Annotated in this window: 48 protein-coding genes (2 of these 48 running past the window's edge); 25 read left to right on the top strand and 23 right to left on the bottom strand. The window is 60.2% G+C overall.

Features of this window, described 5'->3' with window-relative positions; translation table 11 throughout:
* Positions 1 to 360: the 5' portion of a glycosyl hydrolase family 17 protein gene (locus AABC73_RS21100; protein WP_341524298.1), read on the bottom strand. The gene continues 1,230 nt to the left of window position 1, outside the view; only the first 360 of its 1,590 coding nucleotides appear in the window; its start codon is at positions 358 to 360; its stop codon lies off the left edge, out of view.
* A 389-nt stretch (positions 361 to 749) separates the two neighbouring features.
* Between AABC73_RS21100 and AABC73_RS21095 the strand changes: the two genes are divergently transcribed.
* The 3 genes from AABC73_RS21095 (at position 750) to AABC73_RS21085 (ending at position 3,762) form a co-directional block, all read left to right on the top strand.
* Positions 750 to 1,598, top strand: a complete 849-nt coding sequence (locus AABC73_RS21095; RefSeq protein ID WP_341520806.1) for a glycine betaine ABC transporter substrate-binding protein — start codon at positions 750 to 752, stop codon at positions 1,596 to 1,598.
* Between the two features lie 197 nt (positions 1,599 to 1,795).
* Positions 1,796 to 2,107, top strand: a complete 312-nt coding sequence (locus AABC73_RS21090; RefSeq protein ID WP_003314526.1) for a DUF485 domain-containing protein — start codon at positions 1,796 to 1,798, stop codon at positions 2,105 to 2,107.
* Positions 2,104 to 3,762 (top strand): cation acetate symporter, encoded by a 1,659-nt coding sequence (locus AABC73_RS21085; RefSeq protein ID WP_341520805.1) that lies wholly within the window; start codon positions 2,104 to 2,106, stop codon positions 3,760 to 3,762. Before AABC73_RS21090 ends, AABC73_RS21085 begins: the two co-directional genes overlap by 4 nt.
* 272 nt (positions 3,763 to 4,034) lie before the next feature.
* Here the strand turns inward: AABC73_RS21085 and AABC73_RS21080 are convergent, their stop codons facing one another.
* On the bottom strand, positions 4,035 to 4,193 hold the full coding sequence (locus tag AABC73_RS21080; protein WP_020290439.1) for a DUF3309 family protein: 159 nt from the start codon (positions 4,191 to 4,193) through the stop codon (positions 4,035 to 4,037).
* A gap of 232 nt (positions 4,194 to 4,425) precedes the next feature.
* Here AABC73_RS21080 and AABC73_RS21075 point away from each other — a divergent pair, with 232 nt between their 5' ends.
* The 4 genes from AABC73_RS21075 (at position 4,426) to csrA (ending at position 6,613) form a co-directional block, all read left to right on the top strand.
* Positions 4,426 to 4,803: a DUF2784 domain-containing protein gene (locus tag AABC73_RS21075; protein ID WP_341520804.1), complete on the top strand. Its 378-nt coding sequence runs from the start codon at positions 4,426 to 4,428 to the stop codon at positions 4,801 to 4,803.
* Positions 4,804 to 4,908: 105 nt separating this feature from the next.
* On the top strand, positions 4,909 to 5,736 hold the full coding sequence (locus AABC73_RS21070; protein WP_341520803.1) for an SDR family oxidoreductase: 828 nt from the start codon (positions 4,909 to 4,911) through the stop codon (positions 5,734 to 5,736).
* Positions 5,737 to 5,917: 181 nt separating this feature from the next.
* Positions 5,918 to 6,250, top strand: coding sequence for a YnfA family protein (locus AABC73_RS21065; protein WP_341520802.1), 333 nt, complete (start codon positions 5,918 to 5,920; stop codon positions 6,248 to 6,250).
* Positions 6,251 to 6,406: 156 nt separating this feature from the next.
* Complete coding sequence (gene csrA / locus AABC73_RS21060; RefSeq protein WP_341520801.1) at positions 6,407 to 6,613, top strand: carbon storage regulator CsrA; 207 nt, start codon at positions 6,407 to 6,409, stop codon at positions 6,611 to 6,613.
* 12 nt (positions 6,614 to 6,625) lie between these two features.
* Here the strand turns inward: csrA and AABC73_RS21055 are convergent, their stop codons facing one another.
* From AABC73_RS21055 to mnmC, 8 genes are all read right to left on the bottom strand, one after another.
* A complete protein-coding gene (locus AABC73_RS21055) occupies positions 6,626 to 6,853 on the bottom strand; it encodes a YheU family protein (RefSeq protein ID WP_341520800.1) in 228 nt (75 codons plus the stop codon).
* A gap of 185 nt (positions 6,854 to 7,038) precedes the next feature.
* Positions 7,039 to 8,241, bottom strand: a complete 1,203-nt coding sequence (locus AABC73_RS21050) for an osmoprotectant NAGGN system M42 family peptidase (RefSeq protein ID WP_341520799.1) — start codon at positions 8,239 to 8,241, stop codon at positions 7,039 to 7,041.
* A gap of 124 nt (positions 8,242 to 8,365) precedes the next feature.
* Positions 8,366 to 10,114, bottom strand: coding sequence for an N-acetylglutaminylglutamine synthetase (ngg, locus tag AABC73_RS21045; protein WP_341520798.1), 1,749 nt, complete (start codon positions 10,112 to 10,114; stop codon positions 8,366 to 8,368).
* 4 nt (positions 10,115 to 10,118) lie between these two features.
* The gene (locus AABC73_RS21040) at positions 10,119 to 11,891 is read right to left on the bottom strand and encodes an N-acetylglutaminylglutamine amidotransferase (protein ID WP_341520797.1); all 1,773 of its coding nucleotides are present in this window, start codon (positions 11,889 to 11,891) and stop codon (positions 10,119 to 10,121) included.
* A gap of 235 nt (positions 11,892 to 12,126) precedes the next feature.
* Positions 12,127 to 13,221, bottom strand: coding sequence for a lipocalin-like domain-containing protein (locus AABC73_RS21035; protein WP_341520796.1), 1,095 nt, complete (start codon positions 13,219 to 13,221; stop codon positions 12,127 to 12,129).
* A complete protein-coding gene (locus tag AABC73_RS21030; RefSeq protein WP_341520795.1) occupies positions 13,211 to 15,691 on the bottom strand; it encodes an FtsX-like permease family protein in 2,481 nt (826 codons plus the stop codon). Before AABC73_RS21030 ends, AABC73_RS21035 begins: the two co-directional genes overlap by 11 nt.
* Position 15,692: 1 nt before the next feature.
* Entirely contained in the window at positions 15,693 to 16,361 is a 669-nt protein-coding gene (locus AABC73_RS21025; RefSeq protein ID WP_341520794.1) for an ABC transporter ATP-binding protein, read from the bottom strand.
* Positions 16,362 to 16,541: 180 nt separating this feature from the next.
* Positions 16,542 to 18,518 carry a bifunctional tRNA (5-methylaminomethyl-2-thiouridine)(34)-methyltransferase MnmD/FAD-dependent 5-carboxymethylaminomethyl-2-thiouridine(34) oxidoreductase MnmC gene (gene mnmC / locus AABC73_RS21020; RefSeq protein WP_341520793.1) on the bottom strand — a complete coding sequence of 659 codons (1,977 nt, stop codon included), beginning with the start codon at positions 18,516 to 18,518 and terminating at the stop codon, positions 16,542 to 16,544.
* A gap of 118 nt (positions 18,519 to 18,636) precedes the next feature.
* On the opposite strand from mnmC, the gene AABC73_RS21015 reads away from it, so the two are divergent.
* The 3 genes from AABC73_RS21015 (at position 18,637) to pap (ending at position 24,988) form a co-directional block, all read left to right on the top strand.
* Positions 18,637 to 22,281: a DUF6543 domain-containing protein gene (locus AABC73_RS21015; protein ID WP_341520792.1), complete on the top strand. Its 3,645-nt coding sequence runs from the start codon at positions 18,637 to 18,639 to the stop codon at positions 22,279 to 22,281.
* A gap of 90 nt (positions 22,282 to 22,371) precedes the next feature.
* Complete coding sequence (locus AABC73_RS21010) at positions 22,372 to 23,358, top strand: NEL-type E3 ubiquitin ligase domain-containing protein (protein ID WP_341520791.1); 987 nt, start codon at positions 22,372 to 22,374, stop codon at positions 23,356 to 23,358.
* A 133-nt stretch (positions 23,359 to 23,491) separates the two neighbouring features.
* Complete coding sequence (gene pap, locus AABC73_RS21005; protein WP_341520790.1) at positions 23,492 to 24,988, top strand: polyphosphate:AMP phosphotransferase; 1,497 nt, start codon at positions 23,492 to 23,494, stop codon at positions 24,986 to 24,988.
* Positions 24,989 to 25,852: 864 nt separating this feature from the next.
* On the opposite strand, the gene AABC73_RS21000 is transcribed toward pap, so the two are convergent.
* From AABC73_RS21000 to AABC73_RS20990, 3 genes are read right to left on the bottom strand one after another with little or no spacing between them, the layout of a single operon-like run.
* On the bottom strand, positions 25,853 to 27,202 hold the full coding sequence (locus AABC73_RS21000; RefSeq protein WP_341520789.1) for an HlyD family type I secretion periplasmic adaptor subunit: 1,350 nt from the start codon (positions 27,200 to 27,202) through the stop codon (positions 25,853 to 25,855).
* 12 nt (positions 27,203 to 27,214) lie between these two features.
* Entirely contained in the window at positions 27,215 to 29,371 is a 2,157-nt protein-coding gene (locus tag AABC73_RS20995) for a type I secretion system permease/ATPase (RefSeq protein ID WP_341520788.1), read from the bottom strand.
* A gap of 24 nt (positions 29,372 to 29,395) precedes the next feature.
* Positions 29,396 to 30,751, bottom strand: coding sequence for a TolC family outer membrane protein (locus AABC73_RS20990; protein WP_341520787.1), 1,356 nt, complete (start codon positions 30,749 to 30,751; stop codon positions 29,396 to 29,398).
* A 418-nt stretch (positions 30,752 to 31,169) separates the two neighbouring features.
* Between AABC73_RS20990 and AABC73_RS20985 the strand changes: the two genes are divergently transcribed.
* Positions 31,170 to 34,766: a retention module-containing protein gene (locus AABC73_RS20985; protein WP_341520786.1), complete on the top strand. Its 3,597-nt coding sequence runs from the start codon at positions 31,170 to 31,172 to the stop codon at positions 34,764 to 34,766.
* Between the two features lie 63 nt (positions 34,767 to 34,829).
* On the opposite strand, the gene AABC73_RS20980 is transcribed toward AABC73_RS20985, so the two are convergent.
* Both AABC73_RS20980 and AABC73_RS20975 read right to left on the bottom strand, forming a co-directional pair.
* Entirely contained in the window at positions 34,830 to 35,225 is a 396-nt protein-coding gene (locus tag AABC73_RS20980) for a YbaN family protein (RefSeq protein ID WP_341520785.1), read from the bottom strand.
* A 10-nt stretch (positions 35,226 to 35,235) separates the two neighbouring features.
* Complete coding sequence (locus AABC73_RS20975) at positions 35,236 to 35,823, bottom strand: YecA family protein (RefSeq protein WP_341520784.1); 588 nt, start codon at positions 35,821 to 35,823, stop codon at positions 35,236 to 35,238.
* Between the two features lie 176 nt (positions 35,824 to 35,999).
* On the opposite strand from AABC73_RS20975, the gene recQ reads away from it, so the two are divergent.
* The 5 genes from recQ to AABC73_RS20950 all read left to right on the top strand — a co-directional run bounded on the left by recQ (position 36,000) and on the right by AABC73_RS20950 (position 42,403).
* Positions 36,000 to 38,126 (top strand): DNA helicase RecQ, encoded by a 2,127-nt coding sequence (gene recQ, locus AABC73_RS20970; protein ID WP_341520783.1) that lies wholly within the window; start codon positions 36,000 to 36,002, stop codon positions 38,124 to 38,126.
* Between the two features lie 117 nt (positions 38,127 to 38,243).
* Entirely contained in the window at positions 38,244 to 38,678 is a 435-nt protein-coding gene (locus AABC73_RS20965; RefSeq protein WP_331149481.1) for a MarR family transcriptional regulator, read from the top strand.
* 212 nt (positions 38,679 to 38,890) lie between these two features.
* The gene (locus AABC73_RS20960) at positions 38,891 to 40,942 is read left to right on the top strand and encodes a FimV/HubP family polar landmark protein (protein WP_341524297.1); all 2,052 of its coding nucleotides are present in this window, start codon (positions 38,891 to 38,893) and stop codon (positions 40,940 to 40,942) included.
* Positions 40,943 to 41,013: 71 nt separating this feature from the next.
* Positions 41,014 to 41,316 carry a SelT/SelW/SelH family protein gene (locus AABC73_RS20955; RefSeq protein ID WP_331149479.1) on the top strand — a complete coding sequence of 101 codons (303 nt, stop codon included), beginning with the start codon at positions 41,014 to 41,016 and terminating at the stop codon, positions 41,314 to 41,316.
* 259 nt (positions 41,317 to 41,575) lie between these two features.
* Positions 41,576 to 42,403 carry a UDP-2,3-diacylglucosamine diphosphatase gene (locus tag AABC73_RS20950; protein ID WP_331149478.1) on the top strand — a complete coding sequence of 276 codons (828 nt, stop codon included), beginning with the start codon at positions 41,576 to 41,578 and terminating at the stop codon, positions 42,401 to 42,403.
* Positions 42,404 to 42,412: 9 nt separating this feature from the next.
* On the opposite strand, the gene AABC73_RS20945 is transcribed toward AABC73_RS20950, so the two are convergent.
* Both AABC73_RS20945 and AABC73_RS20940 read right to left on the bottom strand, forming a co-directional pair.
* Positions 42,413 to 42,724 carry a DUF962 domain-containing protein gene (locus AABC73_RS20945; protein WP_341520782.1) on the bottom strand — a complete coding sequence of 104 codons (312 nt, stop codon included), beginning with the start codon at positions 42,722 to 42,724 and terminating at the stop codon, positions 42,413 to 42,415.
* Positions 42,725 to 42,904: 180 nt separating this feature from the next.
* Positions 42,905 to 44,359: a TrkH family potassium uptake protein gene (locus AABC73_RS20940; RefSeq protein ID WP_341520781.1), complete on the bottom strand. Its 1,455-nt coding sequence runs from the start codon at positions 44,357 to 44,359 to the stop codon at positions 42,905 to 42,907.
* Between the two features lie 153 nt (positions 44,360 to 44,512).
* Between AABC73_RS20940 and AABC73_RS20935 the strand changes: the two genes are divergently transcribed.
* A complete protein-coding gene (locus tag AABC73_RS20935; protein ID WP_341520780.1) occupies positions 44,513 to 45,073 on the top strand; it encodes a nitroreductase family protein in 561 nt (186 codons plus the stop codon).
* 127 nt (positions 45,074 to 45,200) lie between these two features.
* Here AABC73_RS20935 and AABC73_RS20930 read toward each other — a convergent pair whose 3' ends face one another.
* From AABC73_RS20930 to AABC73_RS20905, 6 genes are all read right to left on the bottom strand, one after another.
* Positions 45,201 to 46,535 carry a HAMP domain-containing sensor histidine kinase gene (locus AABC73_RS20930; RefSeq protein ID WP_341520779.1) on the bottom strand — a complete coding sequence of 445 codons (1,335 nt, stop codon included), beginning with the start codon at positions 46,533 to 46,535 and terminating at the stop codon, positions 45,201 to 45,203.
* 66 nt (positions 46,536 to 46,601) lie between these two features.
* Positions 46,602 to 47,048, bottom strand: coding sequence for an LTXXQ domain protein (locus AABC73_RS20925; RefSeq protein WP_341520778.1), 447 nt, complete (start codon positions 47,046 to 47,048; stop codon positions 46,602 to 46,604).
* A 219-nt stretch (positions 47,049 to 47,267) separates the two neighbouring features.
* Positions 47,268 to 47,945 (bottom strand): response regulator transcription factor, encoded by a 678-nt coding sequence (locus AABC73_RS20920; protein ID WP_020290408.1) that lies wholly within the window; start codon positions 47,943 to 47,945, stop codon positions 47,268 to 47,270.
* A 7-nt stretch (positions 47,946 to 47,952) separates the two neighbouring features.
* Positions 47,953 to 48,366, bottom strand: coding sequence for a translation initiation factor 2 (locus AABC73_RS20915; RefSeq protein ID WP_341520777.1), 414 nt, complete (start codon positions 48,364 to 48,366; stop codon positions 47,953 to 47,955).
* 139 nt (positions 48,367 to 48,505) lie between these two features.
* Complete coding sequence (locus AABC73_RS20910) at positions 48,506 to 48,805, bottom strand: YciI family protein (RefSeq protein WP_341520776.1); 300 nt, start codon at positions 48,803 to 48,805, stop codon at positions 48,506 to 48,508.
* Between the two features lies 1 nt (position 48,806).
* Entirely contained in the window at positions 48,807 to 49,409 is a 603-nt protein-coding gene (locus AABC73_RS20905; RefSeq protein ID WP_065833368.1) for a septation protein A, read from the bottom strand.
* 66 nt (positions 49,410 to 49,475) lie between these two features.
* Between AABC73_RS20905 and AABC73_RS20900 the strand changes: the two genes are divergently transcribed.
* The 8 genes from AABC73_RS20900 to AABC73_RS20865 form a co-directional block, all read left to right on the top strand.
* On the top strand, positions 49,476 to 50,339 hold the full coding sequence (locus tag AABC73_RS20900; protein ID WP_341520775.1) for a PHP domain-containing protein: 864 nt from the start codon (positions 49,476 to 49,478) through the stop codon (positions 50,337 to 50,339).
* Between the two features lie 13 nt (positions 50,340 to 50,352).
* A complete protein-coding gene (locus AABC73_RS20895; RefSeq protein ID WP_020290403.1) occupies positions 50,353 to 50,982 on the top strand; it encodes an L-threonylcarbamoyladenylate synthase in 630 nt (209 codons plus the stop codon).
* Positions 50,983 to 51,041: 59 nt separating this feature from the next.
* Entirely contained in the window at positions 51,042 to 51,800 is a 759-nt protein-coding gene (locus AABC73_RS20890) for a ScpA family protein (protein WP_170826322.1), read from the top strand.
* 10 nt (positions 51,801 to 51,810) lie between these two features.
* Positions 51,811 to 52,599 (top strand): SMC-Scp complex subunit ScpB, encoded by a 789-nt coding sequence (scpB, locus tag AABC73_RS20885; RefSeq protein WP_065833372.1) that lies wholly within the window; start codon positions 51,811 to 51,813, stop codon positions 52,597 to 52,599.
* Positions 52,600 to 52,660: 61 nt separating this feature from the next.
* Positions 52,661 to 52,849 carry a DUF1289 domain-containing protein gene (locus AABC73_RS20880; RefSeq protein WP_341520774.1) on the top strand — a complete coding sequence of 63 codons (189 nt, stop codon included), beginning with the start codon at positions 52,661 to 52,663 and terminating at the stop codon, positions 52,847 to 52,849.
* A gap of 185 nt (positions 52,850 to 53,034) precedes the next feature.
* Positions 53,035 to 54,315, top strand: coding sequence for a 23S rRNA pseudouridine(2605) synthase RluB (gene rluB, locus AABC73_RS20875; RefSeq protein WP_341520773.1), 1,281 nt, complete (start codon positions 53,035 to 53,037; stop codon positions 54,313 to 54,315).
* Between the two features lie 613 nt (positions 54,316 to 54,928).
* Complete coding sequence (locus AABC73_RS20870) at positions 54,929 to 57,160, top strand: DNA internalization-related competence protein ComEC/Rec2 (protein ID WP_341520772.1); 2,232 nt, start codon at positions 54,929 to 54,931, stop codon at positions 57,158 to 57,160.
* A gap of 67 nt (positions 57,161 to 57,227) precedes the next feature.
* A protein-coding gene (locus tag AABC73_RS20865) for a MotA/TolQ/ExbB proton channel family protein (RefSeq protein ID WP_341524296.1) crosses the window boundary here: on the top strand, positions 57,228 to 57,671 show its 5' portion. It continues 231 nt past the right edge of the window; the window shows 444 of its 675 coding nt (coding positions 1-444); its start codon is at positions 57,228 to 57,230; its stop codon lies off the right edge, out of view.

Below are 57,671 nucleotides of genomic sequence, written 5' to 3'. Positions count from 1 at the left end.
GTCCTGTGGATTGCTGTTGATCCAGGCGCCCAGCATCAGTTTCAGCCCGTGCTTGCGCGCCAGCGCGGGGATCGCTTCCAGGCCGGTCATTGAATAGGTGCGGATGCATTCGAAGCGCGTGGCGAGCAGGGCCAGATCGGCATCCATGCGCTCGGGTCGCAGCTTGAACGGCTGGTCGAACGGCGACTGATCCTTGTCGAACGGCGTGTACGACGCGCATTGCAGCTTATGGGTCGGGGTGGCAGCGTCCGGGAGAATCACCGGCTTGCCCATCGCGTACCAGTAACTGCACATGGCAATCACGCCAAGCAGGCAAGCGAACAGATAGGGCACAAGAAATGAGCGGGAAGTGGCGGGCATGATCGGGCCGAAATGGGGCGAAGGCCGCATCTTAGCATCGCCCCAATCGTCGGCGGCGAGGTCAGTCGATTGCGCATTTTTCAACGGATGTTCGCCGGGATGCTTTTGGCATGCAATTTCCGGACGGAACAAAGCGCGTTTTACGACATGGATGTCGTTGATGGCCGCGTGATGTCGTTTCCCGACGCATTGACGTCGTTGACAGAGCATGTCCCAACATCGGCACGGTTGATTATCAAGGCGTCGACACGGTGCTGGTCATCGTTCGCAACAGTGGTTGAAGCGTGAAAGGCGCGCGGTGCTCCAAAGTTGGGCGCGGCCTGCGACCTTAATAACAACGTCAACGATGCCCGACCGCCGTCGGGCGCAGGACTACCGGGGAAGTAACGATGAAGATGCGAAAAATCCTGGGCGTGAGTGCCGCTCTGGCCCTTGCTGTCAGTTCCACGCTGGCCTCGGCCAAAGAAGTGAGCATTGGCTATGTCGACGGTTGGTCCGATAGCGTTGCCACGACGAACGTTGCAGCGGAAGTGATCAGGCAGAAGCTCGGTTATGACGTAAAACTGCAAGCCGTTGCGGCCGGGATCATGTGGCAAGGCGTGGCTACCGGCAAACTGGACATGATGCTGTCGGCCTGGCTGCCGGTCACTCATGGCGAGTACATGACCAAGAACAAAGACAATGTGGTGAACTACGGTTCCAACTTCAAGGACGCCAAGATCGGCCTGATCGTGCCTGAGTACGTGAAAGCCAAGAGCATCGAAGATCTCAAGACCGATGAGTCCTTCAAGAAAAAGATTGTCGGCATTGATGCCGGTTCGGGCGTCATGATCAAGACCGAACAGGCCATCAAGGACTACGGTCTGGATGGCTACAAACTGCAGGCCAGTTCCGGCGCCGGCATGATCGCCGAGCTCACCCGTGCCGAGAAGAAGAAAGAATCCATCGCGGTGACTGGCTGGGTGCCACACTGGATGTTCGCCAAGTGGAAGTTGAAGTTCCTGGAAGATCCAAAGGGTGTCTACGGTGCAGCAGAAACCGTGGACAGCGTCGGCAGCACAGAGCTCGCCGCCAAGGCTCCGGATGTCGTGGAGTTCCTGAAGAAGTTCCAATGGAATTCCAAGGATGAGATCGGTGAAGTGATGCTCGCTATTCAGGACGGCGCCAAGCCTGAAGCCGCTGCCAAGGACTGGGTCGCCAAGCACCCGGACCGCGTCAAGGAGTGGACCGGCAAATAAGCCCTCACGTCTGACGCAACATCAAAGCCGCCCGGTTCAACGACCGGGCGGTTTTTTTTTGTGGCTGGTCAATTGACTTCCTCCCGGTTAAAACCGGTCCTACAGTGTCGTTCTAATACTAAGGTCGTCTGGAGCGCGCGCCAGACCCGACTAAAGTGAATGTGTGACATCTCATCTGTGCTGCGAGGACAAAAACAATGAACGACAGCATTTACCTCTCGATTCAAAACAGCCCCCGTTTCAAGGAGCTGGTATCAAAAAGAGAGCGCTTCGCCTGGATTCTCTCGGCGATCATGCTTGGCCTGTATGCGGCCTTTATTCTTTTGATTGCTTATGGACCCCACATTCTGGGGGCCAAGTTAAGCCCGACATCAACGATTACCTGGGGAATGCCTATTGGGGTCGGCTTGATCCTGTCTGCTTTCATTCTCACCGCGATCTATGTTCGCCGCGCAAACGGTGAATTCGATGACCTGAACAACGCGATCCTGAAGGAGGCTCAGCAATGATCCGGCGCCTCTTGGCAGTATTCGGCCTGGCCGCCTTCGCGCCGTCCCTCTGGGCGGCAGAAGCGTTGACCGGCGCTGTGCAGAAACAACCGCTGAACGTTTCGGCGATCGTCATGTTCGTCATTTTCGTCGGCTTTACCCTGTACATCACTTATTGGGCATCGAAGAAGAACAAGACAGCAGCAGACTACTATTCGGCGGGTGGCAAGATCACTGGCTTCCAGAATGGTCTGGCGATTGCGGGTGACTATATGTCCGCCGCGTCCTTCCTGGGGATTTCCGCGCTGGTTTATTCCTCCGGCTACGACGGTTTGATCTACTCGATCGGCTTCCTGGTGGGCTGGCCGATCATTCTGTTCCTGATCGCCGAACGCTTGCGTAACCTGGGTAAGTACACTTTCGCTGACGTGGCGTCCTATCGCCTCAAGCAGAAAGAGATCCGTACCCTGTCGGCCTGCGGTTCGCTGGTGGTGGTTGCGTTCTACCTGATCGCGCAGATGGTTGGCGCTGGCAAGCTGATCCAGCTGCTGTTCGGTCTGGACTACGCGGTTGCGGTGGTGCTGGTCGGTATCCTGATGTGCCTGTATGTACTCTTCGGCGGCATGCTCGCCACGACCTGGGTGCAAATCATCAAGGCCGTAATGCTGTTGTCCGGCGCGTCGTTCATGGCCCTGATGGTCATGAAGCACGTCAACTTCGACTTCAACATGCTGTTCTCCGAAGCGGTCAAGGTTCACCCTAAAGGTGAAGCGATCATGAGCCCGGGCGGTCTGGTCAAGGATCCGGTCTCGGCGTTCTCCCTGGGTCTGGCACTGATGTTCGGGACCGCTGGCCTGCCGCACATCCTGATGCGCTTCTTCACCGTAAGCGATGCGAAAGAAGCCCGTAAGTCGGTGCTGTATGCCACCGGTTTCATCGGCTACTTCTACATCCTGACCTTCATCATCGGCTTTGGCGCGATCCTGCTGGTCAGCACCAACCCGGCGTTCAAGGACGCAGCAGGCGCGCTGTTGGGCGGTAACAACATGGCAGCGATTCACCTGGCCAATGCGGTCGGTGGCAGTCTGTTCCTGGGCTTCATCTCGGCAGTTGCCTTCGCCACTATCCTGGCAGTGGTTGCCGGTTTGACCCTGGCGGGCGCCTCGGCAGTTTCCCATGACTTGTATGCCAGCGTGATCAAGGCCGGCAAAGCCAATGAGAAAGACGAGATCCGCGTTTCGAAGATCACCACCATTGCCCTGGCAATCGTGGCAATCTTCCTGGGCATCGCCTTCGAAAGCCAGAACATTGCGTTCATGGTTGGCCTGGCGTTCTCCATCGCGGCAAGCTGCAACTTCCCGGTCCTGCTGCTTTCCATGTACTGGAAAAACCTGACCACCCGTGGCGCCATGATCGGCGGCTGGATGGGCTTGATCAGCGCAGTAGTGCTGATGGTCCTCGGTCCGACCATCTGGGTGTCGATCCTGCACCACGAGAAGGCCATCTTCCCGTACGAATACCCGGCGCTGTTCTCTATCGCCATCGCCTTCGTCGGTATCTGGTTCTTCTCCATCACCGACAAGTCGAAAGCGGCGGAGGGCGAGCGCGCCTTGTTCTACCCGCAGTTCGTACGCTCGCAGACTGGCCTGGGTGCCAGCGGCGCGGTGTCGCACTGATCTGTCTGATGTGAAGTAACCCGCAAGACAAAACGCCCCGAATGATTCGGGGCGTTTTTGTTTGCAGGCATGTTGGCGAGGATCCAGTGGGACCGGATGTATCCGGGAAGAGGCCGGAACATACACGACACTTTTGTCGTCAGGAATATTGCCTTCCCGGATAAATCCGGTCCCACGTTTTTGCCGCGCGAAAGCGCAGCTATCCATACCCTTATTCCATTCAATAAAAAACCCCGCCGGATTGGCGGGGTTTTTTGGCTGAAGCCGGGAAGTTAGATTCTTCCGAGCAATACCAATATCAACAGAATAACCAGGATGGTGCCGATGATGCCCGACGGCCCGTAACCCCAGCTGCGGGAGTGCGGGAATACCGGCAGACCGCCAACCAACAGCAATATCAGAATAATGATAAGAATTGTGCCGATGCCCATGACGAGTTCCTTCTGGTGTTCGTGGAGTGGCTATAACAGTTCAAGCTTTTGCCAAACCGGCGTAAAGTTTGTGCTGCTTAACTACTCCGACTATCGTGTTTCGGAAAAAGTCCATGTCAGGTTCACGAAAGCCTGAAAATAATAATATATTTATATTTATCAGTGGATTATTGAACTTTGACCGGCCTTTAAGGATCGCGCTTTTAGCACCGCGCCACAGCAGGATCACCCCATGTTTTTTCGTCTGGCAGCCGACGCCGTCGTCGTGGTGCATGTGTTGTTCATTTTGTTCGTGTTATTTGGCGGGTTGCTGGTGCTGCGTTGGCGCTGGCTGGTGATCCTGCATGTTCCGGCGTTGGTGTGGGGTGCAGTGGTGGAGTTTTTCCATTTCTACTGCCCGTTGACCCCACTGGAAAACACCTTGCGCAGTCGGGCGGGCACGGAGGGCTACGACGGCGGTTTTATCGAGCATTACCTGATCCCGCTGATCTATCCCGCAGGCCTGACGCCGCAGATCCAACTGTGGTTGGGCGGCATTGTCGTGCTCTGCAACCTGGTGGTGTACAGCTGGCTGGCCAGTCGCCGATGGTCGCGCCGCAAGTCCTTGTAATCCTGGGTTTGCCTCAGTCATTCAGCGCCTTGATGGTGGGTCGGATTGGCGTTTGCAGTGGTTACACTGCGGCTTATCTTCTTCGCAAAGACAAGGCGTTCCCCTATGCAAAATCGCATCATGATCACTGGCGCCGGTTCAGGCCTGGGTCGCGAAATCGCGCTGCGCTGGGCCCGTGACGGCTGGCGTCTGGCACTGTCCGATGTCAACGACGCAGGCCTGCACGAGACGCTCAAACTTGTCCGCGAGGCGGGCGGTAACGCATGTGATGAGAGTTTCGTGCAGCGCTGCGATGTCCGCGACTACAGCCAGCTGACCGCTTTCGCCCAGGCTTGTGAAGAAAAATTCGGCGGCATCGACATCATCGTCAATAACGCGGGAGTTGCTTCCGGTGGCTTCTTCAGCGAGCTGTCCCTGGAAGACTGGGACTGGCAAATCGCGATCAACCTCATGGGTGTGGTCAAGGGCTGCAAGGCGTTCCTGCCGCTGCTCGAAGTCAGCAAGGGGAAAATCATCAACATTGCGTCCATGGCGGCCTTGATGCAGGGCCCGGCGATGAGCAACTACAACGTCGCCAAGGCCGGTGTGGTGGCCTTGTCAGAGAGCCTGTTGATTGAGTTGCGCCAACAGGAAATTGGCGTGCATGTGGTCTGCCCGTCGTTTTTCCAGACCAACCTGCTGGACTCTTTCCGGGGGCCGACGCCAGCCATGAAAGCTCAGGTCGGCAAGTTGCTGGAGAGTTCGCCGATCACGGCCAGTGAAATCGCCGACTACATCTTCGAGCAAGTCGCCCAAGGCGAATTCATGATCCTGCCCCATGAGCAAGGGCGCATGGCCTGGCAGCTCAAGTGCAAGAACCCGCAGTTGCTGTATGACGAGATGGCGGCAATGTCGGAGAAAATGCGTCGCCATCAAACAGGGAAATCATTGTAGGAGGGGACTTGTCCCTGAAGACGACTTTCAGGGCAAACGGATAATTCGGACTTCAATGTCGCCTGACCGAATTTTCGGCGACAAGTCCCCTCCTGGCGGATTGTGCATCCTGATTTCTAGCCCTCGACGCTTTCTGATAGGGTTGCCGCCATTCGCTGGCAACTTTTGAAGAGAACGCTCCTTGCTCAACTACCTGTGGTTTTTCCTTGCTGCCTTGTTCGAAATAGCCGGCTGCTATGCCTTCTGGATGTGGCTGCGTCTGGGTAAAAGTGCGCTCTGGATTATTCCCGGGCTGATCAGCCTGACGCTGTTCGCGCTGTTGCTCACTCGAGTGGAGGCGACTTATGCCGGGCGTGCCTATGCGGCGTATGGCGGGATCTACATCATTGCGTCCATCGCCTGGCTGGGTGTCATCGAGCGGGTCAGACCCTTGAATACCGATTGGCTCGGTGCCGCGCTGTGTGTCATCGGCGCGACGATCATTCTGTTTGGTCCGCGCTGGTCCGCCCCATAATCCTGCGGCCTGTCGGCGTTTTTCTATTGAATGTAGGATGTTTCCTGCAAGCTTTTCCGAAGGACTTGCAGGACATGACTGATTTTCCGTCTGCGCATTGATGGGCAGAAAAGGCCCATGCAATCTGAATCTCTTTAACGATAAGAGAGTAGGAAAATGCTGATATTGACGCGGGAAATTGGCGAAACATTCTCTATTGGCGATGACATCACCGTACAAATCCTGGCCATCCAGGGCAATCAAGTACGGTTTGGAATCACTGCGCCCAGCCACATCAAGGTGCATCGGGCCGAGGTGTACCGACGCATTGCCCAGCGGTTGTCGCAGCCGCGCGGGGAAATAGCAGGAGAACGTCGGCCTTGAGACAGTGACGCTTCAGTCGAAGAATTCCTTGGGCACTTCATGCTTGAGCATCAGCTGGCACTGATGGCTTTCCAGATCAAAGAAAATCACCGCCTGGCCTTTGCTCAGCGCATGCCGCACGCGCAATACGCGGGTTTCCAGAGGCGTGTCATCGCCGTTGTCGGTACCTTCGCGGGTGACGAAATCTTCGATCAGGCGGGTGAGGGTGTCGGCTTCGAGTTGGTCGTAGGGGATCAGCATGAGAGTTCTCGGATCAATTCCCGGCGATGATAGTGCACGGGGCTTGTTGGAGCGAGCGGCGACCGGTGCTGCTGCTGCTGCTGCGCGACGGGGAATCTTCTCCGGATGAGTGTCGCCTTCGCAAGCAAGCTTGCTCCCACAAATCGTGCACCTGTGGGCGAGCTTGCTCGCGAAGAGGCAGTGGACTACTCGACCTCTTCCCGGTTTTGCCCAATCAGACTGTCCACCGCTGGCACGCGGGTGTCGGACTCCATCTGTGCGTCGTGTTCAATCTGATGGCTGAATTTCTCAAGGGAAGCGGTGGCCGGTTTTGCGTCGCTGGCGAAGACTGGCGGGCTGAGCATGTAGGCGCCCAGCAAACGGCTCAGGCCGGCGAGGCTGTCGATGTGCGTGCGCTCGTAGCCGTGGGTTGCGTCGCAACCAAAGGCGAGCAGGGCGGTGCGGATGTCATGCCCGGCGGTAACCGCCGAATGGGCATCGCTGAAGTAATAGCGAAACATGTCGCGGCGCACCGGCAGTTCGTTTTCAGCCCCCAGGCGCAACAAGTGCCGGGACAGATGGTAATCGTAAGGCCCGCCCGAATCCTGCATCGCAACACTGACTGCGTGCTCGCTGGAATGCTGGCCCGGCGCAACCGGCGCGATATCAATGCCGACGAACTCGCTGACATCCCACGGCAATACGCCCGCCGCGCCGGTGCCGGTTTCTTCGGTGATGGTGAACAGCGGGTGGCAATCGATCAGCGGTTCGGCGCCGCTGTCGACGATGGCTTTGAGCGCTGCGAGCAATGCTGCCACGCCTGCCTTGTCGTCCAGATGGCGCGCGCTGATATGCCCGCTCTCGGTGAATTCCGGCAGCGGATCAAAGGCCACGAAGTCGCCAATGCCGATCCCCAGGGATTCGCAATCGGCTTTGGTCGTGGCGTAGGCGTCGAGGCGCAGTTCGACGTGATCCCAGCTGATCGGCATCTCGTCGACCGCAGTGTTAAATGCATGCCCGGACGCCATCAGCGGCAGCACGCTGCCACGGATCACGCCGTTGTCGGTGAACACGCTGACCCGACTGCCTTCGGCAAAGCGGCTCGACCAGCAGCCAATCGGTGCCAGCGACAAGCGTCCGTTGTCTTTCACTTCGCGCACGGCGGCGCCGATGGTGTCCAGATGCGCAGAAACCGCGCGGTCCGGGCTGTTTTGCTTGCCCTTCAAGGTGGCGCGAATAGTCCCGCGCCGGGTCAGTTCGAACGGGATGCCCAGTTCTTCAAGACGCTCGGCGACGTAGCGCACGATGGTGTCGGTAAAGCCGGTGGGGCTTGGAATCGCGAGCATTTCCAACAGGACTTTCTGCAGGTAATTCAGATCCGGTTCGGGAATTTTTCTTGCAGCGGTCATTGGGGTACTCCTGAAATGCGGGGGCCGTATTCGTAGGAGCGGATTTATCCGCGAGGAGGGAGGGTCAGCCAGGCATCATGGATGCGTGACACAACACACTCCCGGATAAATCCGGTCCTACAGGTTACGAATGCACAGGCAAACTGTGCGGGAACAGCAGATCGACGAAGCGTTCTGCCGTCGGTTGCGGTTCATGGTTGGCCAGACCAACACGTTCGTTGGCTTCGATGAATACGTATTCGGGTTGATCGGCAGCCGGGACCATCAGGTCCAGGCCGACCACCGGAATGTCCAGCGCCCGCGCGGCACGAATCGCCGCGTCACTGAGCACTGGATGGAGGATGCCGGTGACATCTTCCAGGCAGCCGCCGGTGTGCAAATTGGCCGTGCGGCGCACGGCCAGGCGCTGGTCCATGGGCAGGATGTTGTCGTAGTCGAAACCTGCGTCGCGCACAGTGCGTTGGGTTTCTTCATCCAGTGGAATCTTGCTTTCGCCGCCAGTAGCCGCTGAGCGACGGCGACTTTGCGCCTCAATCAACTGGCCAATCGTGTGCCGACCATCGCCGACCACTTCTGCCGGACGCCGAATCGCTGCCGCCACCACTTCGAAACCAATCACCACGATGCGCAGATCGAGGCCTTCGTGGAAGCTTTCCAGAATCACCCGCGAGTCGAACTGGCGGGCACGTTCGATGGCATCCTGCATTTCTTCCGGGGTGCGCAAATTGACCGCGACGCCCTGGCCTTGCTCACCGTCCAGCGGCTTGACGACGATCTGCCGGTGTTCTTCGAGAAACGCCAGATTCGCTTCGGTTTCACCCGCGCGTTGCTGGGCGGGCAGGTTGAGCCCGGCAGCTTTCAGCGCCCGATGGGTCATGCTCTTGTCCTGGCAAAGGGTCATGCTCACGGCGCTGGTCAGGTCGCTGAGGGATTCCCGGCAACGAATCCGTCGGCCGCCGTAGGCCAGGGTGAACAGGCCGGCTTCAGCGTCGTCGACCTGAACTTCAATCCCGCGTCGGTGCGCTTCTTCGACGATGATCCGCGCATAGGGATTGAAATCCCCCAGCGGACCGGGGCCGAGGAACAGCGATTCGTTGATGCCATTCTTGCGCTTGATGGCAAAGGTCGGCAGGTTGCGAAAACCCAGCTTGGCGTAAAGCGCCTTGGCCTGTTCGTTGTCATGCAGCACCGACAGGTCGAGATAACTCAGGCCACGACTCATGAAATGCTCGATCAGATGCCGCACCAGCACTTCGCCGACACCGGGCCGCGTGCACTGCGGATCAACGGCCAGGCACCACAAGCTGCTGCCTTTTTCGGGATCATTGAAGGCCTTTTGATGATTCAGGCCCATGACGCTGCCGATCACCGCGTTGCTGCTTTCGTCTTCAGCGATCCAGTACACCGGCCCGCCCTGGTGACGCGGGGTCAGCAATTCAGGGTCAATCGGCAACATGCCGCGCGCCAGATACAGATTATTGATCGCCTGCCAATCGTTGCTGTTCTGTGCCCGACGGATGCGAAACCCGCGATACACCCGCTGCGCCGGCCGATAATCGCTGAACCACAGGCGCAACGTGTCGGACGGGTCGAGGAACAACTGTTGCGGCGACTGCGCCAGCACTTGTTGCGGCGCGGCGACGTACAGCGCGATGTCGCGCTCGCCGGGTTTTTCATTGAGCAGCTCGTTGGCCAGGCTCGCCGGGTCCGGATAGGTGTGCCCAATCAACAGTCGACCCCAGCCGCAATGCAGCGCCAGCGGTTGCGCATCGATTGGGCTGCCATCTTCGGCAAGGCGGGCTTGCAGACGTTCATACGAGGGCGATTGGCCGCGCAACAGGCGTTGGCTGTAAGCCGTCGAATTCTGTTTCATCAGATCAAAGTCCTTGTTCGCTGAGCCACAGGTTCAGCGCCGCCAACTGCCAGAGTTTCGAGCCGCGCAGCGGGGTCAATTGGCCTTGGGGGTCGGTCAGCAATTTATCGATCATGGTCGGGTTGAACAGACCGCGATCCTGGCTTGGATCGAGCAGCAGCTCGCGCACCCAATCCAGGGTGTTGCCTTGCAAATGCTTGAGGCCCGGCACCGGGAAATAACCCTTCTTGCGGTCGATGACCTCGGAAGGGATGACCATGCGTGCGGCTTCTTTCAAGACTTGCTTGCCACCGTCCGGCAGCTTGAACTTGCCGGGAATGCGCGCCGACAGTTCGACCAGGCGGTAATCCAGAAACGGCGTGCGCGCTTCCAGGCCCCAGGCCATAGTCATGTTGTCGACCCGTTTGACCGGGTCGTCGACCAGCATCACCGTACTGTCCAGACGCAAGGCTTTGTCCACCGCTGCATCGGCGCCGGGCTGGGCGAAATGTTCGCGCACGAAATCACCGGCGGCGTCATTGGCAGTCAGCCATTTTGGCTGCACGGTGGCCTTGTACTCGTCATAACTGCGGTCGACGAACGCATCGCGGTAGGCGGCAACCGGGTCGCTGGCGCCGTCCACCTGTGGGTACCAGTGATAACCGGCGAACAACTCATCAGCACCCTGGCCGCTCTGCACCACTTTGCAATGCTTGGCGACTTCCCGCGATAACAGATAAAACGCGATGCAGTCGTGGCTGACCATCGGCTCGCTCATGGCGCGGAACGCCGCAGGCAGTTGCTCGATGATCTCGCTTTCCTGAATCCGCAATTGATGATGGTTGGTGCCGTAATGCTTGGCGATCAGGTCCGAATACTGGAACTCGTCGCCACGTTCGCCGCCTGCATCCTGAAAACCGATGGAGAAAGTCGACAGGTCTTCGACACCCACTTCGCGCAGCAGGCCGACCAGCATGCTCGAATCGACGCCGCCGGAAAGCAGCACGCCGACATCCACCGCCGCCCGTTGACGGATCGCCACGGCTTCGCGAGTGCTGTCCAGAACCCGGTCGCGCCAGTCTTCCAATGTCAGGTTGGTTTCGTCGGCATGGGGGCCGTAAGGCAGGCGCCACCAGACTTTCTGCTCGGTCTTGCCCGTTGCGTCGATGCGCATCCAGCTGGCGGGCGGCAGTTTTTCAACACCGGCCAGCAGCGTACGCGGCGCAGGCACAACGGCATGGAAGTTCAAGTAGTGATTGAGCGCGATTGGGTCGAGCAGACCGCTGATGTCGCCGCCTTTGAGCAGCGCGGGCAGCGTCGAGGCAAAACGCAGGCGTTTGTCGGTGCGCGACAGGTACAGCGGCTTGACGCCCAGTCGGTCGCGAGCGATGAACAGCTCTTGCTTGTCGCGTTCCCAGATGGCGAAGGCGAACATGCCGTTGAGCTTGGGCAGCATGTCCACGCCCCAGGCGTGATAACCCTTGAGCAGCACTTCAGTGTCGCCGCCGGAATGGAACTGATAACCCAGGCCTTCCAGCTCGGTCCGCAATTCCGGGAAGTTGTAGATGGCGCCGTTGAAGGCCAGGGACAAGCCCAGATGGCTGTCGATCATCGGCTGCGCCGAGCCGTCCGACAAATCCATGATTTTCAATCGACGATGACCAAGAGCAACCGGCCCCTGGCTATGAAATCCCCACGCATCCGGGCCGCGAGGCGCCAGCTCATGGGTAATTCGTTCAACTGCGGCTAGATCCGCCGGTTGATGATCAAAACGTAATTCACCTGCTAATCCGCACATAAGTCCTTACCGGTTATCCGTTGGGGAAGGTGGCCGGGAAATGTGGCCACCCAGAAACTGACCTATGTGAAACGGGGTAGTTTTAGATCAATCGGTTATAAGGCAGCGATTGGGGATAAGCCTATTGACCCGTTGGAACGAGGCTTGCCCGCGAAGGCATCGATATAGACGCGGAAATTTCGGAGATGGAGATAAGGACAGGACCATTCGCGGGCAAGCCTCCAACGGGCTGCATTCAATACCCCGTCATCTCCAGATACCCGACACCTTGATGACTGCCGCTGACCGTTACCGGACCTTCCCAATACGGAATGCGCAAATCCATCCACGCCTTGCGATTGAGCGCGGCGGTGGTGATTTCCAGACCCTTGCCGGGGATTTTCACCGACCAGCGGGTCGGCATGCTGTGTCCGGCGACTTGCGTGGTTTGCAGCGGCGTCAGGCTGATGTCCTGCGCATGCAGCAACTGTGTGCTGCCGTCTGCCGCGATCCAGGTTCCGGTCAGGTACGGTTCGCCGTCCTTCTGGCGCATGCGGTAAAGCATCAGCGCGGAGCCGTCGTCCAGATGCACCGAGAACCAGTCCCAACCCGTTTGGTTGGCGGTCAGCGGCTGGCTGCTCCATTCGCGGTCCAGCCAGGCCGGGCCGCTGACGTGCCAGGTCTTGCCGTCGATTTGCAATTCGCCGTCGGTCTGGAAAAACGGCTGGCTGTAGTAATACGACGCCTGGCCTTGCTCGGATTTCTGGCTGAAGCCCTGTTGGCCTTGCAGAACCAGCGGCTGTTGCGCCTTGAGCGTCAATCGATAGGCAAAGCGTGGATCTTTGGCAGTGAGTTGCATGCTCGCCAGCGGGTTCGCGTCTGTTTTTGCATCGGGCCCGGATGAAGTGCTGCGCAGTGCCCAGTCGTCGATCCAGGCCGCAAAGGGTGCAGTGTTCACGCCAGCCTGCTCGACGCCGCCCCGGGCGTAACGTTCGGCGGCGAAATGTTGCGTCGCTGAAGTGACCGCCGCGTGGCCCATCCAGATCGTGCCGTCGTTCCAGCCGCTGCCGGTTTGCCCGGCGCGCAGGGCGTTACGAAACAGCGTCCATTGCACGCCGAAGCTCTGCCCCTGATCGTCCTTGAGGTTGGCGGTGATGTACCACCATTCAATCCGATAGCCGGCGTGCGGGCCGTGATCAGCCGGGAATATGAACGGCCGCCCCGGTGTCACCTGGGCAAACTGCTCAGCCTTGTCCGCCAGCCCGGCGAAACCTTCTTCCGGCGCGGCGGGCTTGTCGCAAGCAGCGAGCAATACGCCGCTGAGGATAATCGCGAGCCAGTTACGTCTCATTGGCGAAGGTCCTCAACAAGTCGGCGGGGCGCGTGCGGTACAGCTTGAACAGCGGCCATGCCGAGGCGAGCAGGGTAGCGAGCAGCGCCAGCGCCGCCAGTTGCGCGAGTTGCGCCGGGAAAATCTGTAACGGCAGCCGCCAGCCGAAGGCCTGCACGTTGATTACCGCATCCAGGCACCAGGCCAGCAGCAGCCCCAGTGGCAGGGCGAACGCAAGAGTCAGCACCGCCAGCAACCAGGTCTGGCCCAGATTGAGCAGCATCAGTTGCCGTCGTGTCACACCCAGCGCCCACAGCGGCGCGAGTTGGCCGAGGCGGCTTTGACTCTGGGTCAGCAGGCTGATGAACAGCGCAATGCCCGCCACCCCCAGCGTCAGGCTGTTCAGCGCTGCGGTCGCGGCGAAGGTGCGTTCGAAGACTTGCGTCGACCAGCCCTTGAGCTGGCTCTGGTCGATGATGTGGTTGTCGTCCAGTTTGAAGCGATCCTGCAGCTCGCGCACCAGCGGCGGGACGGCGGTCGGAGCGATGCGCAGATTGAATCGGGAAGGCGCCAATTGCGGCCAGTGACTGAGAAATCGTTGCGAGTTGACCAGCAAGTGGCCCTTGGGATTGCCGTAGTCGGCGTAGATACCGACGATGCGCGGCGACCACAGGCCATCGGGCGTCGCGATGCTGACGGTATCATTCAGTCCCAGCTTCAGGCGGCGCGCCAGTTGCTCGCTGATCATAACCGTGTCCTGGCGGGCCAGTTGCGCCCACGGATCACCCGCTGCCGCTTCGAGCAGCGGCCAATGTTGCCGGTAGGTCGGATGGTCGATCACGCCAAACAAGTCGGCAGGCCAACCCTGCAACTGAATCGACACCTGCCAGTTGGGCAACACCGCAGTGACGCTGGGTTGCTGATTCAGCCAGGCCTGCAATTGCGGCGCTTGCGCGGGTTCTTGCGGCGTGACGTACAGCTCGGCGGTCAGGCGTTGTTCAAGCCAGTTGCCGAATGTTTCGCGAAAACCGGACGTCATGCTGCCCGCGCCGATGTTCGCCGCCAACGCCAGCAGCAGGGCCATCAACGCCAGGCTCAAGGCGGGTAATTGCTGGCGGCAATCGGCAAGAAACCATTGGCCCAATACGGATCGACTGCGGCCCAGCAGCAGGTTGATCAGGGCGTTGAGCAACACCGGCAAACCTAGCGCAGCGCCCAGCAACAGCGCGGCCATGAGTACAAAACCGCTGGCGAGGCTGTCACCCAATATCAATGCAGCCAAGGCGATGACGGCTGCGCCGCTGGCAACCCAGGCTTGGCGACGTAGCCAGCGGCCGTGGGCCTGATGCCATGCCTGGGGATTTGCCAAGGCCAGCAAAGGCATGCGCGCAGCACGCAGCAAACTGTTCGCGCCGGCCAGCAACGCGCCCAGCACGCTCAGGCCCAGACCGCTCAGCCACCACCACGGGCTCAGCGTCAGTTGGCCCGCCACTTCCGCGCCGTACAACCCGCGCAGACTGGCGGCCACATCCGGCAGCAGCAGGCTCGCCAGCCAATAACCGCTGGCTACGCCCAGCACACCGCCGAGCAGTGCCAAAACGCCCAGTTCGACACCCAGCGCGGTGATCAATAGACGAGCGCTGACGCCACAGGCGCGCAAATTGCGCAGCAGCCCGCGACGCTGCTCAAGGGCCAGGCCGATGGCGGCATGCACGATAAACAGACCGACCACAAACGACAGGAAACCCAGCGCATCGAGGTTCAGGTGGAAGCTTTCGGTCAGGCGCGCCAGATTGTTCTCTTCGCCGCTTTTCTTCAGCAGCAGTTGGCCGTTCAGTTCAGGCGGCAGCACTGGATTGCCAGCGGCGAATTCCTTGTCCAGCAACAGCCGCGAAACCTGCCCAGGCAAACCGAGCAGTGGTTGCGCGAAGCCGATGTCCATCAACAGCACGCCCGGCGCCATGCCGATCTGACTGTGCAGTGGCGGCAAGGCTTGCCCGTCAAGCGTCAGGGGTTGTTGCCCTTCGTGCAGGCCCAGCGCCTCCAGGGTCTGCGGCGCTATCCAGGCACGACCCGGCGGGGTGAAGAAGGCGACGATCTGTGTCATGTCCAGAGTTTGCCCGGCAAGCGCCGAACCCGCGGGCAGGGAAACCGGTTCGATGCCCATCACCCGCACGCGGCGCTCTTCCAGCCCTTGCAGCATGATTCGACCTTGCACCACCGGCGATACCGGCCAGCCTGCACGACGCAGGCTGACGAATAGATCCTGAGTAAACGGCGCGCCGTTCGCGGTGGACAGGCTGGTCTGTGGCTCGCCGCCGATCAACTGGCTGGCCTGGGCGTAGCTTTGGCGCGCCTGACTGTTGAGGGCCTGCACGCCGGTGAGCAGCGCGGTGGCCAGCCACAACCCGGTCAGCACGCTGAAAAACTGCACCGGATGGCGCCGCCAGTGGCTGAGCAGGGCGCGCAATGTCCAGTAGAAAACCCGCATCTCAGCGCTCGCTCTCGGCCGCCAGACGACCCAGATGCAACACCACTTTCTGCGCCAGTCGCTCGGCAACCCGTGGGCTGTGCGTGACCATCAACAGGCTGGTCGGACTGTCCTGTAAAAGATCCAGCAGCAGTTGCAGCACTTCATCGCTGGTGGCTTCGTCGAGGTTGCCAGTGGGTTCGTCAGCCAGCAGCAATCCCGGACGCGACGCCAGCGCCCGGCCGATTGCCACGCGCTGTTGCTGGCCACCGGAAAGTTGCTCGGGATAACGCTTGAGCAAATCGCCAAGGCCCAGGCGTCCCACCAGTTGCGCCTGCCACTGTGGGTCAAAACGGCCGGCCAGCCGCGCCTGGAACGCCAGGTTGTCCTCGACCCTCAGGCTGCCGATGAGGTTGAACTGCTGGAACACCAGACCGATTTCGGTACGCCGCCAGTTCGCCAGCTGTGCTTCGGTCATGCGCTCCAGGCGCTGGCCGCTGACTTCAATCAGCCCGCTGTCGGCCTGATCCAGCCCGGCCACCAGATGCAGCAAGGTGCTTTTGCCACTGCCGGATTCGCCCATCAACGCCAGGCTGCTGCCGTTTTCCAGACGCAGATCAACCCCGCGCAATACCGCCAGCGGGCCTTGAGCGGTGGCATAGCTCTTGAAGACGTTTTTTACCTCAAGCATCGGCAGGCTCGATTCCAGGACGGGAGTGAAGGGGCAGGATAGCGGCTTTGCCGGATCCGTAGGAGGGGACTTGTCCCCGAAGGCGGTTGGTCGGCCAGCGGGAGAATCTGAAATTAACATCGCTTGTGCTGGCGCCTTCGGGGACAAGTCCCCTCCTACCGGTTTCGGTGCCGTGGCACCTCACCTGCCCCGAATCAGCTCGCGCAACATGAAGCGGTTCGGGTGGCAGGCTTCGGCGATGCTGCGGGGCAGCGGCAAGGGTTCGTCGGTCAGCCAGGCGGCGAGCAGTTCGGCGCACAACGGCGCGGTGATCAGGCCTCGCGAGCCATGGCCGCTGTTGATGTACAAACCATCCAGCCACGGGCAGGGCGCGTCCGGCACTTGACGGGCGTCTTTGCCCAGCGCCGCGTATGTCTGGGTAAACGCGTCCTTGTCTGCCAGGGGGCCGACGATGGGCAGATAATCCGGGCTGGTGCAGCGAAAGGCCGCGCGGCCTTGCAAGTCTTCTGGCGCCAGGCGGTGTGCGCCAAGTCGCTCGACCAGATCCTCGGATATCTCCTGCAACAGTTGCAGATTGCCCAGGTGATCGGCGGCGGTGGTGTTCAGGTCCTCATTCTTGAAATCAAAACTGGCGCCCAAGGTATGTTCGCCCAGGCGCGGCGGGGCAACGTAGCCTTCGGCGCAAACCACCGTGCTCAACGCCTGGCTGGCCTCGGTCTGCGGCAAGCGGGTGATTTGCCCGCGAATGCGTTTGAGTGGCAATTCAGCGCTGGCCGGGAAGCGCTTGATATCGGCCGCGCCCGCCAGAATCACCACCGGCGCGCTGTCCAGCAACACCTCGCCATCCCAGGCTTGCCATTGATCGCCAGCACGGCGCAGCTCGACCACCTCGCGATGCGGTTGCAGTTGAATGTTCGGGTGCGTCGCGTGGGCACGGCACAGCGCTGGCGGATGAACCCAGCCGCCTTCCGGAAAAAACAGTCCGCCGCTGTTGAGCGTGATACCGCTGCGGGCTTGCGCGTCGGACTTATCCACAAGCTGCAACAGTTCTGGACTGAACGCCTCGGCCAGTTGCGCCTGGCGCTGCGCTTCCTTGTCGTTGAACGCCAGTTGCAGCACGCCGCAGCCGTCCCAGTCGATGCCGCGTTGCAGACGTTCGAGGGCGCGGCGCGTGTAGCCGAATCCGCTGAGGATCAATTGCGACAACGCGGTGCCGTGCGCCGAGAGTTTCAGATACAGCACGCCCTGAGGATTGCCCGACGCTTCCTGGGCCACCTCGGCATGCCGCTCCAGCAAGCTGACTTGCCAGCCCCGCGCGGCAAGGCTGGCGGCAGTCGTGCAACCGGCCATGCCGGCGCCAATCACCAGCGCCTTGCGTTCACCTGCATATTTCGACGGCCGGGCGAACCAGGGTTTCGCGGCGGGCATGGCCGGAGCATCTTCGGGCAAGCCGACAAACACGCCGCGCAGCACCTCCCATTTATGCCCGATGCCCGGCACGCGTTTCATTTTGAAACCCGCTGCGTTCAGCGCGCGACGAACCCAGCCAGTGCTGGTGAAGGTGCCGATGGTCGAATCCGGCGCCGCCAGCCGGGCCAGCTCCGCGAACAATTCCGGCGTCCACATTTCCGGGTTTTTCGCCGGGGCAAAACCGTCGAGAAACCACGCGTCGATCTGCCCGTCCAGCTGCGGCAGCATGTCCAGCACATCGCCGATCAGCAAGGTCAGCGTCACCCGTCCGCCGTCGAACACAAAGCGTTGAAAGCCTTCATGCACCGCCACGTATTGCCCGAGCAACTGCTCGGCGAATCCCGCCAGTTCCGGCCACAGTGTCAGTGAGCGTTGCAGGTCGGTGAGGCTCAGCGGGAATTTCTCGACGCTGATGAAATGCAGACGGGCGCCGACCGTTGCGCACTCCTCGAACAACTGCCATGCGCAGAGAAAATTCAGCCCCGTGCCGAACCCGGTTTCGCCAATCACCAGCCGGCCATGTTCGGGCAATGCAGTGAAGCGATTGCGCAGATCGTTCTGCACCAGAAACACATGCCGCGTCTCCGCCAGGCCGGATTCGGTGGAGAAATACACGTCGGAAAATTCCCGTGAATGGGGATTGCCTTGTTCATCCCAGTCGATTTGGGCGTGGCGGGTAACGGTCATGTCGGTCGGGCCTGTGCGCGGGGGGCAGCATCTTAACGGCTATTAATTATTTATACCTTGGCGCCGCGCAATAGCTGGTCAGCTCTCGCTTCTTTTCTTCTTGATAAGGACATTGAGCATGACCGCGATATCCGCCCAGCCCCACCAGCAACTGATCAGCGATACGCTGCCTGCATGGTACGTAGGCGCCTCGGCGCAACAACGGCAAACATTGAATAGTGACATGGTCCGTGGCCAGCAACTGCGCCAACAATGGGGCGAAACGCTGGAGCGGATCAACGCGCTGGACGAGTTTGCCCGGCCGCTGCTGATAAAAGCGTTGGACGATGAGTTCGGCCCAGGTCTGGACGTCGACACCACTTACGTCTTCAAGGACATTTACCAGCGCGGTGCGTTTGGTCAGCTGCAGCTCGCGCGCTCTGAGGTTTGCCTGCAAACACTGCTGCACGCTGCGTTGCAGAATTTCCATCAGGAAGAGGTCGATGCACCGCACCAATCGGGACGCATGCGGATCGTCGAAATCAGGCCGGTCACGGACCAGCGTTACGGCAGTTATGACGAGTACCCGCGTCATCCCATGAACATTGATCCGGGCAGGTTCATGCGGGTCTGTCGCGAACTGGATCTGGGTGGCCAATATCAGCGGCATCTGGACGCTGTGGTCGGGTCGCCCAGCGCCGACCTGTGCGGCCGCAAGGAACTCAACGCGTTGAAGGTTCAGGCGCACATTGCCTATATGCGCGAGGACATTTCCGAAACCTTTTATAACCACCTGCTGGCGCTTCCCGAGCGCGGTAGAAGCAGCGCGCTGGATTACGGCTGCCTGACAATCTGCGGTTTCAGCGTGCGTGACATTCTGATTTTCACCCTCAAGGGTGCCAAAGCCTGCGTCATCTACGTCCCCGGCGAACCGGTTCAGGGCATGAAAGAGTTCAGCTCCTTCGAACAGCTCAAGAGGCTGTTGAACCGCAGGTTTACGCCGGGTTATTGCAAGCGCTTCATGAACCGCTTTATCGCGCAACGCAGCAAGGCGGCTTTTTACAGCAAGGTGGCGGATCGTGTCGCCCCGGCCCGACTGCGCTTCGATCCTGATGACAACACCCTTATTCCGCGCTTGATCCATATCCGTGAAATCGACGCTGATTTCGATCTGGATATCGAGCTTGATGAAATGCCGTACGACCTGTTCGGCCATTTCTATTTCCAGAAAATGCTGCGCATCAAGGACGATGCCCGTGTGCTGGCAGTGCCCACCGGCGACGAAGATGAAGCGTCGCGTCGGGCTCGATTGTCCGGATACTTGTCCCTGGGTTTGAACGCGGTGAACCTTGCCGCGCTGTTCGTGCCCTTGCTGGGCGAGGCGATGATGGTGGTGGCCGGTGCGCAATTGCTGACCGAGACGTTTCAGGGGATCGACGCCTGGAGTCACTCGGACATGAATGAGGCGCTGGATCATTTGGGCAGCGTCGCGGAAAACCTCGCGTTCATGGCCGCGTTCGGTGCGCTGATCAAGGCAGGACAAGCGCCAGAGATGCCACCGCTCAAGCGGTCTTCTTTTATCGAAAAAATGGTCCCGACCAGGCTGCCAGGTGGCGAGACGCGTTTGGCATCCCCGGATCTGACACCCTTCGCCCACGATACTTATCTGGCCGACACACCGCTGCCGGGCGCGGCCGATGTTGTGCAACGTTCAGCGCTGGACCAGGAAATCCACAGGTTCCACCGGCAGATCAACGACGTCGCCAGCTTCGCCTCGGCCGACGCGCAGTTGCAAATGGAGCTATTGGTTACATTGCCGGGCTGGCCTGTCGGGCGGCCTATTCATGTGCTTGATGCTCAGGGCCTGAAAATCGCTGAATTTGGCTCGGGAACGTTGCCGTCGGCTCATCCCAACCGTGTGCCGAGCCTTGAACCGTTGCCGGTGCGGCAAACCCGGATCGCCGAAGGCCAGCTTCTGCAAGCGGTAATCGAAGGGTTGGGCGAGGGCGGGCAAAACCGCGTCTTTGGTCGCGCGACGCCCCGCACGCCGGAGAATCTGGCGGCGCACATTGCGCGTTTCGCCGAGGGTCGCTCTGCGTGGCTGTTTGACCGGCTGTACCAGCGCCGGGACGTGAGCAGCGATCCGCTGGTCAACCTGATCAAACGCGACTTTCCTTCACTGCCGGTAACGGACGCCCGGGAATTGCTGTCCCGCGCCTCTGCGGAACAGATCGCTGGCATGACCGCCACACAGCGCGTGCCTTTGGAAATCGCCGGCAAGGCCCATGGTTATGTTCAGCAGATCCGCATTGATCGTGCGCTGGAAGGTTTTTGCCTGGCGTCCAAAGCGGATAACCCCGACACGCTCAAGGTGTCGTTGGCGTTGCTGGGCGATCTGCCGGGCTGGCCCCGCGACCTGCGTCTTGAGGTTCGTGATGGCGCCTGGAACGGTGAAGAGATCGAGAGCCTTGGCAAACCTGACGCGCCGCAGCGCCGGGTGCTGATCAAGCGTGGCCTGGCGTTTCAGGCAGTTGACGCTCTGGGCACTGAACCGGGCCTCGCCAGCGGTGAACAGGACAATTTCTTTTCTGCCGTGTTGCACGCATTGCCCGACGCGTCGCGACAGGCCATCGGTTTGCCGGGCGCCATGACGGATGCCTCTGCATTGCGCAATCGCATTATCGATGCCGCGTTCGGGGATCGCCGTCGCGTTTCGAAAATCCTCCGGCAGTGGGCGCTCAGGCCCCGAGTACGCTGGCCTGAACGACTGGCCGACGGACGAATGGGCTACAAATTGAGTGGCAGGGGGCAGCTGAACCCGGAGGCTCAGCGATTGGATGGATACGCCGTTACCAGGCGCGAGTTAATCGCTACGTTGCGCAGGTTGTACCCGGAAGCACCTGATATTGAGGGATACCTGTTCCGCAGCCTGGTGAGCAACGGCAACGATGTGCAGGCCTTGCTGAACACCACCCTGGAAAATCAGCAGGCATTTAATCTGCTTCGTTCCACGCTGGAAGGCTGGGTCGAGGTCGGTGAGGCAACGCAGACGGCCGCACGACGTTCCGTCGCCGAGGCGATCAGCCATGGCTGGCGCTCCAGTCACCTGAACTCGCCGCTCAGTGATCGTGGGCTGGTGCTGGCAGCGGTTGATTTCTCCCTGCTGGAAGATTTGCCGCAATTGCCCGAGCATTTCAGTGTAATCAGAAGGATCACCCTCGATAACATCGCCGCGACAGGTGATCAGGTGAGCCGGTTCCTGCAGCGGGTTCGACAGGCCACGCGCCTGGAAATCCTCGGTCCCGGACTCAGCCGCGTTCCCGAAGGGCTGGGCGTGTTATCCCGATTGACCGAATTATCCTTCGAGGACGCGGGGCTGATCATCGATCAGGCGGCCATGAACCAGTTCATGGATCTGCCTGAACTAAGCATGCTGGACCTGTCAGGCAATACGCTGGGCGAGCTGACGGACACCAGTCGCCTGCAGATCAGAAGGCTGTACATGTCGAACATGCAATTGACCCAGTGGCCGGAGTGGACCAACGATCTTGCGCTGAATGTGCTGGATGTCAGCGGGAATCAGATCGTGCATTTACCCCAGTTCCTGATCGATAACGAGCAGGGCCCCATGTTTCAGCTGACGGTTTATGGCACTGACAACCCCTTCGATCATGATGAGCTGCTTGCATGCTGGTTGAACCAGCGCAACAGCAATATCTATGAACTGGAATACGATTACCCGGACAGCATTCGTGATCTGGCGCGCACACCAGCGTCCTCGTAAGCGGACACCGATGACTATTCATCGGACGATGACAGCCCCTCGCACAGCCACTCCGTTAGCCATTCGTCTCATTCAGCAGCGACGGCTTCGGTGGACATCTGGATCGTGGAAGGACGCACGGAACTCAACTCCAGAATCTGCGCGGCCTGGAACGTTGTAGAGCAGGCCGGTGACGCACCGAATTTGTTGGTGTTGCTGCAAAGGCTAAGGGAAAGCCGGGATTTCAATCGGGTCCATGAAGAACTGGCCAGTGATGTCATGCGGGTACTTGAGGCCGCAGCGGAGAATGCCGGGCTGCGGGCTGAGCTGGAAATCATGGCCAATGATCGGCTGTTCGGTGCTGATCAGACCTGTCAGGACGGCTCGCGATTGATCTTCAGCGATATTCAGGTTGCGGTGTACGCCGAGGCCGCATTGCAGGACGTACCTGAAGCGCAGCAGACGCAAGTGTTGTTAGGCGTGATTCGCAGCCTGTTTCGCCTGAATGAAGCTCAGGTCATTGCTGATGTCGAGATCGCTGCCCGGGAAGCGCGTAACGTGCGTATCGATCACGCCGAAGTCCGCATGGCTTACCGCATCGGTCTGGCCAATGAACTGAACCTGCCGGGGCAACCTGTCAGCATGGTCTGGGATCGAATCGCTGCCGTGGAACACCGGAGCATTCTCGAGGCCGGGCGTGTCATCAGGCAGCGCGAAGCCGGACCGGCGTTTCTCGAATACGCCGTGGCGGATCGACGCTGGACCGAGCGCCTGCGTAGTGAGTATCAAGCGGATCTGGAGCGCGTTACGGCATCGGTTCGGGCGGAGCAGGACGCACTGCTGGAGCATCCGCCAATCGATATGGCAGAAAACCTTCGTCGTCATGGCGCCATTTACGAGCGTCTGAATGACGCCCATGCGGCGAACGATCCTGCTGCCCTGGCAGCCGCTGACCGGGACCTGGCAGAGCTGAACGCCAACCCGCCTGTGGATAACGATGAATTCGACCGTCAGGGCCGGGAATTGATGGCCCGACTGGCCGCTGCGGAAAAAGCCTTGCTGGAGCAATTGACCGACACTCTGCGTCAAGACTGGTAAACGCTGCGCCGCCCAACTTTTGCTGCATAAAAGGCCCGTCATTGAAACCGGCGGGCCTTTTAATTGATCCACGAGGATCGCCAGGGCATTCAGCTGGTCTACATTAGCTGCAGACATCTGAAGAGAGCCGCTCATGTTCGAATCCGCTGAAATCGGTCACGTCATTGCCAAAGAAACCTACGACGCCGAAGTACCCGCCTTGCGTGAAGCGTTGCTGGACGCTCAGTTTGAACTCCACGAGCAGGCAGGTCGCCAGATTATCGTGCTGATCAATGGCATCGAAGGCGCGGGCAAGGGCGAAACCGTCAAGCTGTTGAGTGAATGGATGGACCCGCGCTTTATCGAAGTGCGTACCTTTGATCAGCAGACCGATGAAGAACTGGCACATCCCACGGCCTGGCGATATTGGCGGCAGCTGCCCGCGAAGGGGCGCATGGGGATTTTCTTCGGCAACTGGTACAGCCAGATGCTCCAGGGCCGGGTGCATGGCCTGTTCAAGGATGCCGTGCTCGATCAGGCAATCAATGGCTCCGAACGTCTGGAAAAAATGCTCTGCGATGAAGGCGCGGTGATTTTCAAGTTCTGGTTTCATCTGTCCAAGAAGCAGATGAAGTCGCGCCTCAAGCAGCTCAAGGACGATCCGCTGCACAGCTGGCGCATCAGCCCGCTGGACTGGCAGCAATCAAAAACCTACGACAAATTCGTGCGCTTCGGTGAGCGGGTGCTGCGCCGTACCAGCCGCGACTATGCGCCGTGGCATGTGATCGAGGGCGTCGATCCTTATTACCGCAGCCTGACGGTCGGCCGCTTGTTGCTTGAAGGCTTGCAGGCGGCGTTGAAAACACCGCAAGCCGAGTCAACTGTGGTGACGGTTCCGCCGCTGCCGCCGGGCCATGGCGATGTCACGTTGTTGAGTAATCTCGACATGACCTTGAACCTGACCAAGGACGACTACGATGAACAGTTGATCACCGAGCAGGCGCGGCTGTCTGGCAACATTCGTGACAAGCGGATGCGCAAGCATGCGCTGGTGGCCGTTTTCGAGGGCAACGACGCAGCGGGCAAAGGCGGCGCGATTCGCCGGGTCGCTGCCGCGCTTGATCCGCGCCAATACAACATCGTGCCCATTGCTGCTCCCACCGAAGACGAGCTGGCGCAGCCGTATCTCTGGCGTTTCTGGCGGCAGATCCCGGCAAAGTCCAAGTTCACCATTTTTGACCGCTCCTGGTATGGCCGAGTGTTGGTCGAGCGGGTCGAAGGATTTTGCAGCGAGGCGGACTGGCTGCGGGCTTACGGGGAAATCAACGACTTCGAAGAGCAGCTCACCGACGCCGGGATTGTCGTGGTCAAATTCTGGCTGGCGATTGACGAGAAAACCCAGCTTGAGCGCTTCCAGGCCAGGGAGAAAATCCCCTTCAAACGCTACAAGATCACCGACGACGACTGGCGCAATCGCAAGAAATGGCCGCAATACCGCGACGCGGTCTGCGACATGGTCGACCGTACCAGCACAGAAATCGCCCCTTGGACCTTGATCGAAGCCAACGACAAGCGCTGGGCGCGGGTCAAGGTATTGCGCACCCTGAACGAAGCGCTGGAAGCGGCGTTTGCGCGGGACAAGAAGAAATAACCGGGAAGGCTGCGATCAAGTGGGACCGGATTCATCCGGGAGGGCGTCGGCTCGGGCGACACATCCGCAGCGCCTGCAAACCCTTCGCGAGCAAGCTCGCTCCCACGGAACGGCTTGATGCCCGTAGGACCGGATTCATCCGGGAGGGCGTCGGCTCGGGCAACATATCAGCGGCGCCTGCAAACCCTTCGCGAGCAAGCTCGCTCCCACGGAACGCCTTGATGCCCGTAGGACCGGATTTATCAGGGAGGCGTTGGCTCGGGCAACATATCAGCGGCGCCTGCAAACCCTTCGCGAGCAAGCTCGCTCCCACGGAACGCCTTGATGCCCGTAGGACCGGATTCATCCGGGAGGCGTTGGCTCGGGCAACATATCAGCGGCGTCTGCAAACCCTTCGCGAGCACGCTCGTTCCCACGGAACGCCTTGATGCCCGTAGGACCGGATTTATCCGGGAGGGCGTCGGCTCGGGCGACACATCCGCAGCGCCTGCAAACCCTTCGCGGGCAAGCTTCGCTCCAACGGAACGCCTTGATGCCCGTAGGACCGGATTCATCCGGGAGGGCGTTGGCACGGGCAACACATCTGTGGCGTCTGAAAACCCTTCGCGGGCAAGCCTCGCTCCAACGGAACGCCTTGATGCCCGTAGGACCGGGTTCATCCGGGAGGGCGTTGGCTCGGGCAACACATCAGCGGTGCCTGCAAACCCTTCGCGAGCAAGCTCCCACGGAACGCCTTGATGCCCGTAGGACCGGATTTATCCGGGAGGGCGTTTGCTCGGGCAACATATCAGCGGCGTCTGCAAACCCTTCGCGAGCAAGCTCCCACAAATTCGCTCCCACGATTTCGTCGTGGAAATCGAGCCATCACCGCTCCCGCAGCGCCTCAGTCCGGGCTTTCAGGACCGGTTTTAGCAGGTAATCCATCACGCTCTTCTCGCCGGTGATGATGTCCACGGTGGCGATCATGCCGGGGATGATCAGCAGGGGTTTGGCGTCGTTGCCCAGGTGATTGCGATCAGTACGCACCTGGATCAGGTAGAAGCTGTTGCCCTTGTCGTCAGTGATGGTGTCGGCGCCGATCAGCTCCAGTTTGGCCGGCAGGCCGCCATAGATGGTGTAGTCATAGGCGCTGAACTTGACCATGGCTTTCTGGCCGGGGTGCAAGAACGCCACGTCTTGCGGGCGGACTTTGGCCTCGATCAGCAGGTTGTCCTCCAGCGGCACGATTTCCACCAGATCGCTGCCTGGCTGAACAACGCCGCCAATGGTGTTGACCTTGAGCATCTTGACGATGCCGCGCACCGGTGAAACCACCGTGGTGCGGGTCACGCGGTCGTCGATGGCGATGCTGTTGGCGCTGATCTTGGACAAGTCCGAGCGCTTTTCATTGAGCTCCTTCGACGCGTCGGAACGGAAGGCGAATTCCGACTCCTGCACCTTGCTCTTGATCTCGTTGATCGCCGATTCCGCGCGTGGAATCGCCAGGGTCGTGGCGTTCATGGAGCCGCGAATTTCCACGGCGCTGCGTTTCAGGCGCAGGATTTCCACAGGCGAAACCGCACCAGACCCCACCAGCGGCGTGGACATGTTCAACTCCTGCTGCACCAGGCCGAGGCTGTTGCGGTACTGATCCTGCTTGGAGCGAAACTCCGCCAGTTCCTGGGTTTTCTGCCGCAGCTGTTCGTTGAGCGTGCGTTGCTCGCTGGCCAGGCGACGTTGCCGGGATTGATACAGCGCCAATTCGTCCGCGGCCACTTGCGGCGCCTTGGCGATGACCTCATCGGAAAGCTTGAAGGGTCGGCCCTCAGCCTCGGCGGACAGGCGTTCAACCTGGGCGGTCAAGGTGTAGCGGTCCACTTCGCTTTCACCCTTGTTCGAGCGAAAGCGCGTGTCGTCCAGGCGCAGCAGGGTTTCGCCCTTGTTGACCATCTGCCCTTCGCGGACAAAAATCTCGGTGACGATGCCGCCTTCCAGGTTCTGGATGACTTGAACCTTGCTCGACGGAATCGCCTTGCCTTCGCCCATGGTCACTTCTTCGAGGACGGCGAATTTTGCCCAGACCAGCGCGGTGACAATCAGTGCGCCAATGACCCAGACGGTCACGCGGGAAGTCCGCGATGCATCCTGGTGCAAGGCGCCGGCCCGATAAGGGATGAATTCAAGGTCGTCGCGCATACGCGGGTTGAAATAACGCGGAGGTTGAGTGGTTGCCATAAATGTTGCTCCTTAAACCGAGGCTGAGCCGATCTGGCCTTTGCGCAATGCTTCGATGACCGCGTCCTTGGGGCCATCGGCGACGATCCTGCCGCTGTCCATGACCACCAGCCGGTCGACCAGGGTCAGCATCGACATGCGGTGAGTGACCAGCAGCAGGGTTTTGCCGGGCATCAGTTCATACAGATGCTGGCGCAGGACGTCTTCGCTGCCGTTGTCCATGTGGCTGGTGGGTTCGTCCAGCAGCATGATCGGCGGGTCCAGCAGCAATGCCCTGGCCAGCAGAACCGCCTGACGCTGACCGCCGGAAAGCAGCTGGCCGCGCTCGCCCACCGGCCGGTCGAAACCTTGTGGGTGACGCAGGGCCAGCTCATCGACGCCGGTGATGCGTGCGACTTCCAGCATTCTTGAATCGCTGATGTAGCGCGCGCCCAGCGTCAGGTTGTCGCGCAGGCTACCGGCCAGCAGCGGCAGATCGTGGGCGACATAGCCGATCTGTTGGCGCAGGTCAGCGATGTCCAGCTGACGCAGGTCCAGATTGTCGAGCAGCAACTGGCCTTCGTCTGGCTCATAGAAGCCCATCATCAGCCGCGCCAGGGTGCTTTTCCCCGAACCGCTGCGGCCAATGATGCCGATACGTTCGCCCGGCCGGACCTTGAAGTTGATGCCCGACAGCGCTTCCGCTCCCTGCTTGCCATAACGGAAACTCACCTGACTGAAACGAATGGCACCCAACAGCGGCGTGCGCTCCAGGGATCGCTGGGCGGCGTCACGTTCCTGAGGCAGGGACATCAACGCGTCGGTGCTTTTCATGGTCAGCTGCGCTTGCTGGTAGCGCGTGATCAACCCGGCGATCTGCCCCAGCGGCGCCAGGACCCGGCTGCCGAGCATATAAGTCGCCACCAGCGCCCCGACGCTGAGATTGCCGGCGACGATGCTGTACACCCCGGCGACGATGGTTGCCATACCGGAAAACTGCTGCACGAACAGCGTGCCATTGCTGGCCAGCGCCGCGAGATTGCGGGCGTGGCTGTCCAGTTGGGTGAGGGCGCCGTGGGTGGTTTCCCACTGATGCTGGCGCTGGCTTTCGGCGCCGCAGGCCTTGAGGGTTTCCAGGCCGCCGAGGGTTTCGATCAGCAAAGCCTGGCGTTCGGCACCCAGACTCAGGCTTTTTTGCACGGTGTCGCGCAGGCGAATCTGGATCAGCCAGGCGAACAGAATCGTCAATGGAAAGGCCAGTAGCGGAATCAGCACCAGCCAGCCGCCGAGCAGGCCGATCACTACCAGCATCAAGGCGGCGAAGGGCAGGTCGATCATGCTGGTCAAGGTGACGGCGGTGAGAAACTCCCGCAGACCTTGAAAGTCGTGAATGCTCTGGGCGAAACCGCCGACCGTGGCGGGGCGCGCCTTCATGGCCATGCCGGTGATGCGTTCGAACAGCGTCGCGGACAGGATCACGTCGGTTTTGCGGCCGGCCTGATCCAGCAAATGCGCGCGAATCAAGCGCAACGCCAGCTCGAACAGCGTGCCGACCAGCAAACCGATGGCCAGCACCCAAAGGGTCGACAAGGCCTGGTTCGGCACCACCCGATCATAGGTTTGCATGACAAACAACGGCACCATCAAGCCCAGCACGTTGATCAACAGGCTGGCGAGAATCGCATCGCTGTACAGCCAGCGCGACAGCTTCAGGGTGTCGCGAAACCAGGCTTTGACCCGTGGCACCAGCGGCGCGCGCAGGTCTTCCAGCTCATGACGCGGGCGGGCAAACAACGCCTGGCCGCTGTAGCGCTGAGCCAGTTCGTCGGCGCTGACCCATTGTTCGCCGCCTGCGCTTTCGCAAGGCAGGATCAGCGCCCGGCCGTCTTCGCCCCAACTGCGCAGCACCGCGCAGCTCTGGTTGTCGAACATCAACAGGACCGGCAAGCTCAAGGGGTCGATGGCGTTCAATTCGCGGCGCAACCAGCGGGCCTGCAAACCGGCGCGGGCAGCGGCGCGGGGGAGTAAATCCGCGCTCAGACGCTGTTGCGCCAGCGGCAGGCCGGCGCTGAGGCTGGAACGGCTTGCCGTGCAGTCGTGCAGCTTGCAAAGGATCAGCAAACCGTCGAGCAACGGGTCGTCAAAGCTTGAACGAGGGTCGAGAGGTAGAGGCAATTCCATGCTTGTCACGGGCGTACTCCCTGGGCGGATGCACTATTTCAGTTCAGGCAAGCGGGCTTCGCTTTTGACTTCCGTCAGCGCCAGCGCTTCGGCGGGCAGCACTACACGCTGCTTGCGCAGTAATTCGCCTTCGGTAGCCAGCACCCGGTACATGGCGAACTCTTCGGTGTAGCGCACTTCGGTGTAACGGCGACTGGCGTTGTACAGCTCGTTCTCACTGTCCAGCAGGTCAAGCAAGGTGCGTTGCCCGAGGCCGAACTGATCCTGATAAGCCGCGCGCACCCGGGTGGTGGTCTCGGCGTATTCACGCGCTACCGGGGTTTGTTGGCGGGCGTTGTTCATGGCGTTCCAGGCCAGGGACATGTTCTCGTTGAGCATGCGCAGCGCGTTATTGCGGATATCCATGGCCTGGCCGGTCTTGTAGGAGTCCGAACGCAGGCGCGCCTTGTCGCGGTTGCCGTTGAACAGGTTGTAATTCATCACCACGGCGGCGCGCCATTCGTTGTCGTGGCCTTCCTCGCCTTGCAGATTGTCGTTGGCGCCGACTGCCAGTTCGGCGTCGAAGCGCGGGTAAAACGGCGACTTGGCGATTTCGTATTGTTTTTCGGCGGCCTGCACATCGGCCTGGGCCGACTTCAGGTACGGGTTGTTGGCCAGCATGCTTTTCTGCGCATCGCTCAGGCTCAGCGCCACTTCACCCTTGATCGACGGTGGGGATTCCAGCTCGTCCGGCATGCGTCCCACGGCACTGAAGAAGTTCGCTTCGGCGTCGGCGAGGTCGACTTGCGCGGTGTAGAAATTGTTTTCGGCCAATGCCCGACGCGCCCGTGACTGGTCGCGGTCGGCGGTGGTGCCGACGCCGCGGTCGCTGCGCAGGCCGATCTGATCGTTGATGCGCAAGTGGGCTTGCAGGTTGTTCTTGGCCAGGGTCAACAGCTCGCGGCGTTTGAGGACTTCCAGGTACACCTCGATAGCGCGCAAGGCGAGGCTTTCCGAAGTGCCTTGCACGTAATAGGCGCGGGAGTTGACCACCGCCTTGGTGCGCCCGACTTCATTAGGGGTGTTGAAGCCATCGAACAACAACTGGCGCAGGCGTAGCTCCGACTGGGTGTAGTTCAGGGACTTGTCGTCGTGGCCGTAGAGCGCGCGAGTCGTCGGGCTGTCAACGCGCTGCCGGCCATAAGCGGCGATCAGATCCACGGTGGGTAAGTACCCGCCCTTGGCGACGTTCACATCCTCGTCGGCGGACAGTCGATTGTTCTTGCTGGCGTGGATTTCCGGGTGATTGTCGATGGTGCTTTGAATCGCATCGGTCAAGGACATGGCTTGCGCTTGGGCACAGGCCACCGCCAACACGACTGCACTGTAGAGCGGGGTCAAATCGCGCATGAGTACTTCTCCCTAAGTAGTAATGTTCAGGTCGCCATTAAAATGGCGTTTTCTGCGATGGAAACCGTATCAGGTTTGTAACATCACAGCTAAGAACAACTTTAGGCGTTGCCAAGACGTTTTTTTCATAAGCCTTATGCCAAAAAAAACTTATGCGTTTTTTTAAAGAGCAGCGATTGTTGATGGGATTGATCGAATAAATACAGGCAGTTAAGAGGTCTGAATTACAGGTATTGGCTTTGTGGCGATATTTTGACTGGTTGGAATTGGCTGATTTTTAAGGCAAATATCTCGATTATCTGAGTGTCATTATTTTGTCGTATTCGAAAATTCAGCTGTGTTGCGTAACGCGGCAGAAGCATTTTCAAGCGAATTTGTAAGGTTTACGGACCTGATTGTTGTGATTAATGGAGGAAATATGGCCAGGCTCATCGGTACGGTGCGACAAGTGGTAGGGGAAGTTTTTGCAGTTGCTGGGGACGGCACGCGCCGCGCCTTGCAGCCAGGCGATCGGCTGTTTGCAGGCGAGCAACTGCAGACCGGCGCCAATGGCGCAGTGGCGGTGCATCTGGCAGCCGGTGGCGAACTGACGCTCGGGCGCGACAGCAAGCTGCCGCTCACAGCGCAAATCCTTGCCAATCACGCCACCCATGTCGACACAGCGGACCCGATAACGCCGACCATCGCCCAGCTCACCGAAGTCCAGCAGTTGCAGCAAGCCATTGCCGCCGGTGCCGATCCGACGCAGGTCAGCGACGCGCCGGCTACCGGTCCCGACAATCCCGGCGGTGCTCCCGGCGCATTGGGCGGCGGCCATTCGATTGTGCTGCTGACGGAAGCCGGTGGCGTGGTGAACCCGGTGATCGGCTTTCCGACGGCCGGATTCACCAACGTGCCGGAGTTTCCCGAAGGGCGGCTCGACGGCTTTCGCAACGCTTCGCCCGATGCGCCGCTGGTTGTCGTGCCGCCGATCATCGAGCCGCCTGCTCAACCTCCTGAGCAACCACCGATAGAACCGCCTATCGAACCGCCCGTGGTGACGCCCCCGACCGAGCCACCGGTTGAACCGCCAACCGAGCCGCCGGTTACCCCGCCCGGTGAACCACCGGTTGAGCCCCCGGTAGAACCGCCAGTCAACCACGGCGTCGAGCTTTCCGGCGGTGCACTGACCCTGAATGAAGCGAACCTGCCGTCGGGTTCGGCCAGTGATGGCGATGCTCTGACGCAGACCGGCAGTTTCAAGGTGACGGCCGTGGATGGGCTGCAGAACCTGACCGTGGGCGGCATTGTCGTGGTCAGCGGCGGTGTGATCGCTGATTTTTCGCAACCCGTCACCACCGCGTTGGGCAATACCTTCAGCGTTACCGGTTTTGACCCGGACACGGGAGAGGTGCGCTACAGCTACACCTTGAACGGCTCGACGCCGCATCCCGACGGTGAGGGCGCCAACACCACCGGTGAGCAGATCACCGTGATTGCCACCGACGTTGATAACGACTCGGCGACCAGCACGCTGGACATCACCATCGTCGATGATTTGCCGCAGGCCGCGAACATTGAAGTTGCCGTCACCACCGAGCCGGTCTGCACCAATCTGCTGCTGATCATCGACAATTCCGAGAGCATGAAAGACCCGTCCGGCGTGAACGGCTTATCCCGCCTGGAGTTGGCCAAGCAGGCCATCAGTGAGTTGCTGGACAACTACGCTGCCATGGGCGACGTGAAAGTGCAGATCGTCTCGTTCAACAGCCAGGCCGGAGTGCTGAGTGATGTCTGGGTTGATGTCGCCACGGCGAAGAGCCTGATCAACGCGTTGGATGCAGGCAATGGCACCAACTACGATGCGGCGCTGGCGGGTGCGCAAGCCGCGTTTGTCACCGAGGGCAGCCTGGCTGGAGCGCAGAACCTTGCCTACTTCTTCTCGGACGGCAATCCAACCTTGTCGCCTACCCATAACCACCCCAACAGTCAGCCCAACCCGCAACAGGGCGACGGTATCGATCCCGGCGAGCATGACGCGTGGGTGAGCTTTCTCGACAGTCATGGCATTGATGCCTACGCCATTGGCCTGGGTACCGATATCAGCGGGACTTATCTTGATCCTATCGCCCATAACAACAATGCCCAGGGCAGCAGCGCGGTCATCGTTACCGATCTTGGCCAGTTGAGCGCGGTGCTCACCGGCACTGTGCAAGGTGGCACCAGCGGCAGCCTGCTGAGCGGTGGCACATTCGGTGCCGACGGTGGCTTTATCCAGTCCATCACTGTCGACCAGACGGTTTATTCCTACGATCCGAAAACCGGCGCCGTCACCGCACAAGGAACGGATCACGGCAGTTTCAACGCCACGACCGGCAACCTCACCGTCGTCAGCGACCACGGCGGGACGCTGGTGGTCAATGTGCTCAGCGGGGCCTTCACTTACACCCCGGCGAGCGAGACGGGCGGTGCGGCGCTGACGGAACAGATCAGCTACGTCATCAGCGATAACGACGGCGACCTGGCGGGCGCCAATCTGCTGATTCATGTTCCCGGCGGCCCCGTCGCGGATGAAGGCCCGACCGCCGTTGCCGACCACATCATCACCAACGTGCTGTCATCGAACATCGAAGTGCCAGCGGCGCTGTTGCTGGTCAATGATGTCTCGGCCAACGGCGATCCGTTGAGCGCCACGCCGACGGTATTCAACACCGGCTGGCAGGCTCCGGGTGAAGACTTCTCCGCCAGTCACCTGAAGACCATCGATTTCGACGGCACCCGCGACAAGGCCAGCAACCAGCTGAAAACGTTGGAGCGCAGCGATTTTTTCAATAACAGCGCAATGACTGCCATGGTCGTCATCACCGGATTTCTGGGCGCTTTTAGCGCTGCTCCCGCCAATGCCCACGATCAATACAGCGTTGAGTTGAAGGCCGGGGAAACCGTATCGGTCGCTGTGCATAACGCCAACGACTCGATTGGCGTGGTCTGGCAGTTGGATCAAGGGGATTTCCACACGCTGGACGGCGACGGCACATTCACCGCCGCCGAAGACGGTGTTTACCGAATCCTGCTGGTCAATCAGCCCGATCCCGGTGTCAGCGATACCGGCGAGCATTACACGCTGAACCTGTCCATCGACTACAGCGCCGTAGATACCACGCCCACTTATGAAAGCCTTTACACCGTCAACGATGCCCACGGCGGCAGCGACTCGGCGGCCGTCAGCATCGATTATCAGGAAGGCTGCACCTTGCAGGGCACCCAGGGCGATGACGTGCTGATCGGCGGCGCGGGGGATGACAGCGTGTCGGGCGGCGATGGTAACGATGTGCTCTACGGCGGCGCCGGTAATAACGACCTGTACGGCGATAACGGTAACGACGTGTTGTTCAGCGGGCCGGGCAACGATGTCATGGATGGCGGCGCGGGCAACAACACGGCCAGCTATACACTGGCGACTTCCGGCGTCACCGTCACCAGCGCCTCGACAGAGCCGCAGGACACCGGCGGCGCGGGCACCGACACGTTGTTCAACATTCAGAACCTCATCGGATCGAACTATGACGATCATTTGACCGGCGACTGGGAAGCCAACGTGATCAACGGCGGGCAGGGTAACGACGTGTTGATCGGCGCTGCCGGTGACGACACGCTGACCGGCGGGCTGGGTGCTGACACCTTTCAGTGGCTGGCGGGCGATAGCGGCCATGATCAGGTCACGGATTTCTCCATCGGCAGCGACACGCTGGACCTGTCGCAATTGCTGCAGGGCATAAACGCTACCGGGGATTCACTGGAGGATTATCTGCATTTCAAGGTGACTGGCAGCGGCGCGGATCTGGTGTCGAGCATCGAAGTTGGCCCAGGAGCAGGCGCGGCGCCGACCCAGACCATTGATCTGGCGGGGGTCGATCTGGCAACCCACTACGGCGTGACGCCCGGCTCCGGCGGCATGGTTGCTGGCGGCGCAGATACCGCATCGATCATTACCGGCATGCTGGGGGATCACTCGATGAAGGCGGATACGGTCTGACGCTCGCGCCAACGGAACGTGGCGAAAATCCGGCCTTGCCGAAACACCGGAAAGATCTGCTTTTTATTCCCGGGTCTTCTGCCGCACGATGTAAATCGTCACCAGCACCGCGCTGGTCAGCATGAAGCCGCGAGCCCAGGGAAGGGCGATCAGGTAACAGGAAAAGCCGATGCTGATCCACATCAGGCCGATGGCGTAGACCTTGCCTCTGAGGGGAATGCCGTTGCCTTCGAGATAATCGCGGATCCACGGGCCGAGTCGATTGTGATTGACCAGCCAGTGATAGAAACGCGGCGAGCTTCGGGCGAAGCAGGCGGCGGCCAGTAGTAGAAATGGCGTGGTAGGCAGGATTGGCAGGAATATGCCGATCACACCCAGTGTCACGCTCACCCAGCCGATGGCTTGCAGGGCATAACGCACGAGCCGGTTGCGACTCGTGCGGGGTGAATCTTGCGCCATAGGCGCTGACTCAGTGGTGGCGAGGCTTGAGGATCGCCGGTTTCTCGTCCGGAGCCTGGCACAGCAGGTAAAGCGCGGTCAGGGCTTCCGGGATCTGCACGATCATGTCGTCCATCAGATTGGCATCCTGGGCGATATCCGCGAACTCAGGCTGCTCGTCGAACAGGCCCGAACCGACCATGATCGGCAGCAGCATTTCGCTGACTTCTTCTTCGGCACTTTCGAACCAGGCGTTCTCACGCAGGAACACGCCTTCCATGAAGCCGATGCACCAGCCGCGCAGATCGGAATCGTCAGGCTCGTCGCCCAGATCGAGATCGCATGGCAGCTCGAATTCCTCGTCGGACGCCAACTGGCGGGCGATGTGCGCCCGCAGCTGGATCAACGTGGCTTCGATTTCTTCGCGCTGGGCATCACTTTCGTAATGCGGGGGCTCGGAGAACAATGCATCGATCCATTCACGGTCAGGAACGGTTTCGGCACAGATGGACAGGGCGGTCATGTAGCCGTGAGCGGCCACGTAGTCCAGCGCCTCGTCATGCAGCTCATCGGCATCGAGGAAGGCTTGCAGGCGGTTTAGTTGCTCAGCGAAGGACATTGAAGGACTACCTTGGAAATAAACGATGCTGAATTCTAGGCTCTGAGAGCCGTGGGCGCCAGCGGCGAGGCGGTTTGAGGTTAATTTCGACCACTCGTGTCGCTGCTGTCCTTTGCCTTTATGCGGTCGGGTATACTGCCGCGCTTTGCAGTGCAGCAGGACAATCTGGGGTTTTTATGCTCGAACAGGCACAACGCGTACTTAAAGACATCTTCGGCTATGACAGCTTTCGTGGTCGCCAGGGTGCCATTATTGAACGCGTGGCCAATGGCGGCGACGCCTTGGTATTGATGCCCACCGGCGGCGGCAAGTCCTTGTGCTTCCAGGTTCCGGGACTGTTGCGCGACGGCTTGACGGTGGTGGTATCACCGTTGATCGCCTTGATGGACGACCAGGTGGCGACGCTTGAGGAATTGGGTGTGTCCGCTGCGGCGTTGAACTCCACCCTTAGCGCCGAACAGCAGCGTGACCTGGCCAACCGGATTCGGCTGGGGGAGGTCAAGATGCTCTATCTGGCCCCGGAACGTCTGGTCCAGCCGCGCATGCTGGCGTTTCTGCAAAACCTGCAGATCGGCCTGTTCGCCATCGATGAAGCCCACTGCGTATCCCAATGGGGTCATGATTTCCGTCCGGAATACCTGAAACTGGGCCAGTTGGCCGAGCTGTTCCCCGACGTACCGCGCATCGCCCTTACCGCCACCGCCGACAAACGGACCCGTGAAGAGATCGTCACGCGCCTGCATTTGCAGAATGCCGAGCGCTTTCTGTCCAGTTTCGACCGGCCGAATATTTTTTATCGCATCGTGCCCAAGGAACAGCAACGCAAGCAGTTGCTGGCGTTCCTCTCCGAGCGGCGCAGCGACGCGGGCATCGTCTATTGCCTGTCGCGCAAGAAAGTCGACGAGGTTGCCGCGTTTCTTTGCGACAACAAGTATCCGGCGCTGCCTTATCACGCCGGTCTGCCCGCTGAAACCCGGTCTGCCAACCAGAAACGCTTCCTCAATGAGGAAGGTTTGATCATGGTTGCGACCATCGCCTTCGGCATGGGCATCGACAAACCCAACGTGCGCTTTGTCGCGCATATGGATTTGCCCAAGTCGCTGGAGGCGTACTACCAGGAAACCGGGCGCGCTGGCCGCGACGGTTTGCCGGCTGATGCCTGGATGACCTACGGCCTGCAAGACGTGGTGATGCTCAAGCAGATGCTGCAAAACTCCGAAGGCGATGAACGGCACAAGCGTCTGGAGCAACACAAGCTCGATGCCATGCTCGCCTTGTGCGAAGAAACCCGCTGCCGACGTCAGACGCTGCTGGCCTATTTCGACGAAGACATGCCCGAACCTTGCGGACATTGCGACAATTGCGTCGATGGCGTGCAAACCTGGGACGCCACCGAGCCCGCACGTCAGGCGCTTTCAGCGATTTATCGCACTGGGCAGCGCTACGGCGTTGGCCATTTGGTCGATGTTTTACTGGGCAAATCCAACGACAAGGTGCAGAGCTTCGGCCATCAGCACCTGGCCGTGTTTGGCGTCGGCAAGGGTCGCTCCGAAGGTGAGTGGCGTTCGCTGTTCCGCCAATTGGTCGCGCGCGGGCTGGCTGATATCGATCTGGAAGGCTATGGCGGCCTGCGCTTGAGTGATACGTGCCGGCCTTTATTGCGCGGCGAAGTCAGCCTTGAATTGCGTCGCGACCTGAAACCGCAAACCACCGCCAAAGGCGGCTCCAGCCCGGCCAGCCAACTGGTGCGTGGCGAAGAGCGCGAACAGTGGGAAGCCTTGCGCGCCTTGCGTCGCAAGCTGGCCGAAGAGCACGGCGTGCCACCTTATGTGATTTTCCCGGATTCCACCTTGCTGGAAATGCTGCGCAGCAAACCCGACACCTTGTCGGACATGGCCCAGGTCAGCGGCGTCGGCGCGCGCAAGCTGGAGCGCTATGGTCAGGCGTTTCTTGAGGTGCTGAGCGGCACCGCCGAGACGCCGAAAGTCGTTGCCGATGTGCGTCATGAGCTGATCAGTCTGGCCCGCGCCGGGATGACCCCGATGCAGATTGCCGGTCAGCTGCAATGCTCGGAGAAAAATGTCTACACCATGCTTGCCGAGGCCATCGGCAAGCAGCAGTTGTCGCTTGAACAGGCCCTTGATCTGCCGGAAGACCTGCTGGGTGAAGTCCAGGATGCTTTCCTTGATGGCGAAGGCGAACTGCCGCCGGTAGCGGCCATTGCCGAGCAGTTCAGCGGGCGCGTTCCGGAAGGTGTGCTGTATTGCGTGCGCGCTGCGTTGCAGTCCGAATTCGAAGTCTGACATTGGCTGCAGCCCAGGCGCTGACAGTGCTGCGACCAAAGGCCACAGCAGGAAACTTGCCACGGTCCGGGGTCCATGGTTAGCTGGCTAATAATTAGTTTCAACCATGAGTTTTCTATGCCAATGACTGATGAACATCGTTTCGGTATGCAACTTGCGCAAATCACCCGCGGGTGGCGAGCCGAGCTTGACCGACGATTGGCTGACATGGGCCTTTCCCAGGCCCGTTGGCTGGTGTTGCTGCATCTGGCCCGCTTCAAGGAACCACCGACCCAGCGCGAGCTGGCGCAAAGCGTTGCTGTTGAAGGTCCGACCCTGGCCCGTTTACTCGACAGCCTGGAAACCCAGGGGCTGGTGCAGCGTCAAGCGGTGCTGGAAGATCGACGCGCGAAGAAAATCGTCCTCTGCGACACCGCCCTGCCTCTGATTGAAAAAATCGAAGCCATCGCCACGGCGCTGCGTATCGAGGTGTTCGAGGGTATCGACGAGGAAGATCTGCGCACTTGCATGCGTGTTCATGCGCAAATTCAGGCTAACCTCGAAAGATCCTGAGGCAGGCGAGCGGCTTCTCGCTCATACTTGAGCTCTCAGGCGATCAAGCCTGCGCTTTAATTGAACATGCCGAGAAGCCTGCTTTGGTTTCCATAAGGGTCTGTATGCTGAAGAGTTTTCAGGCTGCTGCGCTGGGCTATCGTCGCCACTCCGGTCACATGGGCAAAACACTGCGCCGCACAGCCTTGCTGGCGGCCATTTCATCGCTCTCGATGCTGCATGCTTCCATCGCGTCGGCATTGGGAATGGGTGACATCACCCTGCATTCCGCGCTGAATCAGCCGTTGAACGCCGACATTGAGCTGGTCGAAACCGGCGGGCTGAGCGCCGAGGACATCGTTGCGAGGCTGGGCTCGGTGGATGATTTCGCCAAGGCCGGTGTCGAGCGGGTGTTCTTCTATAACGATCTGCGCTTTACCCCGATCATCAAGGGTAATCGCGGCGTGATACGCGTGGTTTCGACCAAGCCAGTCACCGAACCCTATCTGAATTTCCTCGTGCAAGTGATCCGTCCAAACGGCAACTTGCTGCACGAGTACACCGTGCTGCTCGACCCGGCAACCTCGCCGGCGGGCATGGCAGCGACAAGTGGCCGGAACAGGGAGGCGGCGGTCCAGGCAGCGCCTGAATCACGGATGCCCATCGCGCCGCCAGCGACTTCTCAGGACAAGCGTTATTCGGTTGCCAGCGGCGATACGCTGGACTCGATTGCCCGCCGCGTGCAGGGCAATGGTGCCAATGCTTCGGCGGCCCGGATGGCCGATGGCATTCAGGCCTTGAACCCGCAAGCGTTCACCAACGGTAAGGGCAGCGTCCTGAAAGTCGGGCAAAACCTGTTGCTGCCCGACGCCGCCGTTGTGCCCAGCGCTCGCAATGCAGCGCCGACGCCTGTTTCCGCCGCGCCAGCCAAGGCCGCCGCAGTGTCTGCCGAGGTGCAACGCAGCGCTGAACAACTGGCTACCGCTGCCGTTGAAAATCAGCAATTGAACAAAAATCTGGATGAGTTGAAAGGCCAGATCGCGGTGCTGCAAGAGCAAATGGCCGGCAAGGATCGGCAGATCGTCGGTCTGCAGACCCAGCTCTCCGAGAAAACCCCGACGTCCGCGCCAAGCGCCCCGATCATCGCGCCGTTACCCGCAAGCGCTACGCCGCCTGTGGTGGTCGAACCGCGCGAGGATTCATTGCTGTCGTCGTTGTTGCTGCCGGGAGCGATCCTGGTGCTGCTGTTGTTGCTGGCCCTGGCTTATTCGGTACGCCGCAATCGCCGCAAGCAGCAGCATTTAGCCGGCGCGATCCCGGCAGATTCGCCGCTGATCAAACCCGCGCAAGCCGCAGAGGCTTCGGTGTATGAAGCGCCGGTAATGGCCTCGCGAGTTGCCCAGCCGGAAACGTCCATGAACGCCCCTCGACCGATTACCGCTGCGCCTAAGGCCAACGCGGCTCCGGATGCGCTGGATGGTGTGAGCATTTACATTGCTTATGGTCGATTTGCCGAAGCCCTGGGGATTTTGCGCGGCGCTCTGCAGCGTGATCCACAGCGCACCGATATTCGACTGAAGATCCTTGAGCTATTGGCGGAGCAGGGCGATGCGCCAGGTTTTGCCAGTGAAGAGCAAAACGCGCTGGAGCACGGCGTCGATCCGCAAACCCTGGCCGACCTGCGCCAACGTTATCCACAGCTCAAACCCGTGGAAACGTCTGCTGCACCGCTGGTCGTACCGGCAGCTTTGGCGGCTACCCAGCTGGCTGAACCTGAACCCGCGCAACTGGACGAAACCGCCGCTGCGGCGCTAAATCCGGAGTCTGTCGACGAATTCCAGCTGAACCTCGATGACTTGTCCATGGATGCCGAATGGGATCTGGTCGATCCGTTCGACAGCCCGAAACCCTTGCGCGGCAAACCCGAGGTCGAGGAGCCGGCCATTCAGGAAGATCTGTCGTTCTCGTCAAATCTCACCGAATTGCCGGAAGTATTCGAAATACAGGACGATCAGTTCCTCAGTGATTTTTCCGATCCTGAACCTATCGTGCAATCCAACAACGATTCGCTGGACGATGCGTTTCTGGATGGCTTCATGGACGACTCGTCGGAGTTTGATTTGCTCGACATGGACGAAGCCCCGTTGAGCAAGATCAACCAGGCGCAGGTGCTGATCGACGACGGCGACTTCGAATCCGCCAGGGAACTGCTGCTGGAAGTCATGGAAGATGCCGACGAGGAGCATCAACAAATGGCCCGGGAGTTGTTGACCAGCATCAGTTGAAATCAGGGCTGCGGTAACGCCGTGCCTGATTCGGCTTCGCGAAAACCTAACGACGTTCGGGAGTTTGCTTCATGTCAGCCGTCAAACCTGAAGTTGTCATTACCTACTGCACCCAATGCCAATGGCTGCTGCGTGCTGCCTGGCTTGCTCAGGAGTTACTCAGCACGTTCTCCGACGATCTCGGCAAGGTCTCTCTACAGCCGGGTACTGGCGGGGTATTCCGCATTACCTGCGATGAGGTGCAGATCTGGGAACGCAAGGCTGACGGCGGCTTTCCGGAAGCGAAGATTCTCAAGCAGCGGGTCCGCGACCAGATCGACCCGCAACGCGATCTCGGCCACAACGACAAGCCGGGCAGCCCGGTCACTCCATGAGCCGCAAGACCCTCGCAGACTGTGTGAAAACGTCACGAGCGATGACAAGACAAGGCAAAAACCGGCGAAAAAGCGGAGTCTAGGTGTTCTAAATGAGCATTTTTCGACTGTTTTTAACGCAGTATTGTCGAGCGCAGTAGTTTTCACACAGTCTGCTCGGGTAATGAGGGGCTTGCGCTGTCACGACACTGCCACGATGCAGTCACAATCGATTAACCCAACCGGCGCATGATCCTGAAAACCCAGCCGGAGGTTGACCATGAGCAGCGCTCAGCTTGCTAAACCCAGCCGTAAGCAACGCGTCCGTACCTTGTGGATTTCCGACGTGCATCTGGGCACGCGCGATTGCCAGGCTGAACATCTGTCGGCGTTTCTCAAGCGCTATCAGGCCGACAAAGTCTACCTGGTGGGCGACATCATCGATGGCTGGAAGCTGCGCAGCGGCATGTATTGGCCCCAGGCGCACACCAATGTGATCCGCCGCCTGTTGACCATGAGCAAGCGCGGCACCGAAGTCATTTACGTCACCGGCAACCACGACGAATTCCTGCGTCGCTACTCGAAGCTGATCCTGGGCAATATCCAGTTGGTGGATGAAGCGGAGCATGTCACTGCCGATGGTCGCCGGTTGCTGGTGATTCATGGTGATCAGTTCGACGTCATCACCCGCTACCACCGCTGGTTGGCGTTTCTTGGCGATTCCGCCTATGAATTCACCCTGACCCTCAACCGCTGGCTCAATCACTGGCGGGCGAAATACGGTTATGGCTACTGGTCGCTGTCGGCGTACCTCAAGCACAAGGTCAAGACTGCCGTCAGTTTCATCAGCGATTTCGAAGAAGCCATCGCCCATGAGTGTGTCAGGCGCGGGCTGGACGGTGTGGTATGCGGGCATATCCATCACGCGGAAATTCGCCAGGTGGGTGGCGTGGAATACATGAACTGCGGGGATTGGGTTGAATCGTGTTCGGCGTTGATCGAGCATCTGGACGGCTCGATCGAATTGTTCCGCCTGGCCGATGCACATCTGCCGGCAAAGGTGCTGCCGACCGAACAACAGGTTCCGGCCAGCGAACCCGTCGTTTAGGGCTTCTGATTAAAAGGGCACCTTGCCAAGTACCATGTCGCGGTACATGACGAAATCTCCCAGCAGACTGTAGAAGGGATGCTGGAAGGTGGCCGGGCGGTTCTTCTCGAAGAAAAAGTGACCTGCCCAGGCGAATCCGTAACCGGCGACAGGCACCAGCCACAATAAGCCCCAATGACCGCCGCCCACGGCGAACGCCAGCAGGAAAATTACCAGGCTGGTGCCGATGAAGTGCAGGCGACGGCAAGTGCTGTCGCGGTGCTCAAGCAGATAGTACGGATAGAAATCGGCAAAACGGCTGAACTGTTTGGTGTTTTCCATGACTGTCGGTCCTGATTTTTGTTGGGTTCGGGGACAAGTCCCTTCCTGCCTGTTTCGGAACCCGGTAGGACCGGACTTGTCCGGGAAGCCGCCCGTGCAGGTGATGAAGCTTCTTCTGACGGTTAACAGTGACAATAAACGCCTTTTCCCGCGCCACGGCAATAGCCGTCGAACTGGACGTCAGTGGCGCCAGAATGCCGGGATGCACAGCACCAGCACCGTGATGATCTCCAGCCTGCCGAGCAACATGCCCAGGGACAGAATCCATTTTGCGGCATCCGGCAGACTGGCGAAGTTACCCGCCGGGCCAATCGTTTCGCCCAACCCCGGGCCAACTCCTGACACCGTACTCGCGGCGCCGGTCAGGGCTGTCATCCAGTCCAGCCCCAGCAACGAGAGCGCCAGTGCGATCAGGCAGATGGTGATGGTAAAGAAGAACGAGAAGGTCAGGATCGAACGCACGATTTCGTCGTCGAGACGATGGCCGTTGTACTTTTGCTTGATGACCGCCCGTGGATGGATCAACTGATGCAGGTTGGCCTTGAGCAAAATATAGGCGACCTGGAAGCGGAAAATCTTCACGCCGCCCGCCGTCGAGCCTGAACAGCCGCCAATGAAACCCAGGTAGAAGAAGAACATCAGTGCGAAATTGCCCCACAGGCTGTAGTCCCCAAGGGCAAAACCGGTGGTGGTCACCACGGACGTGACGTTCAACGCCACGTGCCGCAGCGCGTCGTACCAAGGCAGGTCGGTGGTCGCCCAGTACCAGGTGCTCATCACCAGCCAGGTGATCAACAGCAGGCCTAACAACCCGCGCACCTGCTCATCCCGCAATAGCGCGCCACGGTTGCCGCGCATTGTTGCGACATACAGGGTGAAGGGCAGGCTGCCAAGGATCATCACGACGATGGCCACCCAATGCACCGCTGGCTGGTGCCATTTGGCCAGGGACAGGTCCGAGGTCGAGAACCCTCCGGTGGAAATCGCCGACATGGCGTGATTGATCGCGTCGAACAGGCTCATGCCCGCCAGCCAGAAGGCGATGCTGCCCAGCGCGGTGAAGCCGACATAGGCCAGCACGATGAACTTGGCAACCATGTGCGAGCGCGGCATGACCTTTTCCGAGCGGTCCGACGATTCGGTCTGGAACAGCCGCATGCCACCGATGCGCAGCAGCGGCAGAATCGCTACCGCCATGCCGATAAAGCCGATCCCGCCCAGCCAGTGCAGCATCGAGCGCCAGATAAGAATCCCCGGCGACATGGTGTCCAGGCCGCTGAGGACCGTCGAACCGGTGGCGGTGATCCCGGACATGCTTTCGAAAAACGAGTCGGTGTAGCTGATATGTTGCGTCAGCAGAAACGGCAGCGCGGCAAAGATACACACCACGATCCAGCTGGAAACCGTGAGCAGGTACATGTCCCTCGGGCGCAGGTGCACATGCTCCGGCCGACCGGGAATTACCAGCGCCAGTCCGGCGATGAACGTCAGGAGGCTGGCCCAGAGAAACGAGCGCAGGTCTTCGATACGGTCGAAAATCACCAGCGTCGTCATGGGCACGATCATGGCGATAGCCAGAGTGATCAGGAAGATGCCGATTATGAAACCGATGATACGAAGGGTCGGCAACGCCATGCAGTCGCTCTGACTAAAGTGGGGAGAGGCGCCATTCTACCTGCGGCCCACGGCAAGTAAACCGGGACGCGTCAGTCAATGGCTGTAAGTATTCGCCGCCAGGGTTCGTTATCTGAGTCTAGAATGCTCATTCATTTTTCAAGGAGGTAGCCCATGGAGGCGCTCGACGTTTTGCTCAACCGTGTTTCCGTCCCGCGGTTGCTCGACCCCGCGCCGGATGCTGCGCAGCGAGAAATCCTCTTCAGCGCGGCGATGCGCGCGCCTGATCATGGTCAGTTGCGGCCGTTTCGTTTTCTGACCGTCGAAGGTCCGGCCCGTGAACGCATGGGCGAGCTGTTGGCTGAAGCACTGCGCAAAAGTGGCGCAGACGCCACGCCCCAGGCGCTGGACAAGGCGCGCCTCGGTCCGTTGCGGGCACCTCTGGTCGTGGTGGTGATCGCGCGCTTGACCGATCACTTCAAAGTGCCGAAGCAGGAACAACTGATCACCGCGGGTTGTGCAGCCCATAGCGTGCTGCTGGCCGCTTATGCATTGGGCGTCGGCGCGGTCTGGCGCACCGGCGAGCTTTCCTATTCGCCGATTGTTGCCAAAGGGCTGGGTCTGGCGGCCGATGAGGAAGTCATTGCGTTCCTCTACCTGGGCACCCCGCAAAACCCGCCGCGCGTTGCGGGCAAAACGGCTCTGGTGGATTTTGTCAGCGAGTGGCAGGGGTGAGGTTTCCTGTCACTCTGAACTGCGCCCCAAATCCGTGGGAGCGAGCTTGCTCGCGAATCGGTTTACCTGGCGACATCTCGATTGACTGACCTGACGCTTTCGCGAGCAAGCTCGCTCCCACAGCTATTCAGGCCGCTACCACCAACTCCACCGGCAGATCCAGCGTGGCAACAAACCCGCCCTGCGGGTGATTGCCCAGCACCAGGTCGCCACCGTGGCGCTGAGCGGCGCGCTTGGCGATGGCCAGGCCCAGGCCGTGCCCCGGTGCGGTCTGGCCGGGCGCCCGATAGAAGGGTTCGCCCAGTTGCGCCAGATGTTCATCGGCCACGCCCGGACCATGATCGCGCACGCTCAGCTGCAATCGATCACCCACGCGCAAGGCCTGCATTTCAATCGTCTCGCCGGTCGGGTTGAAGCGCAGGGCGTTGCGCAGCAGGTTGTCCAGTGCCCGCTCCAGCATGTCCGGCCAGCCTTGCAGTTGCAGATCCTCCTGCACGCTTACCTGAATCCGTTGATCGCCGCCGTCGAGCTGCGCGTCGTTTTTCAGGCGTAACAACAAGTGGTTCAGATCCACCGGTTCGGCACTGCCAAAATCCGCATCCAGGCGCGCGAGGGCAAGAATTTCGCTGATCAACGCTTCCAGGCGATCACATTCGCGGCTCAGACGCGGCCACAGCTTGTCGCGCTCGGCGGGTTCCGCGCGCTCGGCCAAAGCCAGGGCGATGCGCAGTCGCGCCAGTGGCGAGCGCAATTCATGGGACACGTCGCGCAACAGCTGACGCTGACTGCTGATAAGGCTTTGCAGACGCGCACCCATGCGGTTGAAGTCGTTGGCCAGGACGCCGAACTCATCGCGACGATTGGCCAGTTGCGCCAGGCTGTTCTGTTGATACGTGGTCTGCCCTAGATCATGGACCGCACCGCGCAAGCGACTGAGCGGGCGGGTGATCGACAGCGTGACCAGCAAACTGAACAAGGTCAGCACCACCAGCGCGATGCCCAGCGCGCTGAGCGGCCACATCAGGCTGTCGCGATGCCAGGCGTCCAGCTCCGGATGGGGAATACGATAGATCAGCAGGTAGGTTTCGCCGGTTCTCTTACTGGTGTATTCCGACGTCAGCCGACGCCACGGCAATTGTCGCGTACCGTCCTGCTGACGGGCTTCAAAAGCGGCGGCGCGTGCCGGAAACGTACCGCGCACCACCGCTTCGCCGGTTTCATTAAGCACTTGCACATCGATGTGGTATTTGCGCTTGAGGGTTTGCAGGTAGTCCTGCGCGGCGTCTTCGCCCTGATTTTCGTACAGATCGGTCCAGGTCTGCGGCAATTTGTGCAGGCCGGGATGACGGCTGAGGATCCACGCATCCTGATTGAGCATGTGGCCCAGCAGAATCGACAGGCCTGCAACCAGGGCAATGGCCAACCAGAAACTGGCCAGGATTCGCCAGAACAATGAACGCACGTGAAACCCCCAAATAGAGAAAACCCGACACGCTTGGGGAGTGTCGGGTTCAGGTGGATCGATGGATTACTGGGCTTTCTGAGCCTTTTGCGCTTTCCAGGCTTCGAACTCTGCGCGATCAGCCCGGTGTTGCGCACGCTCTTTCTGCATTTCGTCGAATTCCTTCTGCTGATCCGGCTTGAGCAACGCGCGGATATCGGCTTGGGTCTTGGCACGTTTTGCGTCCAGCTCGTCCTTCATGGCTTTCTGGTCAGCAGCTGGCAGTTTGGCCAGGTACTTTTGCGCGACCTCCTTGCGGTCGTGCATCTGTGCGCCCATCAATTTGCCGATCTGCTGACGCTGTTCCTTGCTCAGGTCCAGCTTGTCGAAAGGACCGCGATCATGATGCATCATGCCCATGCGTGGACCTTCGTGGCCAACGCCGTCACGATCCGGGCCATCAGCCGGTGGCATCGCCATGGCGACGCTAGGCAGAGCAGCAGCAAACATCAAAGCGATTAGAGTCTTGCGCATGGTGTATCTCCTTGTCTCGAATCCGGCTCGTTGCCGGTTGAGCCCAGTTTAGGGAGAGCAAGGTCAAGGGCGGTCAGGCTAGCGTAAAGCTTCGGTAAAGAGGTTTTGCGTAGGACCGGCTTTAGCCGGGAGGGCGGCGGTCTTTCTTGCCGTGGTTGCGCGCCTGCCCTGGCGCCTCGCGGATAACTCCGCTCCTACGCAGTCTGTACGACCCCGTCGCTAGACGGCGTAGTAATACCCGCGACTACGCAGCGCCATGATCCGCGGGCGGCCGTCCGGGTGGGGGCCGATTTTCTTGCGCAGGTTGCTGACGTGCATGTCCAGGCTGCGGTCATACAGCGTCAGTTTGCGGCCCAGTGCCAGTTGCGCCAGTTCCTGTTTGTCCAGTGGCTCGCCGGGTTGACGCAGCAGCGCTTCCAGCAAGCGGCTTTCCGAGACGGTGAGCGTCAGCTCCTTCTCGTCGATGATCACCACGCCGCGCATCGGGCTGAAGCACAGGTCGCCCAATTCCAGCTGGGTCGACACCGCAGTCGGATGACTGCGCCGCAGCACCGCGCGCAGACGGGCAGTCAGCTCGCGAGGATCGCAGGGTTTGGCCAGGTAATCGTCGGCACCCAGTTCCAGGCCGAGAATCCGGTCCAGGGGTTCGCCGCGTGCCGAGAGCATCAGCACGGGTAAATCCGGGTGATCGTTGCGCAATTGCTTGAGCAGTTCCAGGCCGCTGCCATCGGGCAGCATCACGTCCAGGACAACCGCTGCCGGCGCCGATTCGGCAAGGGCTCGCCGGGCGCTGTTGCCGTCGTGGCAGGCGCGCACCACAAAGCCTTCCTGGCTTAACCAACTGCTCAGAAGCTCACACAGCTCCTGGTCGTCATCTATAAGTAGCAGCTCGCTCATGTCTCACTCAATTTAGCCACTGTCGACGTTGTCTACGCCAACCGCTGGCAAAAATACCGCACAAAAGGGCGATCATCGCAACGCCGCCCCCTGCGACGAACCATTGTTGTTGCTCCGTCAGAATGCGTTGGGGTTCGACGGATTGTGACTCTTTGAGCTGCAACTTGAGCTTTTGGTTCTCCTGGCGAAGACGACTCAGTTGCGCGCTTTCGCGTTCGGCACTGGTGTTTTGCAGCTGTTTGATCAGCTCTTCGCGCTGCCGCTCGCTGTCGCGCAGGCGCAGTTGCAACTCATTGACCTGGCTCGGCACAACTGGCTCCGACTGAGCGTGCGCGGCCAAACCATTTGTTTCCTCAGCCTGGGCGAGTGTCGCGCCCATGGCTAATACCATCACTGACAGACATCGCGGACCTGAACGCATCTGAACCCCTGTTTTGCAGCAGTGTTTTTATAGAACATTCAGAAGGTTGTCGGCAGGGGGATAAGAATGATTAATGACAAGCGGGGATTGTGCGATTGTTGCTCAGGTCGAGCAACAATCGCGACAGTTGACGGTTATTTTAAGGCAGGACGAGTTTGAATGGCTTGACCACGACATGGTCGTAAACGCCAGCCTGGACGTACGGATCGGCTTCGGCCCAGGTCTTGGCCGCGCTGAGTGAGTCGAACTCGGCAACGATCAGGCTGCCAGTGAAACCGGCCGCGCCTGGATCATTGCTGTCCACCGCCGGATTCGGGCCGGCCAGGATCAGACGGCCTTCATTCTTGAGCGCGTTCAGGCGCTCAAGATGGGCGGGACGAACGCTCAGGCGTTTTTCCAGGGAGTTTTCAACGTCTGTGGCAACGATTGCGTAGAGCATGTCAGTCCTCGGTTTTTGTTGAAGGTGGCGGTGTTTCGGGATCATGCATGTGGCGGGCAAGGAACAGGCCCTGGCCGACCAGGAACAACAGCGTCATGCCCAGGCTGCCGAAGACTTTGAAGTCGACCCAGAATTCCTGATAGGTAAACGCCACGTACAGGTTGGCCGCGCCGCAGAACAGGAAGAAGATGATCCAGGCGATGTTCAGCTTGGTCCAGATCGCCTGCGGCAAGGTCAGGGCATGGCCCATGATGCGCTGGATCAACGGGCGGTCGCCGATGAAGTGGCTGCCGGCAAACGCCAGGGCGAACAACCAGTTCACCACCGGGGCTTTCCATTTGAGGAAGGTCTCGCTGTGAAACGCCAGCGTCAGGCTACCGAACACCAGACAGGCAACCAGCGTCAGCCATTGGCTTTTTTCCAGCTTGCCTTGCTTGACGAACAGAATGCCGTAGACCACCACCGAACTGATGATCAGCATGGCGGTCGCACTGAATATGCCACCCACCATGACGCTGTGACCCAGGATGTCGACGGCGCGAGGCTCGATTTTGTAAACGATGAAAAACAGCAACAGCGGGATGAAGTCGATGAATTGTTTCACAATGGCAGCCAGAAGCAGGATGTGGCGGCATAATAACAAACATCAATGACAGCGAAAGCGCCACCTATGAATGTTGACCTGCACTGCCACAGCACTGCTTCCGATGGCGCCATGGCGCCGGCGGATCTGGTTGCGCGTGCTTATGAAAACGGCGTGCGCGTCTTGTCCCTGACCGATCACGACACCCTCGAAGGCCTCGAAGAAGCCCGGACTGCGGCGCATGCGCTGGGTATGCAGCTGGTCAACGGGGTCGAATTGTCCTGCACCTGGGGCGGTGCGACCATTCACATTCTGGGCTATGGTTTCGACGTCAATGCACCGCTTCTGGTCGAGGCAATTGCCCGTTTGCACACCGGACGCTGGCTGCGTGCTGAAGAAATAAGTCGCAAATTGGCGATCAAAGGTATGCCCGGAGCGCTGGAAGGTGCCCGAGCGATCCAGCAGGAACTGGGTGACAGCGGTAATGCGCCAGCCCGTCCGCACTTCGCCGACTTCATGGTGCGGGAAGGTTTCGTCAAGGATCGCGCCGAAGCGTTTCGCAAATGGCTGGGTGCCGGCAAGCTCGGCGACGTCAAGCTGCATTGGCCTACTCTGGAGGATACCGTCGCGATGTTGCGCGCTTCGGGAGCCTGGGTCAGCCTTGCGCACCCCGCGCACTACGATTTCACCCGCAGCAAACGTCGTAAACTGGTCGCCGAGTTCTTGCAGGCTGGCGGCCATGCCATAGAGGTGGTCAACGGTCTGCAGCCTGCCGAGCAGGTCGGGACATTGGCCATCCTGGCTCGTGAATTCGGTCTGCTGGTGAGTGCCGGCAGTGACTTCCACGCTCCTGGCGCCTGGTCCGAGATCGGTATTTATCGACCGCTGCCCGAAGATCTGCCGCCACTTTGGTGTCGATTCAAACATGACCAGCCTACTGCCGTCGTCTGAACAGGAAGATACCGTGAGTCAATTTTTCCAGGTCCACCCGGAAAACCCGCAGCCGCGCCTGATCAAACAGGCCGCAGAAATCATCAAGGCCGGCGGGCTGGTGGTCTACCCCACTGATTCCTCCTATGCATTGGGTTGCCAGATCGGCGACAAGAGCGCCATCGAGCGAATCCGCCGCCTGCGCCAGCTGGACGACAAGCACAACTTCACCCTGATGTGTTGCGACCTGTCGCAGCTCGGGCTGTTCGCCAAGGTCGATACCGGCGCGTTTCGTGCGCTCAAGGCGCATACGCCGGGGCCGTACACCTTCATTCTCAACGCCACCCGGGAAGTGCCGCGACTGGTGCTGCACCCCAAGCGCCGCACCATCGGTCTACGCGTGCCGGGGCATCCCATTGCTCAGGCGCTGCTTGAGGAACTGGGCGAACCGCTGATGAGCGTCAGCCTGATCATGCCGGGAGACAGCGTGCCTCTGAGCGATCCTTACGAAATGCGTCAACTCCTGGAACGTCAGGTGGACCTGATCATCGATGGCGGCATCGGCGGGATTTCCGCCTCAACAGTCATCAATCTCGCCGACGGCGAGCCCCAGGTGATCCGCGTCGGCTGCGGCGATCCAACCCCGTTCGGTGTGGAAGCGTAATGACCCTGGCGGAAACGGTGGACAGCCAGGCCGGCGCCCAGCAGGAACTGCCATTCGCCATGGTCTATGGCCAGGCGGTCATGCAGATGCCGGTGGACCTGTATATCCCGCCGGATGCCCTTGAAGTCTTTCTCGAAGCCTTCGAAGGCCCGCTGGACCTGCTGCTCTACCTGATCCGGAAGCAGAACATCGATATTCTCGACATCCCGGTAGCCGAAATCACCAAGCAGTACATGGGTTACGTCGAGCTGATGAAAACCGTGCGCCTGGAACTGGCCGCCGAGTATCTGGTGATGGCGGCCATGCTCGCCGAGATCAAGTCGCGCATGCTCCTGCCGCGTTCGGCGGCTATTGAGGAGGAAGAAGACGACCCCCGCGCCGAGCTGATTCGTCGTCTGCAGGAGTACGAGCGCTTCAAGGCTGCCGCCGAAGGCATCGACCGCCTGACCCGAGTCGGCCGCGATGTCAGCGTGCCCCGGCTGGATGCGCCGGAAGCCAGGGCCCGTAAGCTGTTGCCGGATGTCAGTCTCGACGAGCTATTGATGTCCATGGCCGAAGTGCTGCGCCGGGGCGATATGTTTGAAAGCCATCAGGTCAGCCGTGAAGCGTTGTCCACCCGCGAGCGCATGAGCGACGTGCTGGAACGTCTCAAAGGCGGCGGTTTCGTGCCGTTTGCCGAGCTGTTCACGGCCGAAGAAGGGCGGCTTGGTGTTGTCGTGACCTTCATGGCGGTGCTGGAGCTGGTCAAGGAATCCTTGGTGGAATTGGTGCAGAACGAGCCCTTCGCGGCGATCCATGTGCGGGCGCGAGCCGAATAAGAGCAGATCAATGAACCTCAACGAACCCCGCGAGCTGGCACCGCTGCTCGAAGCTTTTCTATTGGCCTCGGGCAAGCCGCAATCGCTGGAACGCCTTTTCGAACTCTTTGAAGAAGGCGAACGCCCCGAACCGCCAGTGTTCAAAAAAGCCCTGGAATTGCTGCGCAAGTCCTGCGATGGCCGGGCTTTCGAACTCAAGGAAGTTGCATCCGGTTATCGCTTGCAGATTCGCGAGAAGTTTTCGCCCTGGGTAGGCCGCCTGTGGGAAGAGCGCCCGCAACGCTATTCCCGGGCCATGCTGGAAACCATGGCGCTGATTGCCTATCGCCAGCCGATTACCCGTGGCGAAATCGAAGACGTGCGGGGTGTGGCGGTCAACAGCCATATCGTCAAGACCTTGCTGGAACGCGAGTGGATCCGGGTCGTGGGTTATCGCGATGTTCCCGGCAAGCCTGCGATGTTTGCCACCACCAAGGGCTTTCTGGATCACTTCAACCTGAAAAACCTCGACGATTTGCCGCCGCTGGCCGACCTGCGCGAGCTGGAGCCCGATCCGATCCTCGACTTCGAAGACGCCCCGGTGCCCGCGCACTTGCAGGCGTTGGCCGACGCCAGCCTCGACCCGGACGCCGAACCCGAGCCGCCACGGGATGAAACCAGCTTCCGCAGCTTGCTGGTGGAACTGGATTCCATGGAGCAGGGCTTGAAAATCGATTTCGACGATTTATTGATCAATGAGCCTGATACAGAGTCTGAATTGGCAGATGACCCTGAAGACGACAAGAATCCGGGTGCCTGACAAATCGCTGGCATCCTACGGAATGCAATCTCGCCATTAACCTTTATTTCGGCGGCACTCCATGAGCAGCAAAAACCCCTGCATCAGCCTCTGCAAATTCGACGACGAGATTTGCCTTGGGTGCGGCCGCAGCAAGAAAGAAATCAAAAGCTGGAAGAAGATGGAGAAAGGCGAACGGCGCGAAGTGCTGGCCGAATCAGCCGTTCGTTTGAGCAAGCTCAAGAGCGCCGGTCGGCGGAAAAAGAAGTGAGCGGCAATATTTCGACTAGCCTGTGATGCGCAACGTGCGCCTTGAGCGTATGATTCGCGACCTTTTGGCGATTCATACTCGCCACAGGCTTTTAGAATTTTCGCTTCGCGGCTATCCACAGCCGCAGGCAGCAGGTCACGCCGGTCCTCGGCGTCACCTGAATCGACACACCGGGAGGTGCCCAGATGAGTATCAAAGACAAGCAGGACAGCCAGGAAATCGGACCCGCAGGTGAAAAACTGCAGAAGGTTCTGGCACGTATTGGTGTAGGTTCGCGACGTGACGTCGAAGCCTGGATCAGCCAGGGCCGGATCAAGGTCAATGGCAAGGACGCGACCCTCGGTCAACGCGTCGACATGCATGACGCCATCACCGTGGATGGTCGCGTGATCAAGCGCGAAGAGGCAGCCGAAACGGTTCGCCGCGTCATCATGTACAACAAGCCGGACGGTGAAATCTGCACCCGCGACGACCCAGAAGGTCGCCCTACGGTGTTCGATCGCCTGCCGCGTCCAAAAGAAGGCCGCTGGGTCAATATCGGCCGCCTGGACATCAACACCACCGGTTTGCTGATGTTCACCACTGACGGTGAGCTGGCTAACCGCCTGATGCACCCGTCCTTCGAAATGGACCGCGAATACGCAGTGCGCGTACGTGGCGAAGTCGATGACGACATGCTGGCGCGTCTGAAAGCCGGTGTCGTCCTTGAAGACGGTCCTGCGCGTTTCACCGACATCAAGCAGGCGCCCGGTGGCGAAGGCTTCAACCATTGGTATCATTGCGTGGTGATGGAAGGTCGCAACCGCGAAGTCCGTCGTCTGTGGGAATCCCAGGGGCTGGTGGTCAGCCGTCTGAAGCGCGTGCGTTACGGACCGGTGTTCCTCAACTCCGACCTGCCGATGGGCCGCTGGCGCGAAATGAGCCAGTACGAAGTCGACGTGCTCAGCCAGGAAGTCGGCCTTGAGCCGGTTGCCCAACCGCAGATGAATGCCAAGACCAAGGACAAGATGGAGCGCTTGCAGCGCCAGTCGTCCCGTCCATTGGGCAAAGGCGAGCGTGTTGTTCGCACCTTGCGTCCAGCTGCGGGCGCACCTGCTCCGACCGCTGATCGTGCGCCGCGTCAGCCACAAGTGACCGGCAGCGAGCGCGACCGTCCGCGTGGCGATTCGACCCAGCGTCCGTCCGGTCCACGTTCCGAATCCGGCCGTGGTCAACGTCCTGCTGGCTCACGTAATGATCCGAGCAAACCGTCGCCGCGTACTCCGCGTCCGGCCAACGGTCGTACCGACAACAGCCGTGGCACGCCAGTGGCCGAGCGTCCGAACGACGTCAACAAGCGTCCAGCCAAGCCTGCGCACAAGCGTCCAGGCATCACGCTGGTCGACGACGCGCCGTCCGGCAAGCGCCGTGGCCCGCCGTCGGGTTCGGGCCAACGTCCGGGCTTTGGTCGTCGCAAGCCGCAGTAATGCAGTGATGTAACAAGAAACGCCAATCGAGAGATTGGCGTTTTTTTGTCTGCTGTGAGGAGCCTGTGGGAAACCTGTGGGACCGGATTTATCCGGGAAGGCGTCTTCGCGGGCAAGTCGGATCGCCGCCCGCTCGCTCCAACAGAACCACGGAGCTCCTGCGAGAGATAGAGCACTCAGAGATCAAGTCGAATTGAGTCCGGAGATCGGGTCAGGCCCCTTTCCCAGCAGGCCGAACGCAGGTATTGCGCAGTGGGGAACTCGGCATGGATGCCGAGTTAGCCGCACTGGGCCAGGGATGGCCCTTTGCGGCGACCCACGGAGTAATGCCGGAGTGAGGGCAGTCTGAGCTCAGCGAAGACCCGTATGGAGGGGCAAGACTTTTTGGTTACTTTTGGGGCGTTTGCCAAAAGTGACCCGCTGTAAGAGCGGAACCGTAATTCCAGCACACGCCCATAACGGATATGTACTCAGTAACAACGCCTTCCCGAATAATCCGTCCCACATGAGTTACCCATCACCGCCCAAGACCTTGTGACAATTGATCCCGACGCTTTGCGACTGCCTGAGCTAAGCCATTAGAAGACTTTTGCCGTAATCGGGATGAACACGTATGCGCACAGGGATGTTCGCGCTGGCGTCAGGGATGCTGCTGTTACGTTTTCTGCCGCAACTGCCGCCGACCTGGCTGTTGCTGTTGATGCCGGTCGTGGCCTTGATGCTGCTGCCGTTTCGCACTTATCCACTGGCGTTTTTTCTGTTCGGCCTGACCTGGGCTTGCGCGTCGGCGCAATCGGCGCTGAATGATCGGCTGCCGTCACGGCTGGATGGCCAGACGCTCTGGCTGCAAGGCAAGGTGGTCGGCTTGCCCAGTCTTGCCGAAGGCGTGGTGCGTTTCGAGCTGGAAGACGCCAAGTCCCGTCGCGCTCGATTGCCTGAACACCTCCGTGTTTCCTGGTATGGCGGCCCGGCCGTGCGCAGTGGCGAGCGCTGGCGTCTGGCGGTCAAGCTCAAGCAGCCCAGCGGGTTGGTCAATCCCCACGCATTTGATTACGAGGCCTGGTTGCTGGCACAGCGGATCGGGGCAACCGGCACCGTCGTCGATGGACAACTGCTGTCCGCCGCCAGGTATGGCTGGCGTGACGCGCTGCGGCAGCGATTGCTGGCGGTTGACGCGCAAGGGCGCGAAGGCGGGCTGGCAGCGCTGGTGCTCGGCGATGGTTCGGGCTTGAGCACGGCGGACTGGCAAACCCTGCAGAACACCGGGACTGTGCATCTATTGGTGATTTCCGGCCAGCACATTGGCTTGTTGGCGGGAGTGATCTACGCGCTGATCGCCGGGCTGGCGCGCTGGGGTTTATGGCCTCGGGCCTTGCCCTGGTTGCCGTGGGCCTGTGGCCTGGCGTTTACCGCTGCACTTGGCTATGGCTTGCTCGCCGGGTTCGAAGTGCCGGTGCGTCGGGCCTGCGTCATGGTCGGCATGGTGCTGCTCTGGCGTCTGCGCTTTCGGCATCTGGGCGTGCTCTGGCCGTTGCTGTTGTCGCTCAATGCGGTCCTGATCTTCGAGCCACTGGCCAGTCTTCAGCCGGGATTCTGGCTGTCGTTCCTTGCAGTGGGAATTCTGCTGTTGATTTTCAGTGGGCGATTGGGCGCCTGGAGCTGGATACGCAGCTGGACACGGGCGCAGTGGCTGATTGCCCTGGGTTTGTTGCCGGTCCTGCTGGCGCTGAATCTGCCCGTCAGTCTCAGCGGACCTTTGGCCAACTTGATCGCCGTGCCCTGGGTCAGCTTCGTTGCGTTGCCGCCCGCGCTGCTGGGCACGTTGTTGCTGCCGGTTCCGGTCATCGGCGAAAGCCTGTTGTGGCTGGCCGGTGGCGCGCTGAATGGGCTGTTCTGGTTTCTCGGTTGGGTGGCGGGCGTGGTGCCAGTCTGGATCCCCGGCGCGATGCCGGTGTGGGTCTGGGCGTTGAGCCTGTTGGGCGCCTTGCTGTTATTGCTGCCCAGCGGCGTGCCGTTACGGCCGCTGGGCTGGCCACTGCTGCTGTTGTGCGTGTTCCCGCCTTTGAAATCCGTGCCTCACGGGCAAGTACAGGTGTTGCAAATGGATGTCGGCCAAGGCCTGGCGATCCTGCTGCGCACGCGGCAACACACCCTGTTGTTCGATGCGGGGCCGCGCTTTGGCGAGTTCGATATCGGCGAGCGGATCGTGCTGCCCGTCATGCGTAAAGTCGGGGTGCGCAAGCTGGACCTGATGCTGCTCAGCCATGCCGACGCCGATCATGCCGGCGGAGCCTTGGCAGTCCAGCAAGGCATGCCGGTTGCCCGGGTTCTGGGTGGCGAGCTGGAACGGCTCGCGCCGCAACTCAACGCGCAACTGTGTCAGATCGACGAATCCTGGGAATGGGACGGCGTAACGTTCTCGACCTGGCGCTGGGAGCAGGCGAAAGAAGGCAACCAGGCGTCTTGCGTGCTGATGGTCGACGCCAATGGCGAGCGGCTGTTGCTGACCGGTGATATCGACGCCGATGCCGAACAAGCAGCGCTGCGCAGCGACTTCGACGTGCGCGCTAATTGGCTGCAAGCGCCGCATCACGGCAGTCGCACCTCATCGTCCAAGCCATTTCTGCGAGGTGTCGACCCGCAGGGCGTCCTGATCTCCCGTGGTCGCAACAATGGCTTCGGTCACCCGCATCCGTTGGTCATGTCGCGCTATCACTGGTTTGGCATTCGCACCTACGACAGCGCCGAGCTGGGTGCGATCAGCCTGCAACTGGGCACCTTCGGTCAACCCCAGGTCGAACGGGGCCTCCAGCGGTTCTGGCGTGACTCATCCGACGGAAATTGATCACAGGCTTCGGCCAGCTGGCGAGCCTATGTTAGAGTGGCGCCACTTTTTTCTGGGGGTCGTCACTGTGTGGGAACTGGTCAAATCAGGTGGCTGGATGATGCTGCCGATCATTCTGAGTTCCATCGCCGCGGTCGGCATCATCATCGAGCGTCTCTGGACCTTGCGTGCCAGCCGCATCACGCCGCCGCATTTGCTGGGGCAGGTCTGGCGCTGGATCCAGGACAAGAAACTCGACAGCGAAAAGCTCAAGGAGCTGCGCGCCGATTCGCCGCTGGGTGAAATCCTCGCCGCAGGCCTGGCCAACTCCAGGCATGGTCGCGAGATCATGAAGGAGTGCATCGAAGAAGCCGCCGCACGGATCATTCATGATCTGGAGCGCTATTTGAGCGCCCTGGGTTCGATTGCTGCCATGGCGCCGTTGCTGGGTTTGCTGGGCACCGTGCTGGGCATGATCGATATCTTTGGCTCGTTCAACGCCACCGGTAACACGGCCAATGCCGCTGTGTTG

Origin of the sequence: Pseudomonas sp. G.S.17 (assembly GCF_038096165.1) — a bacterium.
GTDB lineage: Bacteria > Pseudomonadota > Gammaproteobacteria > Pseudomonadales > Pseudomonadaceae > Aquipseudomonas.
This window is presented reverse-complemented; position numbering and strand designations above follow the sequence as displayed.

What these genes read in the sequence shown, in the direction of transcription:
- AABC73_RS21095 (WP_341520806.1), top strand. Translation starts at nt 750, where the DNA reads ATGAAGATGCGAAAAATCCTGGGCGTGAGTGCCGCTCTGGCCCTTGCT.
- AABC73_RS21090 (WP_003314526.1), top strand. Translation starts at nt 1,796, where the DNA reads ATGAACGACAGCATTTACCTCTCGATTCAAAACAGCCCCCGTTTCAAG.
- AABC73_RS21085 (WP_341520805.1), top strand. Translation starts at nt 2,104, where the DNA reads ATGATCCGGCGCCTCTTGGCAGTATTCGGCCTGGCCGCCTTCGCGCCG.
- AABC73_RS21080 (WP_020290439.1), bottom strand. Translation starts at nt 4,193, where the DNA reads ATGGGCATCGGCACAATTCTTATCATTATTCTGATATTGCTGTTGGTT.
- AABC73_RS21075 (WP_341520804.1), top strand. Translation starts at nt 4,426, where the DNA reads ATGTTTTTTCGTCTGGCAGCCGACGCCGTCGTCGTGGTGCATGTGTTG.
- AABC73_RS21070 (WP_341520803.1), top strand. Translation starts at nt 4,909, where the DNA reads ATGCAAAATCGCATCATGATCACTGGCGCCGGTTCAGGCCTGGGTCGC.
- csrA (WP_341520801.1), top strand. Translation starts at nt 6,407, where the DNA reads ATGCTGATATTGACGCGGGAAATTGGCGAAACATTCTCTATTGGCGAT.
- AABC73_RS21055 (WP_341520800.1), bottom strand. Translation starts at nt 6,853, where the DNA reads ATGCTGATCCCCTACGACCAACTCGAAGCCGACACCCTCACCCGCCTG.
- AABC73_RS21050 (WP_341520799.1), bottom strand. Translation starts at nt 8,241, where the DNA reads ATGACCGCTGCAAGAAAAATTCCCGAACCGGATCTGAATTACCTGCAG.
- ngg (WP_341520798.1), bottom strand. Translation starts at nt 10,114, where the DNA reads ATGAAACAGAATTCGACGGCTTACAGCCAACGCCTGTTGCGCGGCCAA.
- AABC73_RS21040 (WP_341520797.1), bottom strand. Translation starts at nt 11,891, where the DNA reads ATGTGCGGATTAGCAGGTGAATTACGTTTTGATCATCAACCGGCGGAT.
- AABC73_RS21035 (WP_341520796.1), bottom strand. Translation starts at nt 13,221, where the DNA reads ATGAGACGTAACTGGCTCGCGATTATCCTCAGCGGCGTATTGCTCGCT.
- AABC73_RS21030 (WP_341520795.1), bottom strand. Translation starts at nt 15,691, where the DNA reads ATGCGGGTTTTCTACTGGACATTGCGCGCCCTGCTCAGCCACTGGCGG.
- AABC73_RS21025 (WP_341520794.1), bottom strand. Translation starts at nt 16,361, where the DNA reads ATGCTTGAGGTAAAAAACGTCTTCAAGAGCTATGCCACCGCTCAAGGC.
- mnmC (WP_341520793.1), bottom strand. Translation starts at nt 18,518, where the DNA reads ATGACCGTTACCCGCCACGCCCAAATCGACTGGGATGAACAAGGCAAT.
- AABC73_RS21015 (WP_341520792.1), top strand. Translation starts at nt 18,637, where the DNA reads ATGACCGCGATATCCGCCCAGCCCCACCAGCAACTGATCAGCGATACG.
- pap (WP_341520790.1), top strand. Translation starts at nt 23,492, where the DNA reads ATGTTCGAATCCGCTGAAATCGGTCACGTCATTGCCAAAGAAACCTAC.
- AABC73_RS21000 (WP_341520789.1), bottom strand. Translation starts at nt 27,202, where the DNA reads ATGGCAACCACTCAACCTCCGCGTTATTTCAACCCGCGTATGCGCGAC.
- AABC73_RS20990 (WP_341520787.1), bottom strand. Translation starts at nt 30,751, where the DNA reads ATGCGCGATTTGACCCCGCTCTACAGTGCAGTCGTGTTGGCGGTGGCC.
- AABC73_RS20985 (WP_341520786.1), top strand. Translation starts at nt 31,170, where the DNA reads ATGGCCAGGCTCATCGGTACGGTGCGACAAGTGGTAGGGGAAGTTTTT.
- AABC73_RS20980 (WP_341520785.1), bottom strand. Translation starts at nt 35,225, where the DNA reads ATGGCGCAAGATTCACCCCGCACGAGTCGCAACCGGCTCGTGCGTTAT.
- AABC73_RS20975 (WP_341520784.1), bottom strand. Translation starts at nt 35,823, where the DNA reads ATGTCCTTCGCTGAGCAACTAAACCGCCTGCAAGCCTTCCTCGATGCC.
- recQ (WP_341520783.1), top strand. Translation starts at nt 36,000, where the DNA reads ATGCTCGAACAGGCACAACGCGTACTTAAAGACATCTTCGGCTATGAC.
- AABC73_RS20965 (WP_331149481.1), top strand. Translation starts at nt 38,244, where the DNA reads ATGCCAATGACTGATGAACATCGTTTCGGTATGCAACTTGCGCAAATC.
- AABC73_RS20960 (WP_341524297.1), top strand. Translation starts at nt 38,891, where the DNA reads ATGCTGCATGCTTCCATCGCGTCGGCATTGGGAATGGGTGACATCACC.
- AABC73_RS20955 (WP_331149479.1), top strand. Translation starts at nt 41,014, where the DNA reads ATGTCAGCCGTCAAACCTGAAGTTGTCATTACCTACTGCACCCAATGC.
- AABC73_RS20950 (WP_331149478.1), top strand. Translation starts at nt 41,576, where the DNA reads ATGAGCAGCGCTCAGCTTGCTAAACCCAGCCGTAAGCAACGCGTCCGT.
- AABC73_RS20945 (WP_341520782.1), bottom strand. Translation starts at nt 42,724, where the DNA reads ATGGAAAACACCAAACAGTTCAGCCGTTTTGCCGATTTCTATCCGTAC.
- AABC73_RS20940 (WP_341520781.1), bottom strand. Translation starts at nt 44,359, where the DNA reads ATGGCGTTGCCGACCCTTCGTATCATCGGTTTCATAATCGGCATCTTC.
- AABC73_RS20935 (WP_341520780.1), top strand. Translation starts at nt 44,513, where the DNA reads ATGGAGGCGCTCGACGTTTTGCTCAACCGTGTTTCCGTCCCGCGGTTG.
- AABC73_RS20925 (WP_341520778.1), bottom strand. Translation starts at nt 47,048, where the DNA reads ATGCGCAAGACTCTAATCGCTTTGATGTTTGCTGCTGCTCTGCCTAGC.
- AABC73_RS20920 (WP_020290408.1), bottom strand. Translation starts at nt 47,945, where the DNA reads ATGAGCGAGCTGCTACTTATAGATGACGACCAGGAGCTGTGTGAGCTT.
- AABC73_RS20915 (WP_341520777.1), bottom strand. Translation starts at nt 48,366, where the DNA reads ATGCGTTCAGGTCCGCGATGTCTGTCAGTGATGGTATTAGCCATGGGC.
- AABC73_RS20910 (WP_341520776.1), bottom strand. Translation starts at nt 48,805, where the DNA reads ATGCTCTACGCAATCGTTGCCACAGACGTTGAAAACTCCCTGGAAAAA.
- AABC73_RS20900 (WP_341520775.1), top strand. Translation starts at nt 49,476, where the DNA reads ATGAATGTTGACCTGCACTGCCACAGCACTGCTTCCGATGGCGCCATG.
- AABC73_RS20890 (WP_170826322.1), top strand. Translation starts at nt 51,042, where the DNA reads ATGGTCTATGGCCAGGCGGTCATGCAGATGCCGGTGGACCTGTATATC.
- scpB (WP_065833372.1), top strand. Translation starts at nt 51,811, where the DNA reads ATGAACCTCAACGAACCCCGCGAGCTGGCACCGCTGCTCGAAGCTTTT.
- AABC73_RS20880 (WP_341520774.1), top strand. Translation starts at nt 52,661, where the DNA reads ATGAGCAGCAAAAACCCCTGCATCAGCCTCTGCAAATTCGACGACGAG.
- rluB (WP_341520773.1), top strand. Translation starts at nt 53,035, where the DNA reads ATGAGTATCAAAGACAAGCAGGACAGCCAGGAAATCGGACCCGCAGGT.
- AABC73_RS20870 (WP_341520772.1), top strand. Translation starts at nt 54,929, where the DNA reads ATGCGCACAGGGATGTTCGCGCTGGCGTCAGGGATGCTGCTGTTACGT.